Below are 56,113 nucleotides of genomic sequence, written 5' to 3'. Positions count from 1 at the left end.
TGCTCGGCGTGCGGCCAGCGCCGGCCCGGCGGGGCGAACCCGGCGAACGCCGGCTGGTGCGGCAGCGGGTCGGGGTAGTAGACGTGCGCGCCGATCCCCCGGCCGGCCAGGTGGTCGCGCAGCGCGTCCCGGTCGGTGGCCAGCAGCGAGTACACGTAGTAGCCGCGGCCCTCGCGGCCCGGCGGTGGGGGCGTGATGCCGGGCAGCGGCGCGAACCGTTCGGTGTAGTACTCGGCGATCGCCGCCCGCCGCGCGAGCCGGCCGGCGAGCGCGGGCAGGCGGTGCAGTTGGAAGGCGGCCTGGATCTCGTCGAAGCGGCTGTTGTGGCCGACCCGGTGGTGCACGAACCGCTGCCTGCCGTCCTGGCCATGGTTGCGCAGCATCCGCACCGCCGAGGCCAGTGCGGGGTCGCCGGTCACCACGACCCCGCCCTCGCCGGGCATGCCGAACGTCTTGACCTGGACGAAGGAGAACAGCCCAGCGTCGCCCCACAGCCCGGCCGGGCGGCCGGCGAGCGCCGCGCCCTGGGCGACGGCGGCGTCCTCGACCAGCCGCAGGCCGTGGTGGGTGGCGATCTCCCGGAAGCGGGGCATGTCGGCCATCACGGAGAACATGTGCGCGGCGACGATCGCGCCGGTGCGCCCGGTCACCGAGCATCGCGCGTCGTCCGGGTCGATCACCATCGTGAGTGGGTCGATGTCGGCGAAGACCGGGGTGGCGCCCAGGTTGACCACGCTGGCCGCCAGCGGCGCGCAGCCGAACGCCGGCACCACGACCTCCACCCCCGGACCGACGCCCATCGCCTGGAGCACCAGGCCGAGCGCGCCGGTCCCGCTGCCGCAGGCGACCGTCTCGACCGGACGGTCCACAGTGGTGTCGCGGGTCAGCCAGGTGGTGAGCGCCCGTTCGAAGCGGGCGGTGCGCCCGCCGAGGATGAACCGCTGCTCGGGGTCAAGGCCCACCTCGCGGAGCACGTCGAGCAGCACGTCGCGGTCGTCGTCGAACAGGTCGGGCGGGAAGAACGGCAGATGGACGACGGCCGGCGGCGCGCTCATGCCGCCCGCCCGGTGTAGAAGCGGGCGATCGCGTCGCACACCGCGCCGACGCCGTCCAGGCCGAGGTCGGGGTAGAGCGGCAGGGCCAGCGTGTGCCGGCAGGCCCGCTCGGCGACCGGGAACTGCCCCGGCCGGTGACCCAGGCCGGCGAAACAGGGCTGCAGGTGCAGCGGAACGGGATAGTAGGTCTCGGTCCCGATACCTTCACCGGCCAGGTATTCGATCAACTCAACACGTTGTTCGACCTCGATGACGAAGACGTAGAAAACGTCGGTGGTCGGCACATCGCGACGCACCACGGTCGGTAGCCGAAGAACACCAGGGATACCGGCCAATCGTTGCCGGTATGCCTGGGCCAACAGCGCCCGCCGTTTTATGTCGGCCTCCAGCCGAGTGAGCTTCGCCACCAGAACAGCCGCCTGAATGTCGTCCATCTTGCTGTTCATGCCACTGAGAGTGGTCGTGTTGGAAATGCCGGGGAAATTGTTGAGGGTCGCCCCGAACCGGCCGTGGTGACGCAGCGCCGCCGCCGTTTCGGCGACCCGGGCGTCGTGGGTGAGCAGGGCGCCGGCGTCGCCGAGGGCACCGAGGGTCTTGGACGGGAAGAAGGACAGCACGCCGGCCCGGCCGACCAGCCCGGCGTGGGTCCCGTCCCAGCGCATGCCGATGGCCTCGGCGCTGTCCTCGATGACCGTCAGGCCGTGCCGGCGGGCGAGGGCGCCGATCCCGCCGAGGTCGGCCAGCTGGCAGAACAGATGGGCCGGCATGACGAAACCGCTGGTAGAGGTGACGGCGTCGGCCGCGGCGGCCGGGTCGAGGCCGTAGGTGTCGGGCTCGATGTCGGCGAACACCGGGCGTCCGCCGGCGAGCACGACCGAGGACGCGGAGGCCACGAAGCTGAACGCCGGCACGATCACCTCGTCGCCGGGGGCCAGGCCGGCCGCGCGCAGGGCCAGCACCAGGGCGTCGGTACCGCTGTTGACCGCGACCACGTGCGTCGCGCCGGTGTAGTCGGCCAGCGCCTGCTCGAACTCGGCGACCTTGTGCCCGTGGGAGTATTTCCCTACGCGAATCACGTCGTCGACCTGCTGACAAATATCGGGCCAGAGCTCGGCGAAGGTCGCTGATTGCGAGAAGAACGGGACCGTCTTATTTCCGGACAACAACGCCGCCGCTCCCCACTTCACGCGTCTCGCATCGGTCGGCCCCGATGGTAAGCACGATCAGTCGACTTATCGCGCCTACCGGGGACAGCGCCGCGCAGAGTTCACTCTTTCCAGCGACGGCCGCGAGTCGTGCCCTTGACACCCCGCACCCGGGAAGGAAATGTCGGTGGTCGGACGCAATTGCGCGTCATTCGTCCAATACCGAGGAGACACATGCGGTCGCTGGTCATCGGCCTGGGCAGGTCGGGCGCTGGCCTGCACCTGCCGGTGCTGCGCCGGCTGCGGGCCACGGCCGGCCCCGGCCTGTTCGCCGACGCGCCGATCGTGGGCTGTGACCCGGCCGGGCAACGCCGCACGGAGGACGTCACGTGGGTCACCTCGGTCGCGGAGGCGGCCGCGCTGCTCGACCCGACGGTCACCGTCACCCATGTCTGCACGCCGCCGACGGCCAGGGTGGCGGTGCTCACCGACCTGGCCCGGTACGGCTTCCGGAACGTGATCGTGGAGAAGCCGCTGGCCGCCGACGAGTACGACCTGGACGAGATCCTGCGCCTGCGCGAGCGCCACGGCCTGCGCCTGGCGGTGGTGGCGCCGTGGCTGGCCTCCGAGCTGACCCGGCGCCTGGCCACCCTGGTGCACGACGCGCGGCTGGGCCGGCTGCGCACGGTGTCGGTGGTGCAGAGCAAGCCCCGCTTCCGCCGCTCGCTGTCCACCACCGGCCACCCCACGGCCTTCGACGTCGAACTGCCCCACTCGCTGGGCGTGGTGCTGCGCCTGGCCGGCCCGGCGCAGGTGTTCGCCGCCAGCTGCGCGGACCTGGTGCTGCCCGACCGCCGGGTGCCGCGCCTTGGCGGTGCCGGCGTCCGCCTGCGCCACGCCAGCGGGGTGCGCACCCACCTGATGTCCGACCTGGCCGCCCCGGTCCGGGAGCGCCGGATCACGCTGCGCTTCGAGCACGGCACCGCCACCGGCAACTACGCCGTGGCCGCCGACGACGACCACGCCCAGCTGATGGTCGCCGCCGACGGCCACCACGAGCACACGGTCTTCCCCGACGACTCGCTCGGCGGCTACCTGCTGGACGCCTACCGCGCCTTCGCCACCCCCGGCGACGTCCGCCCCGCCGACCTCGGTCTGGCCGTGGACGTGGTCCGTCTCCTGGCCGCCGCCAAGTCCCGCCCGGAGATCACCGGCGACCGTGGCCTGGTCGCCACCGCCGGCAGGATGGTGTGGCATGGGAGGGACGCGATCCGCCATGCCTGAACAACCACTGACTCTCGCCGGTATCGGCGACGAGGCCGGCGCCGCGCTCACCGACCAGCTCGCCGCGCTGTCCACACTGGACTGGACGGCGATCGAGCTGCGGTCGGTGGGCGGGGTCGCGCTGGCCGACCTCGACGAGCGGACCTTCGCCGGGGTCGCCGACGCGGTGGCCGGGCTGGAGGTGGTCTGCGTCGACTCCCGGATCGGCAACTGGGCACGGACGGTCACCGACCCGTTCGGCGATGACCTGGCCGAGTTCGACGTGCTGGCCCGCCGCTGCGCCACGCTGGGCTGCCGCTACCTGCGGATCATGTCCTACCCCAACGCCGGGCTCGGCGAGCGCGACTGGCGCGACCGGGTCGTCGAGCGGGTCCGGGTCCTGGCCGGCCGCGCCGAACGCGCCGGGATCGTCCTGCTGCACGAGAACTGCTCCGGCTGGGCCGGTTCGCACGCCGAACGCGTGCTGGACCTGCTCGACGCCGTCGCCAGCCCCGCCCTCGCCCTGCTGTTCGACACCGGCAACGGGATCGCCCACGGCTACCCGGCGCTCGACCTGCTGCGTGAGGTCGTCGCGCACGTCGCCCACGTCCACGTGAAGGACGCCACCGGCGGCGGCGAGCACACCGTCTACACCCTGCCCGGCGACGGCGACGCCCGGGTCGCCGACTGCCTTGGCCTGCTGTTCGACCACGGCTACCGGGGCGCGCTGTCGCTGGAACCGCACCTGGCGTGCGTGCCGCACGAGGGCGGCGGCGTCGCCGGGGACGCGGCGGACCGGTTCGTGGCCGCCGGCCGGGCGCTCGACGGGCTGGTCGCGGGCCTGTTCGCGGGGCAGCGGGGATGACCGGCGGACCTCGGGTTCGGCTGCTCGACCACGAGCGGGACCTGTTGCTGCGCCTGCTGGCCGAGCCGACGGTCAACCCGCTGGAGAACGGCCGGCCTGGTGGCCTGTGGCCTGCCCAGCACGCCTACGCCGAGGCCGCCGCCCGTCTCGGGCTCACCGTCGCCCACCACGCGCCCGCGCAGCCCGAGTACGCCACCCGCGCCGACGTGCCGCTCGCCGTGCGCCGGGCCGCCGCCCAGGACAGCGCTTTCCTCGCGGAGCAGCCGAACCTGGTGCTGCGCCTCGGCCGGTGCCCGACCGCCTCGACCGTCATGTTCAACGTCCACCTGGACACCGTCGACGGCGACGAGCCGGTCGGGTTCGACGGCGCCCGGTTCACCGGCCGGGGCGCGGTCGACGCCAAGGGCCCGGCCGTCGCGCTGCTGGCCGGGATCCGCGCCGCGGTCGAGGCCGACCCGGCGATCGGCCGCGACGTCGGGGTCCTGGTGCAGGCCGTGGCCGGCGAGGAGGGCGGCGCGATGGGCACCATCGGCACCCGGCCGCTGGTCGAGGCCGGCCACTACGGGCGGCTCAACGTGTTCTGCGAGCCGACCGGCCTGCGCTACCTCACCCGGGCCACCGCCGCGATGACCGCCTGCGTGTCCGCGCGCGGCAGCGACGCCGTCGACGACCAGCCTGGCGCCGGCCACAACGCCACGGTCCTGCTCGGCTTCCTCGCCCAGCACCTCGCCCACACACTGTCCACGACCGACACCCGGGTCTGTGTCGCCGGCCTGCACACCGGGCTGATGCACAACCGGGTCTACGGCACCGGGCAACTGCTGCTCAACCTCGCCTACGCCACCACCCCGGCCGGCGCCCGCCTCGAGTCGGCGGTGCACACCGCGCTGGACGAGGGCATCGCCGAGTTCGCCGCCCGGTTCGCCGGGGTCGACGGCTTCGCCCGCACCGCCCGCGACGCCGCCGTCGTCACCACCCTGGAGTGGCACAAACGCGGTCTGCCGGCCCTGTCCGGCGACGACCCGTGGTGCGCCGCGCTGCTGGCGCGGGCCGGGGTGGCGGCCTGGCCGGCCGACGAGCCGGCCTTCACCTGCGACGCCATCTGGCTGCACGGCCTGCCCGGAGTGTCCACAGTGGTCCTCGGTCCGGGCACGCTCGCCGGCAACAACGCCCACGCGTACGGCGAGTACGTCGAACTCGACGACCTGGAGCGGTTCGCCGCCACGGTCGCCGCCATCCTGCGCTGCTTCGCCAGCGACCGAACCGCACACGGAAGAGGAGCACGATGACGCGGTCCACCATGCGCGCCACCACGGTCAGGGTCGCCTACCCGGATCTGGTCGGCTTCACCACGGCGGTGTTCACCGGCCACGGAATGCCGGGGCCGCGCGCCGCCGACGCCGCCGGCGCGCTGTGCCACGGCGACCTCACCGGCACCCGCTCGCACGGGCTGGCCAACCTGACCCGCCTCTACCTCCCGCTGTTCGCCGAGTCCAGGGTGGACCCGAGGGCGGAGCTGGAGGTGCTGCGCGACCTCGGGGCGTGCGTGGTGCTCGACGCGCACCGCGCGCTGGGGTTGTGGGCCGCCGGGGCGGCCATGGACCTGGCGGTGTACCGGGCGCGGATGCACGGCGTCGGCCTGGTGAGCGTGCGCAACGCCACGCACATCGGGTGCGCCGGCTACCACGCCGCCCGCGCCGTCGAGCACGGCCTGGTCGGGCTGATCGCGTCCAACTGCGGCGGTCAGCGGATCGCCCGGCCGCCGGGCGGGCGGCTGCCGATGCTGGGCACCAACCCGCTCAGTGTCGCCGTCCCGGTGCCGGCCGGGCCGCCGTTCGTCCTGGACATGAGCACGACCGTGGTGCCGACCGGGCGGGTCCGGGAGGCGGCGCGCGCCGGGCGGGAGGTTCCGCTGGGCTGGCTGACCGACGAGGCCGGCTTCCCGGTGACCGACCCGACGCGGTTCGACCAGGGCGAGGCGCACCTGCGCTGGCTGGGCGGCACGCCGGAGAACGGGGAGTACAAGGGTTTCGGCCTGGGGCTGATGGTCGAGGTGCTGTCCGCGCTGCTGTCCGGCGCCGCTTTCGGGCCCGACCGCGACGCGCTGCTCGGGGACGGCCGCCCGGCCGGCCGCGACGACGACATCGGGCTGTTCCTGCTGGCGATCTCCCCGGAGCTGCTGCGCCCGGGCGGCGGGTTCGCGCGCGACGCCGGTGTGCTGTTCGGCACGCTCGCCGACTGTCCGTCCACCAAGGATGGACAACCGGTGCGCTATCCCGGCTGGCCGGAGGCCGAGCGCGCGGAACTCTACCGGCGCCAGGGCGTTCCGCTCTCCGCCGAGCTGTACGACGAGCTGCGTGCGGTGGCCGAGCGGACCGGCGTGGCGGCCCCCGAGGCGGTGGCGTGATGCGGCCGCTGCGGTTGGGCCTGATCGGCCTCGGGGTGATCTCCCGCTTCTACCTCTCGGCCATCCAGGGCAAGTCCTCGGTCCGGCTGACCTCGGTGTGCGACCAGGACGAGGCGGCGCTCTCGCCGCACCGGGGCAACGTCGCCTGCTACCGCGACCACCGGTCGATGCTGGCCGGCACCGCGCTGGACGCGGTGATCGTCGCGGTCCCCAACGACGCGCACCTGGTCGTCTGCCACGACGCGCTGGCCACCGGCCTGCCGGTGTGCGTGGAGAAGCCGCTGGCGCTGACCGTCGAACAGGGCGAGCACCTCGTCCGCTTCGCCGCCGAACGCCAACTGCCGCTGCTGTGCGCGTTCCACCGGCGCTACAACGACAACGTCACCGCGCTGGTGCGCGAACTGGCCGGGCGGCCCATCGAGTCGGTGCGCATCCGCTACCTGGAGCGCATCGAGGAGCACACCGGCGACGACCGCTGGTACCTGGAACCGGAGCGCTGCGGCGGTGGCTGTGTCGCCGACAACGGGCCCAACGCCTTCGACCTCGCGCACCTGCTGCTCGGCCCGGTGACCGCCACCGCCGCCGAGATCGCCCGCGACGACAAGGGCGTGGACCGGCAGGCCAGCATCAGGCTGCGGTCGGTCGACGGCGTGCCGGTCTCGGTCGAGCTCGACTGGTCCTACCCGGGTGAGGTCAAGGAGGTGGAGGTCCGGCTGGCCGACGGCACCGTGCTGCGCGCGGACATGCTCGCCGGCCACGAACGGTTCAAGGCCTCGCTGTGGCACGAGTACGCCGGCGTGCTCGACGACTTCGTCGCGGCGGTCACCGGCCGGGGCACCGCGCCGAGGAACGGCCTGCCCGAACTGTCCCTTGTGGACGCCTGCTACCGGATGTCGGACACCGAGGTACCGCTCGATGCGTGAGAACGGCCCGAAACGCTCGGTCACCGGCGTGCTGGTGAAGGTGCTCGTCCACCGCCGCGACGACCGCGGCATGGTGCTCGAACCCTTCGCCAGCCGCTGTGTGCGCCGGGGCGAGGTGCACGAACTGGTCACCACCGACCACGACGAGACCGCGGCGGGATCCCGCATCGACCGTGTCGGCTTCCTCGGGTTCCTGGAGGTGACCGCCGCCGGGGTGATCGACCGGGGCGACGTGCTGCACGTCGAGGGCCGACCGGTCGGCACCGTTCTCGGCTTCGACGGCTGCCACCTGCCCAACCACTACAACATCCTGGTCGCCACCCCGGCCCCGCGCACCGGCCCGGAGCTGGGCCTGCTGCCCGAGCAGCGGATCGTGTTCCGCCAGCCCGACCGCTACTGAGACCCCGACGAGAAAGGGCCGGTCGCCCTCGGCGACCGGCCCTTTCTCGTCGTGCGCGTGGGGTCAGCGCCCGCCCAGCAGGTTGACATCGCTGGTGCCGGCGTGGAAGTCACGCACCGCCTGGGTGAGCTCCTCGACGCTCAGGTGGCCGTCGTTGTCCTTGTCCAGCTTGCGGAAGGAGCTGTCGGCCTCGGTGGGCGGCACGCCGACCGCACCCAGCCAACGCTTGAACTCCGCCGGGCTGACCTTGCCGTCACCGTCGGTGTCGCACAGGTTCACGATCGCGGTGATGGTCGGCCGCAGGACCCGGTTGAAGCCGGCGTCGCCCTGCTCGAACATCTGGCTGCTCACGTACTGGATGAACTGGTCCTCGGTGACACCCTGGCGGGCGCCGACCTTGCGGGCCATCTGGTCGTACATGCCGAGGTAGGCGTCCAGCAGCGCGCGCGCCTTGGGCGAGGACGGGGCCTCACCGAAGGCCTTGATGATGCGCTGGGCCTCAGCCTCGTAGTCCGAGCGCTCGATGTAACCGTTGTTGTTGACGTCCCATTTCTGGAAACGCTGCTTGAGACGCTCGTTCCGCACGGCCGTGGTCATCGATATCCTCCTGGATTATGTGAAACAAAGGACCCACAGGTGGAGCTGTTCAATTGTGAATCACAGGCGCCGTACTCGCTCGCCGAATGCTTTTCCGCGAGTGTCGAGCAGGAGTTTCGCCTCCGCGGCCAACCGGCCGAGGTCATAGGTCTGGTGATCCTGCAGCAGGATTGTCAGGTCCGCCGAACGGACCGCCGGCCACAGTTCACCGACTTTTTCCGCGGTGGCCGGTAAACCGGCCACGACCGCGTCGTGCGGATCGTGCAGCGCCACCGTGGCGCCGTGGTCGGCGAGCGCGCCGGCGACCCCGGCGGCCGGCGACTCGCGCGCGTCCGGGACGTCGGGCTTGTAGGTCAGGCCCAGCAGCAGTACCCGCGCCCCGGCCACCGGCCGGCCGTACTCGGCCAGCAGCGCGCCCGCCCGCCCGGCGACGTAGGCCGGCATGCGGGTGTTGACCCTGGTCGCGGCGTCCAGCAGACCGAACCCGAACCCCTCGGCGGCGGCCTTGGCCGCCAGGTAGCGGGGGTCGACCGGGATGCAGTGCCCGCCGACCCCGGGCCCCGGTGAGAACGGCGCGAACCCGAACGGCTTGGTGCCGGCGCAGTGCAGCACGTCCCAGACGTCGATGCCCAGGTGGTGGCAGAACATCGCCAGCTCGTTGACCAGGGCGATGTTGACGTACCGGTAGGCGTTCTCCAGCAGCTTGGCCAGCTCCGCCTCGCGGGTGCCGCGCGCGATGACCAGCGTGTCGACGAACCGGTCGTAGAACGCCGCGCAGTTCTTCGCGCACAGCGGCGTGTGCCCGCTGATGACCTTGGGCGTGTTCCGCACGGTGAACCGGCCGTTGCCGGGGTCGATCCGCTCGGGGGAGAACGCGAGGTGGAACTCCTCGCCCGCGCGCCAGCCGGTGCCCCGCTCCAGGATCGGCCGGACCACCTCGTCGGTCGTGCCGGGGTAGCTGGTCGACTCCAGCACCACCAGCGCGCCGACCCGCAGGTGGGCGGCGACGGCGGTGGCGGCGGCGCGCACGGCCCCGAGGTCGGGCCGGCCGTGCTCGTCGAGGCCGGTGGGCACGCAGATCACGACGGTGTCGGCCTCGGCGACGACCGCCGGGTCGGTGGTGGCCACGAAGCCGTTGTCGAGCATGTCCGCGACGTCGGCGTCGGGCACGTCGGCGACGTGCGAGCGGCCGGCGCTCAGGCCGGCGGCGACCTCGGCGCGGATGTCGAGCCCGGCGACGGTGAGCCCGGCCTGACAGGCGCGGCTGGCCAGCGGAAGTCCGACGTAGCCCAGGCCGACGACGACCGCGTCGAAGGACGCCCCGGGGTCCGGCCTGGTCATCGTCGGCTCCTCGCCAGCTGGCGGGATCAAGCGGAGAAGCTGGACATCGGCGTCTGGATGTGCGCGCCCGTGCCGGGTGCGACGACCAGACTGGCGGTCCGGCAGAACGGGTCGCCGAAGACCCTGATGTCGGCGTCGGTGAGGTTGGTCAGCAGGTGGGCGTCGACCGGGAGCCGGGTGCAGCCCGCCGGGTCCGCGAAGCGCGTCGAGGCGGTGAGCTCGTTGCTGAAGACCAGCACGGAGCCCTCGGCGCGGGTCTCCTGCGCTTGCGCCGGCGTGGCGAGGACGCCGACGAGAACGGTGGCCGCCACGACCCCGAACATCGACCGGACAACACGCATGAAGGTCTCCCGAATTCGTGGTTTCGCTGGCGGTGTCGAAATTACCAGCGGGATGGCGCCGACTGTTTGTACGGATGCGCACTGCACCTGATGGTGTTCGTTCGGGAACCGTCCGGTAGTTCGGTCGGGAGATTCGGCGAACACAGGGATTCCGGTTTCTCGCGTTGACCGCGTTCCGTCTGACGCGTTGGGGTGATTCAGCCACGGAGACCCGTACACAGGGTGACCGGACAATGCCGGGGCGCGGCGGGCCCGAGGAATGACTGGCTAGTTTCGTGCGGTGGTCGTCGCGTCGATAATCATCCTGCTCGCCCTGGTCGCCGGCCTGGTCGGCAACCGGCTCCTGCGCCGGCGCGGCGGTGAGGACTGTCCGTCGGTCACCGACCTGATCAGCCCGCTGGAGACGCTCGCGGTGCTGGTGCTGGCGTTCGTGCTGGTCGGCGCGGCCGAGTCCTACAGTGGGGCCGAGGACGCGGCCGCCCTCGAAGCGTCCTCTGTGGACCACCTGTTCGAGACCGCCGACTACGCACCGGATCCGTACCGCGAGCCGCTCCAGGCCGACACGGTCTGCTACGCCCGTGCGGTGGTGCACCATTCGTGGCCGGCGATGGCGGCGGGTGAGGACTCGTCGGTGCCGAGCATCTGGACGACCGACCTGCGTACCCATCTCAAGGCCATGTCACGGACCCACGACGGCACGGTGTTCGAGATCCTGGTGGAGACCGACCGGGACCGGTCGCAGGCCAGGCAGGCCAGGAAGAGCGAGGCGTCGCCGGCCATTCCGGACATCGTGTACTGGTTCATGGCGATCACGCTCGCGGTCACCGTCGCCGGCTACGCCTACTCGATCCGGCTGCACGACAGCCTCGTGCACCTGATCGCCGTGGGAGTGCTGACCGTGCTGCTGGTCGGCTCGATCCTGATCATCCGCGACGTCGACACGCCGTTCTCCGGCCAGATCAGCATCGAGCCGACCGAGATGAGCGCCACCGAGGCCGACGTCAGCGAGGACTTCACCGCCGAGTACGGCGCCGACCGCCTGCCGTGCGACGAGCGCGGCAACCGCCGCCAGACCTGACCGGAAACCGTTACCGCACAAGGAGAACAGATGTCGATTCGCCGTTTCGCCACGCTCGCGATCGTCACCGCCGCCGCGTGGGCGTCCTCGGTGGTGCCCGCCTCGGCCGCCACCGGCGAGGTGGTGGCCTTCGTCGCCGACCTGCTACCGGTCACCCGGTTCGAGAACCCGAGCGGCTGTACCGCGTTGCCGGCCGGCTCGCACGTCATCTTCAACGAGACCGACGGCCCGATCACCGTCTACGGCGACCCGCTGTGCTTCGTGCCGCTGGAGCCGCTGGCCACCCTGGAGCCCGGCCGTTCCATGCACGTCACGATGGCGGGCTCCTTCCGGGCCTGACCCGCACGCTCTCTCGCCGGCCGTGGCTCGCCACGGCCGGCGCTTTCTTTTCGGTGACTTTTCGGTAGTTCACCGGACATTCCCGGGGCCATTGACCAACGAAGACGAATCACTTTATGATATTTCCGACACATTTCCGATAGTTTCGGGGGCTCGCGCCCGCTCCGCCTGAGAGGAGCCAGCGAATGTCGGTCGGTAAGAGATGTGTCGTCGCCGTGCTGGCCGCGGCGCTCGCGTTGGTCGGCAACACGCCGGTGTCAGCGCAAAGCCCTTACCCCACGCCGATGGCCGGCGGCGTCGAGGACGACGGCACCGACTGCCAGGTGACCCTGCCCGGCTCGTTCCCCGCCAACTCGCGACTGCCCGATCCGTTCACCAAGATCGACGGCCAGCGCATCACCACCACGTCGGACTGGCGCTGCCGACGCGCGGAGATCAAACGCCTCGCCGAACGCACCATCTACGGTGAGAAGCCGGCCAAACCCAGCGGTGTCACCGGAACCGTGTCCAGCACCGGCATCACGGTGAACGTCTCGCACAACGGCCGCAGCGCCAGTTTCTCCGCGAGCGTGCAGTTGCCCAGCGGCGGCTCGGGCCCGTTCCCGTCGGTCATCGTGCTGGGCGGGTTCGGCGCGGACACCGCCACCATCCGCGCCGCCGGCGCCGCCGTGATCAGCTACGACCCACTGGCGGTCGGCCGTGAGGGCACACCACGCAACAACAAGCAGGGCGCCTTCTACAGCATCTACGGCAACACCAGCGGTACCGGTCTGCTCGCCGCGTGGTCGTGGGGCGCCAGCCGGATCATCGACGTCATCGAGCAGTCCGGCGGCAGCGTGCTGCGCGCCGACGGCGTCGGCGTGACCGGCTGTTCCCGCTACGGCAAGGGCGCGTTCGCGGTCGGCGCGTTCGACCAGCGGATCGCGTTGACCATGCCGATCGAGTCCGGCAGCGCGGGCGCGCCGATCCTGCGCGGGGTGGCCACCGAGTCCGGCGCACAGCCGCTGAGCAGCGCCTACGGCGAGCAGCCGTGGCTGGGCGACGCGTTCAGCGCGTACACCGGCAACCCGGCCGGCCTGCCGGTGGACATGCACGAGGTGATCGGCATGATCGCCCCGCGCGGGCTGTTCATCATGGAGAACCCGCACATCGACTGGCTGGGCGCGCGGTCGGGCGCGGTGTCGGCCCTGGGCGGCGCGGAGATCTACCGGGCGCTGGGCGAGACCGCCAACATCAGCTACTGGTCCGACGTCCAGGACGGCACCCACTGCGCGACCCGCTCCGAGTGGCGCACGCCGCTCCAGCAGAGCATCCAGCGTTTCCTGCTCAACTCCGGCAGCGCGCCGGGCACCATCCGGATCTCCAGCCGCAAGCCGGCGAACCTGGCCGAGTGGCGCACGTGGACCACGCCGAACCTGGGCGGCGGCACCCCCACCGACCCGCCGCCGGACGGGGACTGCACGGCGACGGTGACCACCAACCAGTGGCCGGGCGGTTTCGTCTCCACGGTCCGGGTCACCGCCGGCAGCGCCGCGCTGCGCGGCTGGACGGTGTCGCTGACCCTGCCGGCGGGGGCGACGATCGTCAACCACTGGAACGCCAACCGCGGTGCGAGCAGCGGCGCGGTCCAGTTCACCAACACGCCGAACAACGGCACGGTCCCGGCCGGCGGGTCGACCGAGTTCGGCTACCAGGGCACCGGGACCGGCACCGGGGTGACACCGGCCTGCGCCGCGACGTAGGCCGGTGAGGTGGGTCGGCCCGGTGTGCGCCCCGGGCCGACCCACCGTCCCTGCGACAATGACGGGACCGTCCGTCCCCGTCGAAGGGCCACCATGCTCGACCCGCTCTCCACGCGCGACCCGGACGAGCTGGTCAGGAGCTGCCAACCGGTCGCCGCGAAGGTCGCCTCCCGGATCGCCAGGTGGAGCGCCCCTGAGGAGACCGTCCGCGAGGCCCTCGACGCCGGCCTCGCGGTACTCGACGACGTGCGCGACGAGGACCTGGCGACGGTGGCGGCGTGGCGTCCCCCGGCCGCCGAGCGGGCCAACAGCGTGTACCTGGACTCCACGACGGTCGTGACCGTCGAGCGCCTGCTGGCCGGCGAACGCACCTGGCTCACCCCGCTGACCCTGTGGGACCTGTCGGCCGTGGCCGAACGCGTGGTCACCGCCGACCGCGTCTACTACACCGGCGACCACCTGGCGCCCGCCGCCGCCCTGAACGAACGCCTGGGCGAGACCGTCTTCGTCCCCGTCACCCCACTGTCCCTTTCGGACACCGGGACACCCGCGAACCTGTACGCCCGCAACCTGAAACGCTACGACAACCTGTGGACCCCGGCCCCCGAAGGCTCCTACCGCGCCGACGCGGTCCACCGCGTCACCGAGACCTGGTCCCTGCTCACCGGCCGCGACCTGACGCCCGAACACGCCCTGGTCCCCCGCGAGGCCCGCCGCTGGCACTCCGACCGCCCCCAGGTCCTGACCGACCCGTACTGCGACGACCTGCCGCTGGCGGCCGGCACCGACAGCCAGCCGGTACTCGGTGACATCACCTACCGCGCGTACGCCAGCCAGACCTTCGCCAACCTGCTCGGCGTCCCGTACGCCCCGGCCACCGCGCGCATGCCGTTCCGCTACTACTTCTGCGAACGCAGCTGGGAACTGGACGACCGCCTGCGCACGGGCGAGGCCGCCACCGAGGCCTACCGTCAACTCGCCGGCGAAACCCACCTGGTACTCCCGGTGTTCCTGGCCGTGGCACTGGCACGAGCGAGCAGCCCCACGGAGATCTGGACCCACCTGGCCGACCTGCGCCGAGCCGCCAAGGGCTTCCGCCGCCACCGGACAGAACTGGACGAAGCGCTGTCGCTGGGCCAGGTCTCCCCCACCTCCCGCCGCCTGCTCTCCGCCGTCCAGAGCGAGGCCCTGCGCCTGACCGACCTCCTCGGCTTCGGCTACGAACTGGTGACCCAGGTCGTGGGCCGCCTCACCCGGGCGACCCCACCCCAACTCCCCGACGACGTCGCGACCCTGCAGGGCATCGTCCGCTCCACCCTCCCCGCCGACGTCCGCCAACGCCTGTGGTGGTGGTTCTTCAAACCAGAGCTACGCTTCCTCACCCACCTCCACACCCAGTCCCGCCAGATGACCAACGCCCTCCCCAGGATCGGCCGCCTGTGGGGCCTCCCACCCACCCAGGCCACCCGCTTCCACACCCGCTTCGACCAGCTCGCCGAGTTGCGGATGGTCGGCTAGTCCGACAGCGGGCTCGAGTCGCGGACCAGCGTGTCGTCGTAGGTGCCGTCGGCGACCCCGATCCGCGCGTACCGGCCCCCGGCGAACACCCAGTACTCGCCGCGCCGGCCCGGAACCGGCAGCACCGCGTCGACCCCGCCACGAAAGTCCGGCAACACCCCGAAGGTGTTCTCCCAGCTCTCCAGTTCGGCGGGGCCGGAGAGCAGTCTGTGCCCATCGAGCTGGTCGCCGGCCAGCAGGATCCGCACGTACTCCTTCCCGGAGAACACCCAGAACTGGTCCGGGGAGTCCGGGGTCGGCATCACCGCGTCGATCCCGGTCAGGAACCCCGGTTGGGACCTGAAGGCGGTGGCCCAGTCGCTGACCGGTGCGGGTTCGGCCAGGAGCGTGTCCTCGTAGGTGACCTCGGCGACCCCGATCCGGACGTACCGGTCCCCGGCGAACACCCAGTACTCGTCGCGCCGACCCGGAACCGGCAGCACCGCGTCGATCCCGCCACGGAAGTCCGGCAACACCCCGAAGGTGTTTGCCCAGTTCGTGATCGGTGTGAGTTCGGTGGCCCGCTCGCCGATCGGATGGCCGGCGGCCGAGGTGGCGACCCGGCAGTACCGGTCACCGGAGAACACCCAGAACCAGTCCGACACGCCCGGTATCGGAATCGCCGCGTCGATGCCGGTCAGGCCGGCCGGGGAGGCGGTGTCCCCGGGGTCGGCCGGCGGCCCGGTGCCTTCCGACGAGCCGTTGAGCACCAGCCCGACGGCGACGGCCCCGGGCACCAGGACGGCCAGGCCCGCCGCCCAGCGGAGCACCTGACGCCGGCCACGTCGGACCAGGCCGGGATGTCCCGGAACCGTCGCGACGGCCGTGGCCGGGCCCAGCAGGCGCATCGCCTCGGCCACCGATGGGCGTTGGGCCGGATCCTTGCGCAGCAACGCTTCCAGCAGCAGGCCGAGCGGCCCCACGTTCTGGGGGATGACCGGTTGGTCCTGGAGCACGGCATGCATCACGGCGAACGCCTCCGCCCGCGAGAACGGGGAACGACCGGTGAGCAGCGAGTACAGCGTGCAGCCGAGGGAGAACAGATCACTGGCCGGTCCGGCGGGCCGGTCGCTGAGGCGTTCGGGGGCGATGTACTCGAGGGAGCCGACCAGCGCGCCGGACTGGGTGATCGACTCGGTGTCGGCCAGCGCGACGATGCCGAAGTCGCACAGCACGACCCGGCCGTCGGCGCGCAGCAGCACGTTGGACGGTTTGACGTCGCGGTGCAGTGCCCCGGTGGAGTGCACCGCGTCGAGGGCCGAAAGCAGTTGCGCACCGATGTCGGCGACCCGGGCCGGGGACATCGACCCGGCGGGGACGTCGGCCAGAGAGGGCCCGTCGACGAGTTCCATCACCATCCACAACCGGTCCTCGTGGTCGACGAGGTCGTAGATGTCGATCACACCGGGGTGGCTGATCCTGGCGATGGCGCGTGCCTCGCGGTGGGCCCGGCGGCGCCGCTTGGTCAGCTCCTCGCCCCTGGCCAGCAGGTGCACCTCCTTGACGGCGACGGTGCGGCGCAGGAGTTGGTCGGTGGCCCGCCACACGGTGCCCATGCCCCCGCTGCCGATCCGGTCGAGCAACTCGTATCTGTCAGCGATCACCCGCGGTTGGTCACCGGCACCCATTCCGCCAAGCATACTGCTGCTTGTCCTCCAGCGTCCCGGAATCGGCCCAACATCCGCCGATTCGAACGTCTACAATGGACTGAGAGAGCGTCCCGCGATCCCCGGACCTGGGTGGTTCGCGGTCGGTCAGCCCTGTCCGAGTGCCCGGCGCACCACCGGGTGCGCCGGCCTGCTCCGGGCCGAACAGGGTCGTCGTCCAGGACCGCCCGGCGAGGTCAGGAGACGTCCCGGCGCACGGCGAGCCGGGTGCCGGCGGTGGCGAACACCACGCCGTAGGCCAGCAGCAGCAACCCGCCCTGCCACGGGGACAACAACTCCACGCCGGGCTGGGACGTCCCGGTCAGGGCCGCGTTGGCACCGCCGGGGAAGTACTGGTAGTAGTCGCGGATCGTGGGCAGCGCCGCCACGAACGCCTCGATGACGAACAGGTACACCAGCGCCCCGACGATCGCGGCGATCTGGTTGCGCACCAGGGCACCGACGCCGACACCGAGCACCGTGTACACCGCGATCCCGGCGACCACACCGGCCAGCGCCTCGGGAACACCGTCGGCCGACAGCGAGAGGTCGATGCCCCTGGCCGAGGTGAACACGAACGCGAACCCGATGGCGAAGGCCAGCACCACGGCGCCATAGCCGATCCCGGCCAGCGCGTAGGTGATCAGCTTGCCGATCACCACCCGGCCCCGGTGCGGCGTGGCCAGGAACGTCGGCGTCACCGTCTGGTGCCGGAACTCGCCGGTGACCGCGATGATGCCCAGGATCAGCGCGAGCACCCCCGCCCCGGACACCGAGCCGAACAGGTTGCGTTGACCCTCCGGTGTGGACAGTGGCGGTTGCGGGTTGCCCTCCGCGCCGTCGAAGGCGATGGTGAAGCCGAGGAACATCGCGGTCATGGCGATGCCGCCGAGCAGCATCCACAGCCACAGCTTCGTGGTGAACAGCTTGCGGAACTCGCCCCGAACCAGCCGGATCATCGGGTCTCCCCCTCGCCGCCGAAGTGCTCGACCGGGCCGGACTCGCTGGTGAGCGCGAAGAAGATCTGTTCCAGGTCGCTGGTCCGCGCGGTCAGCTCGTGCAGTTCGACGCGGGCGGTGAAGGCCAGGTGGCCGACCTCGTCGGTGCTCAGGCCGGTGACCCGCAGCGTGTCCTCGACACGTTCGGCGCCGGCGTCGCGTGGCAGTGCCGCGATCAGGGGGTCCAGGTCGGGGCCCCGGACCAGCACGGTCTGGCCGGCGCTGTCGGCCAGTTCGGCGATCGTGCCCTGGCGGACCAGCGTGCCCTTGTTGATGATCACCACGGTGTCGACGGTCTGCTCGACCTCGCTCAGGACGTGGCTGGACACCAGGATCGTGCGGCCCTCGTCGGCCATGCCGCGCAGGAACCCGCGCAGCCAGGCGATGCCCTCGGGGTCCAGGCCGTTGGCCGGCTCGTCGAGGATCAGGACCTTCGGGTCGCCGAGCAGCGCGGCGGCCAGGCCGAGGCGCTGGCGCATACCCATCGAGTAGCCCCGGACCTTCTGCCCGCCGGCCTTGCTCAGCCCGACCAGCTCCAGCACCTCGTCGGCGCGGCGGTCGGGGAAGCCGTTGACCGTGCAGTAGACCCGCAGGTGGTTGCGGCCGCTGCGGGCCGGGTGGAAGCTCGACGCCTCCAGCATCGCGCCGACCGTGGTGGCCGGGCGCGGCAGGTCGGCGTACCGGACGCCACCGATGGTCGCGGTGCCGGCGGTCGGGCCGACCAGCCCGAGCAGGCAGCGCAGGGTGGTGGTCTTGCCGGCGCCGTTGGGTCCGAGGAATCCGGTGATCGTGCCGGCCGGCACGGTGAAGGTCAGGTCGTCGACCGCCTTCACCGCGCCGAAGGTCTTGCGCAGTCCGCGTACCTCGATCGCCTCGGCTGTCACGATCACTCCCCCTCAGGATGTGTGATCGCTACATCCTAGGGGACGAGATCATCCGGGGAAGACCACGTCACTGCACGAGTAGAAGGTCTGGTCGAAATGGCTGGCCTGCCAGATCATGTACACAATGTGGCGGCCGGTGCGACCGGGGGCGTTGACGTTGATCGAAACGGTGACGCCATTCAGTACGGGATCGTTTTCCGGCGTTCCCTCACCGGGTGGGATCACCCCGGTGTCGGCGACGAGTTGGAGATCACCCCACCCCAGTTCGTCGGTCAGTGGATCGAATCCCTGACGGGTGACGTAGAGGCGGTAGTAGTCGGCGCCGTGGCGGGCCTGGTCGTGGGTGCGGAAGGTGAACTGGTTGTTGACCGGTGCCGCCTCCCACGGGCCCGGCTCGTCGAGGGCGGCGTAGCGGCCGCCGCCGGTCCGGCCGCCGCTGCACAGCTGGCCGTCGGGGATGACGGCCTGGTGGTCACCGTCGACACTCTCGCGGTAGAGGCCGTTCCAGTTCCACATCGCGTTGGTGTCGGACTGCCAGGCCTGCCAGCACATGGGGTCCTCGGTGGCCATGTCCGGGTTCTGGAAATCGGAGCCCCAACGGTCCCAACAACCGTAGTGGCGTGATGGTGGACCGATCGCCGATCCGTGACCGAACGCGACCCCGGCCGGGAGCAGGGGCAGTGCGAGTACGGCGGCAATGGCGATGACGAATATCCGGAGAACTGTGCGCAGGGAATTCATGAGATGCCTCCACGGCTCTGTGGAAATGGCTTCACGCACAGTGGTACCGGATTAGCGGAACGTGTGCAAGTAATCCGGTGAATGTCGTCGAAGCGCTTCGAATTGCCGGTGAAAGGCGTCGAACGGACAGTCGAAACGGGACGATTCACCGGGCGCGCTACCGGCGCGCTACGCAGCCGTTGCGGCCCCCGGTCAGGGTGGGACCGTGTTCGGACGTCACGGAGGGGGAGTCATGCGGTTCGGGGTGGTCGCGGTGGTGGCGGCGGCGGGGATGCTCGCCGCCTGTTCGGGTGAACCGGCGGAGTCGGCGCCGCCGCCGGGCGTGTCGGCGGGGGCACCGGCGGCCGTGCCGGACGCGTTGCCCGAGGTCCCGCCGGCACTGGACCTGTCGGCGGCCAACCGGCGGGCGCCGGTCGACGGCCTGCCCGACTGGTCGCACGCAGGCTACCGGGAGGGCGCCGGCCTGCCCGGCGACGACGAGATCACCACCGACGAGGACTGCGTGGTCACCGCCGGGGAGCTGGCGGCCGACTACGACGTGCGGCCCGACGACGAGCGCGACGACTCGGCGGGATTGCAGCAGGTCATCGACGACGTGCGGGACGACTGTTCACCGGACGCGGACTACGAGTCGCTGTCGCTGGTCGAGCTGCCGGCCGGCGAGCTGGCGGTGTCCCGCCAGCTCGCGGTGGACGCCGACTACCTGGTGCTGCGCGGCGCGGGCGGCGACCCGGCGACCGGCACCAGGATCGTGTTCCGGCCCGACGAGAACACCCGCTACGACTCGGTGTCCGACGGGGACTGGGACGAGGACGGCATGACCTACGAGAGCGGCAAGGGCGGCTGGCTGTGGCCGGGGCGCGGGTTGTTCCGGGTGCAGTCGCGTCAGGTGCACGAGGACTACACCGAGGACCACGAGTCGGCGCCGGCCAACCGTCGGGACCTGTTCGAGGGCACGGTGAACGTGCACTGGAAGTCCGGTGCGGAGCTGGCCGGGCTGGCCGAGGACCCGGGCTTCGCGGCGCGGACCGGCGACACGGTGGTGCCGCTGGCCAAGCGCCCCAAGGACTTCACCGAGGGCGGGTACGTGAACATCCGCGCGGCCAACACCGTCGCGTTCTACGAACAGCAGCAGGCGTTGCCGACCGACCACGACCTGCGCAACCTCCACATGCGACAGCAGATCTTCCGGATCACCGAGGTCGACGAGGACGCCAGGACGATCACCCTGGACCGGCCGCTGGAGTTCGACGTGCCGGTCAGCTCGGTGTCCGACGGGTCCGAGGAGATCGACGGCAAGGTCTACGAGTCGAAGGCCGCGCCGCTGGTCGACCCGGTCCTGGGCGTCGGGATCGAGAACCTGTACCTGACCCAGGTCGTCGAGGGCCACACCCCGGCCGAGGCGGTGCACGACTACGCGAACCTCTCCCCCGCCGACCAGCTGCACGGCATCGTGTTCAAGTGGGTGGTCAACGGCTGGGTCCGGGGCGTGACGACGTACCTGACGGGCTCGCACCCACTGGTCACCGAGAAGGCGAAGAACCTCCAGGTCGAGGGCAACCGGTTCGTCGGCTCGTGGAACAAGGGCAAGGGCGGCAACGGTTACCTGCGCGGGTCACGGGTGTGGGACTCGGTGTACGCGGGCAACGTGCTGCGCGGCCTGCGGCACTTCACGTTCCAGTGGTCGGCGTCGGGCAACGTGTTCACCGGCAACGACACCGACGCCGACGTGAACTTCCACGGCGGCTGGGAGCGCCACAACCTGGTGGAACGCAACACCGTCGCCGTGCCCTACGCCCACCGCCCCGGCAACTGCACGGTCAACTGCGGCGGCGAGGGCGGCGCCACCGAGGACGACTCTGCCTGGTACCCGGTGTGGTGGGGCGCGGGGAGGAAGGCCGTGAAGTGGTCCGGCGCCACCGGCCCCCGCAACGTGCTGTTCAACAACACCCTGTCCAAGCAGGAGACCGAGGACGGCGAGTTCGTCCCGTACCTCGACGCGCCGGGCACGGTCCTGCGCTTCGGCTGGAACGGCACCGCCTACGAGCACCTGTCCACGGGCGGCACCCCGATCGACGACTGGGCCGGCCACGAAACCACCGACTTCACCGACGGCGGCGGCGTCGACGCCTCTCTCACCGACGACGCCCCCTCCCTGTTCCTCACGAACGTGACCCCGTGACCAGCGAAAACACCTAGATGCCGCCGACGACCGCTCTCGACGACGCGTGGCGTGCGGTGGACGAGTTGCTCGCCGCACCGGCGGCGATGCGGATCACTCCCGGACCACGCCACTGGGATCACTTCCGGCAACTCGCCACCGACATCGACGCGTGTGGCAACGATGTCCCCGACGCCTCCCTGGCCGCCTACGCGCTGGAGAACAACGCGACCTGGCTGAGCGCCGATCGGGGATTCGCCAGGTTCACCCGGCTTCGGTGGGTTTCGCCGCTGGAGGGGTGAGGGTCAGGAGCGGGAGGCCATGAGGGTGTCGAAGTCCGGGAAGGTCTCGGCGAGGCGGTTGCCGGTGAAGTTGCCGACCCAGCCGTCGTCGTCGTGGAAGAAGCGGATGGAGACGTAGTCGGGGCGGGTGCCCATGTCGAACCAGTGGGTGGTGTTGGCGGGGACGCTGAGCAGGTCACCGGCCTCGCACAGCACCGCGTACACCTTGCCCTGGGCGTGCAGGTAGAACACGCCGGCGCCACGGGCGAAGAAGCGGTCCTCGTCGTCGTCGTGGGTGTGTTCGGCGAGGAACTTCTGGCGGGCGGTGGCGGCCTTCTCGGCCCACTCGTCGGTGTCGGCCGGGGTCATGTGCAGGGCGTCGACCAGGATGTAGCCCTCGGACTCGACCACGCGGGCCACCCGGTCGGCGTAGGCCTCCAGGACCTCCTCGGAGGTGGGCTCGGGCGAGAGCGTCTCCACGACCGGCCAGCGTTCGAAGCGCACCCCCAGCTCCTTGAGCTCGGCGGCGATCTCCTCGCCGTCCTCGGTGCGCAGCAGCGGCACCTGCGGCTCGGTGTCGTCCCACACGGTGAGCAGCGTCATCACAGTCCCCTTTCAACTACCGTCCAGGATCGTCCCCAGGGTGAACCTGAGCAACCACTCCAGGCATTCCAGCCGGTGACGGGCCTCGCGCAGGTCCGCGCCCCACACGTAGATCCCGTGGCGGGCCACGATCAGCGCTGGCGTGTCGGCCCGGTAGCCGCGTTGGAACGCCTCGCCCAGCACCCGCATGTCCTGGCCGTTGTCGATCACCGGGACGGTGACCAGGTCGTCGTGGGCCGCCCGGCCGAAGCCCTTGAGCATCTCCAGGTCGCGCAGCGGGACCCCACCGGGCCAGCGCTGCGCCGCCAACACCGGGGCCAACGCGTGTACGTGCACGACCGCACCGGCGCCGGAGATCGCGGCGATCCGGGCGTGCAGCCCGGCCTCGGCCGACGGCACGCCGCCGGACACCGCGCCGCCCTCGGCGTCGACCTCGACCACGTCGGTCTCGGTCAGCTCGCCCTTGTCCAGGCCGCTGGCGGTGACCGCCAGGCGCAGCGGGTCGCGGTCGAGCACCACCGACAGGTTGCCCGACGTGCCGCGCATCCAGCCCATCCCCGCGTACCGGGCGGCCTCGGCGGCCAGCGCGCGCCCGGCCTCGGCCAGCGCGGTCACGCCCGCTCCAGGGTCAGCTCGTCGAACGACGCGATGGCCTGGTGCGGGCCGAAGTCGGCGTCGCCGAACGGCTCGCCGGGGCGGGCGAGGCCCACGGTGTGCCAGCCGGCGGCGGCCGCGGCGTGCAGTTCGGCCGGCACGTCGGACAGGAACACGATCCGGTCCGGCTCGGCGTCCAGGCCCTTGGCGATCGTGCGGTAGGACGGCTCCTCGCGCTTGGGGCCGGCGTTGACCGTGTCGAAGTGCTGCTCGAACAGGCCGGTGACGTCGCCGTCGGTGGTGCGGGAGAACGACGCGACCTGGCCGGCGACCGAGCCGGAGGAGAACACCGCCAGCCGCAGACCCGCCGCGTGCCAGGCACGCAGCGCGGGCGCCACGTCGGGGAAGAACTCGGTGGTCAGGTCGCCCTCGGCGTAGCCGCGCTGCCAGATCAGACCCTGCAGGGTCTTCAGCGGCGCGATCTTCTGGTCGGCCGACATCCACCCGTGCAGCACCCGCACGATCTCGTCGGTGCCGGCGTCGGCGGACAGCCCGCCCAGCTCACGGACCTGCGCGACCGCGTCGGCGACGACCGGGTCGTCGCCGTGCCCGTCGATCCACGGGCCGAGCCGGGGTCGCGCGTAGTCGTAGAGCACGACGTGCACCTGGCTGGTCGCGGTGAGCGTGCCCTCGATGTCGAGGACCACCCAGTCGACGGCGATCGTCACGGTTCCTCCTGGGGGTAGTCGGCGAGTCCGGTCGGGTCGAACGCCCCGCTGTCGGTGACCACAGTGGACACGAACCGGGGCGGAGTGATGTCGAAAGCCGGGTACAGGCCACGGATTCCCGGCTCGGTGACGCCGGCCGCGGTGAGCACCTCGGCACCGTTACGGTACTCGATCGGCACGTCGGCGGCGGTCGGCGCGGCCCGGTCGGGGGCCTGGACCATGGCCAGGAACGGCACGCCGAAGGTGTGCGCGGCGACAGCCAGGCCCAGTGTGCCGACCTTGTTCACCACGTGACCGTCCAGGGTGACCCGGTCGGCGGCGGTGACCAGCGCGTCGATCCGGCCGTCGGCCAGCACGGCCGCGCCCATGCCGTCGGTGATCAGCGTGGTGTCCACGCCCATCTCGGCGAGCGTGGTGGCGGTGAGCTTGGCGCCCTGCAGGTACGGTCGGGTCTCGGTGCAGTGCACGGTGAAGCTCTTGCCGGCCGCGCGCAGGGCGTCCACCAGTCCGACGAGGTACAGGTCGGCCCAGCAGTGGGTGAGCAGGGAAGCGTTGTCCGGCAACAGTGTCGCGGTGTGCTCACCGAGAGCGCGGCTGCGGTCGCGGTAGCGCCGGTCGCCCTCGCGCGCACCGGCGAGCGCCGACCCGACCAGATCCGAAGAGTCCATTCTGGACAGTACGGTTCGGACGGCCGTACCGATGTGGTTGTTGGTGCGCCGAGTGGCGATCAGCCGGGCGCCGGCGGCCTGGACGTGGGCCAGCGGGTCGGGCCGCTCCACCGCCTCACGGGCGGCGAGCACCATGCCCCACAGCGCGGCGAAGTACGGGCCGGAGGACTGGGTGACCATGTCCTCGATGGCCTTCGCCACGTCCTCGACACCCGCGCAGCGCACCCACTCCCGGCGCGCCGGGAACACCCGGCGGTCCAGGATGTGCACCCCGTCGTCGGCCAGACGCACGCTGTCGGCCAGCGTCGGCGCGGGCATCAGCTGTACCCCGACAGGCGCGGCGGCTCACCGGTGAGGAAGTGCGCGCCGACCTCGCGGGCCTTGTAGGCCACCGGGTCGTGCAGGGTGAGCGTGCGGGCGTTGCGCCAGAACCGGTCCAGGCCGTACTTGTTGGCACTGGCCCTGGCCCCGGTGAACTCGTAGATCTTCGAGCCGGCCTCGTTGGCGACCCTGGTGGCCACCACCTTGGCCGCCGAGATCGTCACCGCGGCCTCCCCACGCTCCTGTTCGGACAGTGCGTCGCCCCGGTCGAACGCCGCGCCGAGCGCCGCCGCCGCGCGGTCGGTCAGCGCGCCGGCCGCCCTGGTCTGGGCGACCAGTTCACCGTAGCCGACGAGGATGTACGGGTCGGCGACCGCTTCGTCCACATCGGACAGAGTCCAGGCGCGGGTCTTGGTCCTGGTGTACTCGGCGGCCTCGGTCAGCGCGCCCTCGGCGAGGCCGACGTAGATCTGGGCGAGCATCAGCTGGAAACCCAGGGCCGCCAGCGACGCGCGCACCGACGTCTCGTCATGCACCCCCAGCACGTCCTCGTCCGGCACGTGCACGTCCCGGAACACCACGCCGCCGCTGGCGGTCAGCCGCTGACCGAGGTTGTCCCAGTCGTGCAGGTAGCTCAGGCCCGGCGCGTGCGCGTCGACGACGAAGGTGAGCTTCTGGCCGCTGTCGACGCGGGTCGCGCTGACCACCAGCCGGTCGGCCACGCTCGCGCCGGTGGCGAAGCTCTTGCGCCCCTCGACGCGGAACCCGCCCTCGACCGGGGTCAGCTCCAGCGCGGCGTCCAGCGGGTTGCTCACCCCGGCCCAGAACAGGTTCCCGGCGACGGTGTCGCGGTGCAGGCGCTCCACCAGGTCGGGCCGGCCGAACAGCTCGGTACGCCACAGTTGCAGGTAGTGGTAGCCGAGCAGGTGGCCGACCGACGCGTCGGCGGCGGCCACCGTCCGCGCGGTCTCGTTGGCCGCCAGCCACCCGGCGCCGCGCCCGCCCGCCGACGCCGGCAGCAGCAGGGTCAGCAGCCCGGAGGCGCGCAGCAGGGCGACCTCGGCCTCGGGTTCGGCGGCGGCCTGCTCACGGTGGGGGGCGTCGGCGCGCAGGGTGCGCGCGAGCTGGTCGGCGGCGTCGCGCCAGTCCTCGGTCATGTCAGCTCCACCAGTGCGTCGAGGGCCACGGCGCTGCCGGCGGCGACCGCGTCGGCCACCACCTGGCGGTGCGGGTCGTAGCTGGTCGGGTCGTCGTTGTCGACGGTGGCGTTCCCGTCGATCACCAGCACACCACCGGCCACCAGTCCGCGCAGCCCGGCGAAGACCAGCAGCGTCGAGAGCTCCATCTCGATGGCGATCACGCGCGCGGCGAGGTAGTCGCGCATCGGCAGTTCCAGGACCATCGGGCTGAACGCCGCTCTGGTCCACACCACGCCCCGGTGGGCGTGGCGCTGGTGCGCGGCGGCGGCCCGGTCCAGGGCCAGCACGGCCTCCGGGGTGGCCACGGCCGGGTACTCGGGGTGGATGAGCTGGGCGGTGACGCCGTCGTCACGCACCGCGGCCTCGGCGATCACCAGGTCACCGTCGGCGATGTCGGCGCGCAGCGCGCCGGCCGTGCCGAACCGCAGGAACGTGCGCACGCCGGCCTCGGCGAGTTCGCCGAGCTGGCACAGCGCGCCCGGCCCGCCGACCCCGTGCGAGGACACCACCACCGGCACGCCGCGCCAGGTGCCGGTGAAGCTGCGGTACTCCCTGTTCTGTCCGATGAGGACGGAGTCGGTGAGCAGGCCGGCGACCGCACTGGCCCGTTCCGGATCGCCGACGACCAGCGCGCGTTGCGGCAACCCGGTGCGCGGGATCTTCGTGATGGGCAGGAAATCATTCATGTGACGGTCGTCCTCCTGGTGGCGCGGCGGGATCGCAGCCGCGCGCTGAACACGAACAGGGCGAGCAGGGTCACCACGTACGGTGCGGCGTCGGTCGCCTGCTGGGGCAGCCCGATGCCCTGCAACCGGAACCCGAACGCCTCCGCCAGTCCGAACAGGACCGACGCGGCCAGCACACCCCACGGTAGCGCCCGGCCGAGCATGACCGCGACCACGGCGATCCAGCCCCGGCCGGCGGTCATGTTCTCCGAGAACATCGTCACGTTGCCCAGCGCCAGCTGCGCCCCGGCCAGCCCGCACAGCGCGCCACCGGCCAGGATCACGCCGTAGCGGTAGCGGTCGACGGCCACCCCGAGGCTGGCGGCGGCCTCCGGCCGTTCACCGACACCGCGCAGCCGCAGACCGACCGGGAGCCGGTAGAGCACCAGCGCCAGCACCGGGACCGCGATCCACGACACGTAGACCAGCGCGGAGTGTCCGGAGAGGACCTCACCGAGGAACGGGACGTCGCGCAGCAGCGGGATCTCCACCGGGTCGAGCCCGGGCAGCGTCGGGTCGCTGAACGATCCCCTGGTGCCGAACACGGTCTGGATGAGGAAGCTGGTGAGACCGACGGCCAGCAGGTTGACCGCGACGCCGAGCACGATCGCGTCACCGGCGAAGGTGACCGTGCCGACCGCGAGGATCAGCGAGTACGCGGTGCCGGCCAGCAGCGCGGTGAGCACGCCGACCCACACGCTGCCCGAGTACCAGCTGCCGGCGACCCCGGCGAAGCAGCCGACGAGCATGGTGCCCTCGAGCGAGATGTTGAACACCCCGGCCCGCTGGCACAGCGCCCCGGCGAGCGCGGCGAGCAGGATCGGGGTCAGCGCCCCGAGCGCGGAGGAGAACAGTGCCGCGTCGATCACGCCGCGCTCCTTCGCCTGCGCAGCAGCCCGGTCGTGGCCGCCAGGAAGATGATCAGTACCGCCTGGAGTACCGCCGTCAGCTCGCGCGGTACCTGGGTCTCGCGTTCCATGGCGAACCCTCCGCTGGTCAACGCGGCGAAGAACAGCGCGGCGACCAGCGTCCCCAGTGGACTCGCCGCCGCCAGCAACGCGGCCAGCAGACCGATCCAGGTGTACTGCGGGGTGATCAGCGCGCCGTCGATGAACCGGTACGGGAAGCCGAGCACCACGATCGCGCCGACCAGGCCGGCCAGGCCGCCGGAGCAGGCCAGCAGCCGCAGCGTCGTACGCGGCCGGTCGATACCGGCGTACTGGGCGAAACGCGGGCCCCAGCCGGTGACCCGCGCCTCGAACCCGGCCGGCGTGCGGGCGTCGACCACCGCGTACACGGCGACGGCCGCCACGATCAGGAACAGGCCGACGGTCAGGCCGTTGCCGGCCAGCGCGGGCAGCCGCACGTCCGGCGGCAGCTGGGCACTCTGCGGCAGGCTGGAGCCCTGGTCACGCATCGGGAAGCGCACCAGGTAGGCGGCGAGCGACATGGCCGGGTAGCTCAGCAGCAACGTCGTGACCAGCAGCGGAACCCCGAGTCGGGTCTCACACAACGCGGCGGCCGCCGCATAGAGTCCGCCGGCGAGCATCCCGGCGACCAGGGCCGCGACCAGCCCCAACGGCCCCGGCACGTGCAGACCGACGGCGACCGCGCTGATCGCGCCGAGCACCAACTGCCCCTCACCACCGAGGTTGACCAGACCGGCCCGCAGCGGGATGGCGAGCGCCGTGGCCATCCCGGCGACCGGCACGGCGTAGGCCAGGGTGTCCTGGATACCGTCCGGACCGAACGCCCCGGTGACGATGGCCCCGGCGGCCTCCAGCGGATTCGCCCCGGTCGCGGCCAACAGGATCGCACCCAGCACCAGCGCCGCCGCCACGGCGACGCCGACGGTCAGCGCACCACGCCACCGCCCCAGGCGGTTCACGCCGCCCCTCCGCCGCTGTCCTCGGCCGCATCGCCGGTTGTGTCCCCGGCGGTGTCTCCGGCCATGTTTTCGGACGCATGGCCAGTGGCGTCACCGACCACATCGGCCTCATCGCCACCAGCAGCGCCAGCCACACCACCTGCCGCGCCACCAGCCGAATCCTCTGCCGTGCCGCCAGCCACACCCCGGGGCGCGCCGCCGGCCATGGCCAGGCCGATGGCGTGCGGGTCGGCCTCGGTCTTGGGGAACTCGGCGACCACCCGGCCCTCGTACATGACCAGGACGCGGTCGGCCAGGCCCAGGACCTCGCTGAGTTCGGCGGAGACCAGCAGCACGGCGTGCCCGGCGTCGCGGTAGGCGATCAGTTCGGTGTGGATGCCGACAACCGCACCGATGTCCACACCCCGGGTCGGCTGCTCGACCAGCAGCACCGGCGCCTCGTGGGTCAGCTCGCGGCCCAGGATCGCCTTCTGCTGGTTGCCGCCGGACAGGGTGCGCATCGGGGCCGACGGGCCGGGTGCGCGCACGCCGAACCGTTCGATGATCCGCTCGGCGTGCGTGCGCATCGCACCCGAACGCAGGAAACCCTTGCGTAGCAAGGGAGGCCGCCGGTGAAACCCGGTGGCCAGGTTGTCGGTGAGCCGCGCGCCGGGGGCGGCGCCGACCTCGGCGCGGTCCTCGGGGATGTGCGCGAGCCCGGCCGCCCGCCGCCGCGCCACGCCCAGCCCGGACAGCTCCCGCTCCCCCACGGTGACCGAGCCGCGCGCGGGCAGCAGGCCGGCGATCGCCGCGACCAGTTCGGTCTGACCGTTGCCGGCGACCCCGGCGATCCCGACGATCTCCCCGGCGCGCACCGACAGCGACACGTCGTCGACGGCGGGCCGGCCGGCGGCGCGGCCGTCGACGGTCAGCCCGGTGACCGTCAGCGCCTCGGCGCCGGGCTGACCAGCCGGGTACACGCGGTCGAGGTCGACCTCGCGGCCGGTCATCGCGCTGGCCAGTTCGGCCCGGCCGGTGGCCGACGTCGGGCCGGTCATCGTGACCTTCCCGTCACGCAACACGGTCACGGTGTCACTCACAGCGGTGACCTCGTGCAGCTTGTGGGTGACCAGCAGCACGGTGTGGCCGTCGGCGGCGAGGTCGCGCAGCACGGTGAACAGCTGCTCGGTCTCGGCCGGGGTGAGCACGGCGGTCGGCTCATCGAGGATCAGCACCCGCGCCCGGCGGTAGAGCAGCTTGAGGATCTCCACCTGCTGGCGCACCCCGATCGGCAGGTCGCCGACGCGGTCGGTGGGCGCCAGCCGCAGGCCGTGCCGTTCGACGAGCTCGCTGACCGCGGCGGTGGCGGCGCGCCGGTCGAGCAGGCCGCGCCTGGTCGGCTCGGCACCGTAGATCACGTTGTCCACCACCGGCATCGAGTCGAACAGTGCGAAACCCTGTTGCACCATGCCGATTCCGGCGGCGATCGCCCGCGCCGCCGAGTCGAACACCACCGGTTCGCCGTCGAGGGCGATCGTGCCGGCGTCGGGGCGCAGCAGTCCGTAGAGGATCGACATCAGGGTGGACTTGCCGGCACCGTTCTCGCCCATCAGCGCGTGGATCTCGCCACGCGCGACGGTCAGGTCGACGTGGTCGTTGGCGAGCAGCTCACCGAACCGCTTGACGATCCCGGTGAGCTGGACCGCTGGCTGGGTCACGTGCCGGTCAGCCCTGCGCCGGGTCGGCGACGGTGATCGTGCCGGCGACGATGTCGTCCCGCAGCGTGCCGACCTGCTCGATCACGTCCGGGTGATCGACGATCACGCACTGCGATGACGCCGCGTCCTGCTGGAGGCCGGTCAGCGAGATGCCCTCCTCCTTGACGCCGTAGGAGCGGGCCTCACCGCGCTCACCGTCGAGGATCGCCGAGACACCGTCGGTGATCACCACGTCGGTGCGCTTGATCACGTTGTCCACCACCTGGCCGGGGCTGGCCGGGCACTGGTTGGCGTCCACCCCGAACGCGAAGATGCCGTGTTCCTTGGCCGCCTCGAACACACCGAGGTTGCCCGACGCGGACGCCGCGCCCATGACGTGGTCCACGCCCTGACCGGCCAGGGTCGCGGTCAGCTGCTTGGCCCGGCCCGGGTCGTTGAACGGGTTCGCGCCGCCGATGAACAGCGGGCTGAGCGTGGTCGTCGGCTTGACCTTGGCCGCGCCCTCGCCGAAGGGTGTCGAGTAGCGGCGGAACTGCGGGGTGTCCAGGGCGACGACCGCGCCGACCTTGCCCGACTTCGACAGCAGCGCGGCCTCGGCGCCGGCCAGGTAGACGCCCTCGTACTCGCGGAACACCGCGCAGGTGACGTTCGGGTAGGCCTTCTCGGTGCACGAGTCGACGAACAGGAACTGCTGGTCGGGGTTCTGCTCGGCCTGCTGGGCGAGCACGTCGGCGAAGTTGAACCCGACGGCGACGATCACGTCCGGCTTGTCGCGGACCGCGGCGGCGACGTTCTGCTGGAGGGAGGCGGGGTCGGTGCTCTGGTAGACCTTCTGGCTGCCGCCGTGCTCCTTCGCGGCGTCCTCGACCCCGGCCACGGCGAGCTTGAGGAAGTCGTTGACGCCGACCGGGTTGGGCGTGACCAGCACGAGCGACGGCCCGTCGGTACCGCCGCCACCATCACTGCCGCCGCCGTCGCCGCCATCGTTCGCGGCCGCGTTGCAGCCGGCGAGCAGCACGCCGATGGTCAGCAGACCCAGCAGCCGAGGCCTCGGAGTCATGACAGTCCCTCCACACCGATCAGAGGTCGCCCGATCGGCGCAACCTCGAACGGAGCGTAAGCAACGTGCCCGGCATCCGACGAAATCGTCCCAACAGGTGGGACACACCCGGCCTACCTGCTGCTTCGGTTGAGATCCGCGCCACGCAAACGGCTTGCCGTGACTTGCCGTGACGTTCTACGGCTTGCGTCCGACCGCCCCGACGATGCACCGCGCGGCACCGCTGAGCGGGGTGAGCGCCGGCCCGTCCGGCCACCACTCGTCACAGGCCACCAGCCCGGAGTCGCCCAGGTCGTTGGACGGCACCAGCTCCAGACCCTCCAGCATCTCCATGATCTCCGCGCGGGTGCGGAACCGCCCGGCGCCCATCGGCCCGTTGACCAGTACGTTCTCGATCCGCCGGGCGATGCGGGTCAGCTCCGGCTCCTCGGGGTCGAAGAAGTGGGAGAACACCACATAACTGCCGGGCGCCAGCGCGTCGATGTAGCGGCGCATCACCGCCACCGCGTCGCCCTCGACGTGGTGCATCGTGCCGACCTGCAACAACACCACCGGCTCGGTGAGATCGAGGTGGTTTCCGACCACCATGTTCTCCATGACTTCCGGCGCGTTGAAGATGTCGGCGGACACCATCAGCACGTTCTCGTTCTCGGTGAGCAGGGCGCGTCCGTGCGCGAGCACCACCGGGTCGTTGTCCACGTAGACCACCCGCGCCTCGGGATTGAAGCGCTGCACGATCTGATGGGTGTTCTCGGCCGTCGGTAAGCCGGAACCGCAGTCGAGGAACTGGTCGATCCGCGACTCACGGGACAGGAAACGGCACGCGCGATTCAGGAAAGCGCGATTTCCTCTCGCGATGTGCACCGCCTCTGGCACCGCGTCGTTGATCTTGCGCATCACCTGCCGGTCGACCTCGTAGACGTCCTTGCCGCCGAGGAATCCCCCGTAGATACGCGCGATGCTCGGCCGTGTCGGGTCGACGCCGACCGGAACCTGGCTCGGTGACTTCGTTGAGGTCATGGTCTCCCCCACGGAACGGGCGGGCTGAAGTGCAAGGCACCATAGTCCCTCTCGGACCCCCGTTCGCGCCAGGGCCCTTCGGAGCGTGACCATGGTTTGGGCTATACGGGTGAAGCCGGTCTCGAACGGGCAACGGTATCGATAAGGTGCGTGTCGCGTCAGGAATCACCACAACAACAGGCAGGGGTACGCGGTGTCGCAACAGACCAGTTGGATTCCGTCCACTGTGGACATTGAAAAACCCAGCGCGGCGCGGATGTACGACTACTTACTCGGCGGGAACCACAACTTCGAGGTCGACCGGTCGTTCATCGAACAGATTCTCCGGGTCCAGCCGGAGACCAGGCGCTTCGCCATCATGAACCGGGCGTTCCTGCGGCGGGCAGTGCTGTTCATGGTGCGTCAGGGAATCCGCCAGTTCCTCGACCTCGGCTCCGGTATTCCGACGGTCGGCAACGTGCACGAGATCGCCCGCGACGTCGACGCCGACACCCGAGTGGTGTACGTGGACAACGAACACGTCGCCGTCGCGCACAGCCAGCTGCTGCTGGAGGGCAGCGAGAACGCCGTGATGTTGCAGGCCGACATCACCAAGCCCGGCCTGGTGCTCAACGACCGCGAGACCCAGCGGATGCTGGACTTCGACCAGCCGATCGGGCTGCTCGCGATCACCATCGGCCACTACGTCCTCGACCACCAGGACCCGGCCGGTGTGTTCGCCGAGTACCGGGAAGCGCTGGCACCGGGCAGTTACCTCGCCCTCACCCACCTGACCGACGACTTCGCGGTCATCAAGGGCGACGAGCTGACCGAGATGATGAGCAAGTCCCAGAACTCGGTGCGCGCCCGCACCAAACCCGAGGTCCTCGAGTTCTTCGGCGACTTCGAACTGGCCGAGCCCGGCCTGGTCACCACGTCGCTGTGGCGCCCCGAACGCACCCCCGAGAACGACGACAGCGAGACCGACGGCCTCTACGCCGGGGTCGGCCGCAAGCCGCCGGTGGGCTGAGTCGGGCATCATGTAGTGCTGTGGAGTCGACGCGTGTGGACCGCTGGCTGTGGGCGGTCCGGCTGACCAAGACCCGCCCGGACGCGGCCGCCGCGTGCCGGGCCGGGCACGTCCGCATCAACAACCGCCCCGCCAAGCCCGCGACCGTGGTCGTCCCGGGCGACGAGGTCCGCGCGCGGGTCGGCTCCGGCACCCGGATCGTCGAGGTGGTGCGGGTGATCCAGAAGCGGGTGGGCGCGGCCGACGCGGCCACCTGCTTCATCGACCGGACACCCGCGCCACCGCCGGAAGCCGGCATCCCGGTCGCCCGCCGCGACCGGGGCGCCGGCCGCCCGACCAAACGCGAACGCCGCGTCCTGGACCGCTTCCGCGGCGGCCAGTGACCCACCCGCCCGGCAGGCCACACCCGAACCCGGCCAACACCCCGGAGGGCACCCCGGGAGGTCGAGGGCCGATGACCGCTCCCACCAGTTCCGCGCTCGTCGTGCCGGTGCCGGCGGTGGAGACCGTCGTCGGGGAGTCGCGGCGGGTGCTGGACCACACGGCGGCCTGGGGAGTGCCGGCGCACGTCACCGTGCTGTACCCGTTCCTCGCTCCGGAGCGGCTCACCAGCCACGTGCTCACCGGCGTGGCCGCGATCGTGCACCGGGTCGCGGCGTTCGACTGTGTGTTCGCCGAGGTCAGGTGGTTCGGCGAGGACGCGGTGTGGCTCGCGCCCGAGCCGGCCGGCCCGTTCCGCGCGATCACCGCCGCGCTCTGGCGCCGCTTCCCCGACTGCCCGCCCTACCGGGGCCGCCACGACGACGTCGTGCCGCACCTGACGGTCGGCAGCGCCACCGCCGGCACCCTGGACGGGATGCGCCGGGCCGCCGAACAGGTGGGTCCACGGCTGCCGGTGCACGCCCGCGTCGACCAGGTGTCCCTGCTCACCGGCACCGACGCGCCGGGCTCGTGGCGCACGATGGCGGAGTTCCCCCTCGCCAGGTAGCGGTCACTCGTTGTGCAGGACCGCCGCGATCGGGGTCCTGGCCGCGCCGCGCGCCGGGATGAGCGCGCCGAGCACGGCGATCGCCACCCCGGCCAGTGCCAGCAGGGCGAGCATCGGCGCGCGGTAGACCTCCACCACGAAGTCGAACACCTCGGACTGGGACGCGCGCAGCATCGCTGGGACCACCAGCTGGTGCAGGGCCACCCCCAGCGGCACGCCGGCGAGTCCGCCCAGCACCCCGAGCACGCCCATCGACGTCACCATCATCACCGTGACCTGCCGGGGCGTCATCCCGATCGACTTGAGCATGCCGAGGTCGCGGCGGCGTTCGCGGGCGTTGAGCACGACGGTGTTGAACACGCCGAGCGCGGCGACCGCGCCGAGCAGCACCGTGAGCACGGTCGTCGAGCCGATCACGACCAGGGTGCTGTCGGAGGTGGTGTCCGGCTCCATGACCTCCAGGCCGGGGTCGCCGCTGGTCACGGCGTCGGCGAAGGCCTGCTGGTCGGCGCCCGGTTCGAGTTCGACGGTGTAGTGGTGGGCGCGGGTGTACCCGCCGGCGGCGGCCAGGGTCGACCAGTCGGCGAAGGCCAGGGTGTCGTTGTTGACCACGACCGCGCCGACGATCTCCAGCCGGGTGCGCCGGCCGTCGAGGTCGATGGTGACGACGTCGCCGACGCCCAGTGCGCGCTGGTTGAGGAACCGGGTCGAGGCCGCCAGCTGCCCCGGGCCGTCCGGCCAGTGTCCACTGAGGACTTTCGGGGCGAGTTCGGCGGTGTCCCCGCGGTAGAAGCGGAGCGCGACGGTCTCCTGGCCGCCGACGACCTGCACCTCCCGCTGCGCCATGGCGTTGACGTGCCGCACCCCGGGCTGCGCGCGCAGCAGGGCCTCGTCCTCGGCGTCGCCGAGCGTGGGTTCCGGCACGACGTCGGGCATCGGCGGCAGGTCGGCCGGCACACCGGCGGCGATCTCCAGCCGGTCGGGATGCACCGGGCGCATCGCGTTCTGGTACTCGGTCATCGACATCATCGCGCCGATCGCGAACGTCACGGTCGTCGCGCCGAGGACGATCGCGGCCAGGGTCAGCGCGCTGCGCGCCGGACGGGCGAACGGCACGCCGACGCCCAGGCTGACCGACCGGGGCAGCCGCCGTCCGGCGAGCCAGCGCTGCGCCCGCAGTCCCCGGCCGGCGCGGGGCGCGCTGCCGGCGCTGATCGCCTCGGTCGCCGGCAGTCGGCGGGCCCGCAGCGCGGACACCAGCGCGGCCAGCGCCACCACGGCGGGCAGGCCGACCAACGCCACCAGGTCAGTCCACAGTGGAATGCCGACCCCGGTGGCGCCGAACGCGGCGAAGGTGTCGGCCAGCAGCGGTGCGGCGACGATGTTCCCGGCGACCGTGCCGACCACGGCGCCGACGACCGCCGGCACGCAGACCATGATCAGGTAGACGAGCATCACCTGGTTCGGGGTGAAGCCCAGCGCCTTGAGCACGCCGATGTGCCGGAAGCCGGCGACCACCGCGCCGCTGACCACGTTCGCCACGATCAGCACCGAGACGGTCAGCCCGAGGACCCCGAACCCGATCAGGAACGGAATGTAGGGCGCGAGGTCGGAGTCGAGCTGCTGACGCTGCGCGAGGTAGGACTGCGAGCCGAGCAGCGCGCCCGCTGGCAGCTCGCTGACCAGCGCCTTCTCGTGTTCGGCGAGCGCAGCGGCGGTGCCGGCGTCGGTGAAGCGGTACTGCATCTGCCACGCGTCCGACCCGAGTTCGGCGATCTGCTCGGGCATGACCCAGGCGTCGGCCGACCCGCTGGCCGAGTAGGCCAGGCCCACCACCGTCAGCTCCGGCTCGCCGGCACCGGTGACCCGCATTCCCAGTTCCGGCGGATCGTCCCAGGCCGGCCGCACGTTCAGCACGATCTCCCCCGGCGCGGCGGCCCACCGCCCCTGCCGGACGTCGACGCGGTCCACCGGCCCTCCCGGATCGGCCCGTCCGACGGTGACCAGCGAGTCCGACGCGCTCAACGTGCCGACGGAGGTGTCGACGACCGCCTGCCCGAACGGGCCGGCCACCGCCGCCACCTCGGCCCGGTCGGCCGCCTGGACCAGCGCGTCGGCCGACACCACCGCGCTGTCGTAGGCGGCGACCAGGTGCGCCCCGGCCTGCTGCTCGTGCGCCCGCTCGATCGGCCCCGACGCCGCCGCCAACAGCCCCAACGCCAACACGATCGTCCCGGTCGACACCGCCACGACGACCCCGATGACGATCGTCTGCAACCGCCGCCGGCGCACCGCCGCCCGCGCCACCCTCCCCAACGCACTCACGACAGCCCCCCACGGACCCCGCGCCCGCCTCGTGACGTTCCGCCACCTGGGACACCACTTCCCGGCGCTGGTCCACGGAGAACGGCCGCCGGGCTCACCGCTCGCGACCGCCCACTCCCCGGCCCCCGGACCGGCGGTCGCGGCTCGACACGCCAGGAAACGGATTCCCGACCAGCGCGTCCCGAACACCACTGGCCGGCGGGTCGACACCGCACCGAGCCCGCACCGAGGCGTCGCCGCCCCTCAACGGACCCAACCCGACAGGCGCTGGCCGGCACCTCCCGAGCACCGGCGGCCACGCATCCCGAACCACCCACGACCAGCCGGCCGACCCACCCCCCGGTGGCCCCGACCCGATCGCGGTGCGACCTCCCCACAGCGCCCGTCAACGGACCCTCCGGTGGGCACGCGCGGTCGAGCAGGCCCGACCACCTCCCGTGACCGCCCGGTGACTTCCGCTGACCCACAACCCGATTCGACGTGTTCACCGGGTTCGCTCCAGTCCTGTCTCGCTGGCGACGCGGCCGTCGACCAGGTGGACCAGGCGGTTCGCGCAGTGGGTGGCCAGGCGCTCGTCGTGGGTGACCAGCAGGAGGGTCTGGCCGATCTGGTTGAGGTCGAGGAGCAGGTCCATCACCTGCTCGCCGGCGCGGCTGTCCAGAGCGCCGGTCGGTTCGTCGGCCAGGAGCAGGGCCGGGCGGTTCATCAGCGCCCTGGCCACGGCGACCCGCTGACGTTCCCCGCCGGACAGGCGGGCGGGGTAGATGTCGCGCCGGTCGGCGATGCCGAGTTCGTCGAGCAGTTCGAGGGCGCGGCGCCGGGCCTGGGCGGCCGACGTGCCGGTCAGCTGCGCGGCCAGGGCGACGTTGTCCAGCGCGGGCAGGTCGTCGAGCAGGTTGAAGAACTGGAAGATCATGCCGATGCGCCGCCGGCGGAACAGGGCCAGCCCGGTCTCGTTGAGGCGGCCGAGGTCCTCGCCGTGCACGACGACCGTCCCGGCGGTCGGCCGGTCCAGGCCGGCGACCATGTTGAGCAGGGTCGACTTCCCGCTGCCCGAGGGCCCCATCACCGCGACCGCCTCGCCGGCGCGGATCGTCAGCGACAGTCCGGCCAGCGCGACCGAGTCGCTGTACTCCTTGTGCACGTCGGTCAGCTCCACGACGTTCTCACTGGTCACGGTGGCATCCTGACTCACCGGCCGTGGAGGGGGCATCGGTCGGGGGAGGTAACCGGGGCGGGGGGTCATCCTGGGGATGTAGGTGCTGCCCCCGGGGGGATGATGCGCGTCCGCGTGGCACGGTGCGAGAGTGGTCGGGTGGTGCAGTCCCTACCGGTCTGGCTGGTCGCGGCGGCGGCCGTGCTGGTGGCCGCCGTCCTCGGTGTGCGGTTGGCGCGGTCGCGGCGGGCGTTCACCCGGGCGCTGGAGGAACGCGGCTGGCTGCTGGAACGCGAACGGGAGACCGCCGCCAGGCAGGCCGTCCACGACGAGCGCGCCAGCATCGCCCGCGAACTGCACGACATCGTCAGCCACAACGTGAGCGTGATGCTCGTCCAGGCCGGGGCCGCGCGCCGGGTGCTCGACGCCGAACCGGAGCAGGCGGCCGCCGCGCTGCTGGCGGTCGAGGCCGCCGGCCGGGACACCATGACCGAACTGCGCACCCTGCTCGGTGTCCTCGCACCCCCCGCCGACGGCACAGAACCGGATGACAAGGACAAACCGGACCTCGCGCCGCAGCCGACGCTGGCCCGTCTCAGCCCGCTGGTCGACCGGATCGCGTTCGCCGGCCTGCCGGTGGAGGTCCGGATCTCCGGCGAACCCCGCGCGCTGCCCTCCGGCGTCGACCTCACCGCCTACCGGATCATCCAGGAGGCCCTCACCAACGCCCTCAAACACGGCGACGGGCGCAGGGCGGAGGTCACCGTGCGTTACACCGACCACTACCTGCGGGTCGAGGTGCTCAACACCGGCCCCAGCGTGCTGTCCGGCGACCGGCCGCAGCGCACCGGCCGCGAGGGCCGGGGCCTGTTCGGCCTGCGCCAACGCGTGGCCGCGTTCGGCGGCGAACTGGACGCCCGGCGCCGACTGGGCGGCGGGTTCCGGGTGCGCGCCCGGATCCCGTTGGAGCGCCCGTGAAGAACCCGCGCGTGGTGATCGCCGACGACCAGGCGCTGGTGCGCACCGGCTTCCGGATGATCCTCGCCTCCGGCGGCCTGGACGTCGTCGGCGAGGCGGCCGACGGCGCCGAGGCCGTCACCCTGACCAGTCGGTTGCGGCCCGACGTCGTGCTGATGGACATCCGCATGCCGACCATGGACGGCCTGGAGGCGACCCGGCGGATCCTGGACCACGCGACGTCCTGCCGGGTCCTGATGCTGACCACGTTCGACCTGGACCGGTACGTGTACGCCGCGCTGGCCGCCGGGGCAAGCGGTTTCCTACTCAAGGACGTCACCCCCGAGCACCTGGTGGCCGCCGTGCGCCTGGTCGACACGGGCGACGCGCTGCTGGCCCCGTCGATCACCCGCCGCCTCGTCCGCCGCTTCGCGTCCGCCGGCGCCAGCCCACCGGCCATCCACCGCGACCTGACCGCCCTCACCCCCCGCGAACGCGAGGTGCTGACGCTGATGGGCCGGGGCCACTCCAACGCCGAACTCGCCGCGGCGCTCACCCTCAGCGAGGCCACCGTGAAGACCCACGTCGCCCGCATCTTCGCCAAGCTCGACCTCCGCGACCGGGCCCAGGCCGTGGTCCTGGCCTACGAAACCGGCCTCGTCACCCCCGGCGACACCGACTCCACCAGCTGACGCACCACCGCGCGACACGGAGCCGGACCACCCCACCTCTGGCGCCGCCGAACCGGTCCCGCCGCCGACGGTCGCGACGATCGGCGGCTGGCGCGTGGGGGTCAGGAGCGGCGGGCGGCCGGGTGGTTGGCACGGACGTTGGCCGCGGCCAGGGTGGCGGTCCGGTCGATGCGACGGCGCCGGGTCTCGGGGCGTTTGGCGGTGGCGATCCAGGTCAGGATCAGGCGCCTGGACGACGGCGGGAAACGGTCGAAGTTGGCGCGGGCGACCGGGTTCCGGTCCAGGCTGCGCGCCAGGTCGGGGGGGACGGTGTTCTCGTCGGGGACGATCTGCCAGGTGCCGCGTTGTTTGGCCAGGTCGATGGCGGCCTGCCCGTGCTCGGTCATCAGGCCGAGGTCGATCAGGCGGGCGGCCCGGTCGCGGTTGACCCGGCTCCAGGTGCTGCGCGCCCGGCGCGGGGTGAACCGCAGCCGCGACGTGTGCTCGTCGCGCCGGACGTGGACGCTGTCGATCCAGCCGTAGCACAGGGCGTGTTCGATGGCCTCGGGGTAGCCCAGGCCCGGCGCGTCGGAATCCTTGTGGCGCAACACCAACCACACCTCGGTGGCGGTGGTGGCGTTGCGGGCGAGCCAGTCGCGCCACTGGGTCGCGCTGTCGGTGATCACGGTGTCCATGGGGACCATCCTGACCGGTGAAGTGCTCATCTACTGAGCACTTTGTCGCCGATGACCGTGGCGACCGTGCGGCGGACGGCGTCGGCGGTCGGCTGGCCGGTCGTGCGGTCGGCGAACAGCAGGTGGGACGCGCCGATGAGGGTGGGGGCGAGCGCGTCGATCTCGGCCTCCGGCGCCAGGCGGCCCAGCGTCCGCTCCGCGTCCAGGTACTCGGCGATCACCCCGACGGCGTCGGTGAGCACCGGGATCCCGGCGGGGTAGGTCTCGCGCAGCCGCTCGCGCAGGCCGTCGCGGAAGGTGATCAGGGCGACGACCGACACGGCGACCGAGCCGAACAGCGCGGTGATCGACTCGGTCAGGTTGTCCACGACGGTGCCGGTACCCGCGCGTTCGCGCAGGGCGGCCGCGTCGGCGTCCATCCGCTCGACGCGGTCGAGGACGAACTCGGCGAGGAAGGCGTCGAAGTCGGTGAAGTGCCGGTGCAGCACGCCCTTCGCGACCAGCGCCTCGACGGTGACCGCGCGGCTGGTCAGACCGCTCGGGCCTTCGCGCGCCAGGATCCGTTCGGCGGCGGCGAACAGGCGTTCACGTGCGGCGCGGATGGCCACTCCGGTCGGCACGGTGACGTCCCCCTTGCATAGTGGGCAAGCGCCCACTTAAGGTGGGCACATGCCCACTCTACCGCCGCACGAACACCGGACCATGGCCGAGTCGTTCGGGATCGACCCCGGGCGCTACGACCGCACCCGCCCCCGCTACCCGGCCGAACTCATCGCCGCCATCGCCGGTGACGGCCTGGACGTCCTGTCCGTCGGCTGCGGCACCGGCATCGACGCCCGGCAGTTCCAGGCCGCCGGCGCCCGCGTCCTGGGCGTCGAACCGGACGCGCGGATGGCCGCCTTCGCCCGCGACCGGGGCCTGGAGGTCGAGGTGAGCACCTTCGAGACGTGGGATCCGGCCGGCCGGCACTTCGACGTCGTCGCCGCCGGTCAGGCCTGGCACTGGGTCGACCCGGTCGCCGGCGCCGCGCGCGCCGCCGAGGTACTGCGCCCCGGCGGGCGGCTCGCCGTGTTCTGGAACGCCGCCCAGCCACCGCCCGCCGCCGCCGAGGCGTTCGCCGAGGTCTACCGCCGGGTGCTGCCCGACTCGATGGCGCTGCGGGCGATGACCGCCACCGCCGACCCGTACGGCCAGATGCTCGACAGCGCCGCCGACGGGATCGCCACCGCCGGCGGATTCGGCGACCCGGTGCGCTCGCGGATCGAGCGGGACCAGACCCACACCCGCGACGAATGGCTGGACGTGCTGCCGACCCAGGGCGCGCACACCCTGCTGGAACAGGAGAAACTCGACGAGCTGCTCGCCGGTATCGGCGCCGCGATCGACGCGCTCGGCGGTGAACTCACCGTGCGCTACACGACCGTCGCGCTGATCGCCGACCGCGTGCCGGTCTGGACACCGGGGCCGTGATGATAGTTAGGTGCGGGGGTGGCCAAGGATTCTCCCGTGCTGACCGCGCACGCCGTCGAGAACGTGCGGTTCGATCAGGCACGTTTCCCGTCTCGTGGGTACAACGAGGACCAGGTCGACGACTTCCTCGACGACGTCGTGCACTCCATCCACGCGCTGAACAGCACGATCGCCGCCCAGCGGAAGGAGATCGACCGGCTCAAGCACTGGCGGCAGACCACCGGGACGATGGAACGCGTCACCGAGGCGTGGGAGCAGGACGCCAGGGCACGGGCGGACGCGATCGTCGCCGCCGCCCAGGCGTCGGCCGAGGAGATCCGCCGGGTGGCCGCCACCAACGCCCAACACCTGGTGCGCACCGACAGCGTCGCGCTGGTCGCCGGCATCGTCGACCGCCTGCACTCGTTACGCGACGGCATCTCGGCGGAACTGGACCGGCTTGAGGACGCGTTGGCACCCCGCCGCTGACCCCCTTGCTGAAAGTCTCCGAAAGGTCTTTCATTGAGGGCATGGATTCCGCCAGGATGACCGCCCGCCTGGCCGACATCGCCGCCCAGGCCGGGGTCAGCGAGGCAACGGTCAGCAGGGTGATCAACGGGCGGGCCGGCGTGTCCGCCACGACCAGGCTCGCCGTGGTGGCCGCGATGGACGTCCTCGGCTACGAACGGCCCGCGCGGCTGCGGGAACGCAGCGCCGGCCTCGTCGGGCTGATCACGCCCGAGCTGAACAACCCGATCTTCCCCGCGCTGGCCCAGGTGATCGAACAGGTCCTCACCAGCCGCGGCTACACCCCCGTGCTGTGCACCCAGACCCCCGGCGGCTCGACCGAGGACCAGCTGACCGAACTGCTGGTCGACCGGGGCGTGACCGGCATCGTGTTCGTCTCCGGCCTGCACGCCGACTCGACCGCCGACATGGACCGGTACGTCAAGCTCGCCGGCCGCGGCGTCCCGTTCGTCATGATCAACGGCTACAGCGAGAAGGTCTCGGCGCCGTTCGTCTCGACCGACGACCGGGCCGCGGTGCGGCTGGCCGTCGCACACCTGGTCGAACTGGGCCACGAACGGATCGGGCTGGCCGTCGGGCCACGGCGGTTCGTCCCGGTGGTGCGCAAGATCGAGGGCTTCGTGCAGGCCGTGCGGACACTGTTGCCGTACACGGCCGAACAGGCCGAGGCGTTCGTGGCACACTCGTTGTTCACCGTCGAGGGCGGACAGGCGGCGGCGAACACGTTGCTGGACAAGGAATGCACGGCGATCGTGTGCGGCAGCGACCTGATGGCCTTCGGAGCCGTCCGGGCGGCGCGACAGCGGGGGTTGGCGGTGCCCGGCGACGTGTCCGTGGTCGGCTTCGACGATTCGCCGCTGATCGTGTTCGCCGACCCGCCGCTGACCACGTTGCGACAGCCGGTCGAGGCCATGGGGCGGGCCGCGGTCAACGCCTTGCTGGAGGAGATCGGCGGGACACCGGCCCCGCACGCCGAGTTCGTCTTCCTGCCGGAGTTGGTCGTCCGGGGCTCGACCGGCGCCCGGCGTTGACGCTGGTTCCGCGAGGGGCCTGGCCGGGCTCGGGGTTGGCGACCAGCCCCTTCGCGGCCGCCGCCAACCCCCGAACCCGGTCGTGGGACCGGTCGGTGTCCTAGCGGCGGAAGGTGCCGCCGTCCACGACGAAGGTTCCGCTGCCCGGGGTTCGCTGTGTTCTGTTCGCGCCGGTTTCCCAGATCACCGGTTGGCCGTCCTGGCGGATGATGAACTTGAACTCGATGGTGGTGTCGGCGGGCACCACGCCCGTTCCCTGCCAGGTGGGGTAGGTGCCGTCACCGGTTGTCAGGGGTACGGCGTTCGCCGGGTTCCAGTTGCCCAGTTGGGGGATGTTGCCCACGACGTGGACGTTCTGGCCCCATTCCGTTGTCGCCCTTACCGTGTACGAGGCCGCCAGTTGGCCTGGGGTGGGGGTGCCGGTGCTGCCGGTGTGGACGGCGACGGCGCCCTTGGCCGGGACGGTGATGCTCGCCCGTCCACCGGCCACGGTCACCGTGGCGGTGCAGCCGGGCAGCGTCACGTCGCAGTACGTGCCGTCGGCCAGCCCGGTCGTGTACTGGGCGGTGTGGGCGGCGCCGGTGTTGTTGATCGCCACGAAGCCGGTGCCTCGGGTGAAGCCGATGACGTTCCCGGTGGGGGACTGCCAGTTGGTCATGTCGGCGTTGCCGACCGCCGCGCGCCAGCCGACCATGCCGGCGACGTCGGGGTCGCGGTTGAGGCAGTACCAGCCGTTGCCGCACGTCGTGTCGGTGACGTGGCCGTTCGTGTTCGGCGGTGCGCCTTCGGGGTTGCTGAACTCGAAGCCGGCGTAGACCGTGGGTGTGGTGTGTTTCCAGGCGAGCTGGAAGACGTTGGCCAGCACGGCCGTCGCACCGTCCTTGTAGGACAGGTGGCGGCCGTTGCGTTCGGTGTCGTGGTTGGTGACGAAGGACACCGAGTTCGCCGCGGGCAGGATTCCCCAGCTGGGGCCGAACGTCGACAGGGTCGCGATGTCCCCCTGGAAGGCGCCCTTGAGCTTGTCGGCGTAGAAGAAGTCCAGCACGTCGCCGCTGCCGTAGTACTCGCTGGGCGCGGGCGGCTCACCGGGGAAGACCTCGTGGAACACGTACGGGCGCGCGCCGGACGTGGTGTTGTTGAGGCGCGCCACGATGTCCGCCAGCTCGGTGCTCGGCATGTGTTTGGCGGCGTCGACGCGGAACCCGTCGATGCCCAGGGCCAGCTGGGAGTTCAGGTAGCCGGCCAGCTTGGCCCGCACGCCGTCGGACGACGTCTTCAGGTCGGGCAGGTCCAGCAGCTCACAGTGCTGCACCTCCCAGCGATCACCCCAGTTGCTGATGTCGCGGTCACACACGTCGACGTTGTACTCGCCCCGGTCGTACATCGGCGGGTCGTACTTGTCGGACACGACCGTGCCGTCGTAGCCGGTGCCGGTCTGGGCCGCGGTGTGGTTCACCACCGCGTCCGTGTAGACCTTGATGCCCGCCCCGTGACACGCCCCGATCATCGCCGAGAACTCAGCCTCGGTGCCGAACCGGCTGTTCAGCCGGTAGCTGTAGGGCTGGTACACGTCCCACCACACCCCGCTGGGATGTCGCAGGGACTCCGACGGCGGCGCCACCCACACCGCGCCGTAGCCGGCCGGGTCCAGGGTGGCGGTGCACTCGTTGGCGACCGAACGCCAGTTCCACGACCACAGGTTGGCGATCACGTCACCGTTGGGCACGCCGGTGTCGGCCGCGGCCGGTGGGGCCGCCGGTGGGGCGGCCGGTGGGGCGGCCGGTGGAGCCACGGCGGCGGCGGGAACGGACAGGGCGCCGACGGTCAGCAGGGCGACGGCGGGGAGGATGGTCGAACGCAGCAGGGTGAGGCGCATACCGCTCTCCTCGAAACTCGTCGGGAGTCATGCTTTGCGCAAGAAGGTGAAACATCTTGCAGGGTAGCGCCGCGCTCCCCCCGCTGTAAACGGCTGGCTACGATCGGCCAGGAATTGCTCTACACAGAAGGAAATCCCGTGACCGAGACGCTCGAGTTCCAGTCCGAGGCCCGCCAGCTGCTCCAGCTGATGATCCACTCGATCTACTCCAACAAGGACGTCTTCCTGCGCGAGCTGGTGTCCAACGCCTCCGACGCGCTGGACAAGCTCCGCCTGGAGACCTACCAGGACAAGGACCTGCAGGCCGACACCGCTGACCTGCACATCGAGTTGGACCTCGACCCGACCGCCCGCACGCTCACCGTCCGGGACAACGGCATCGGCATGAGCCGCGACGAGGTCGTCGCGCTCATCGGCACGATCGCCAAGTCCGGCACCGCCGAACTGCTCGGCAAGCTGCGCGAGACCAAGGACGCCGCCGCCTCCGCCGACCTGATCGGCCAGTTCGGCGTCGGCTTCTACTCGACGTTCATGGTCGCCGACAAGGTCACCCTGGTGACCCGCCGCGCCGGCACCGACGAGGGCGTGCGCTGGGAGTCCACCGGCGAGGGCACCTACACCATCGAACCGGCGCCGGACGCGCCCCAGGGCACCTCGGTCACCCTGCACCTCAAGCCCGAGGACCAGGAGGACAACCTCCACGACTACGCCGCCCCCGCCACCGTGCGGTCGATCGTCAAGCGCTACTCCGACTTCATCACCTGGCCGATCCGGATGGCCCCGGAGTCCGGCGAGGGCGAGCCGGAGACGGTCAACTCGATGAAGGCGCTGTGGGCGCGCTCGGCCAGCGACGTGTCCGAGGAGGAGATCACCGAGTTCTACCGGCACGTCAGCCACGACTGGAACGCCCCGCTGGAGACCATCCGCCTCCAGGCCGAGGGCACCTTCGAGTACCAGGCGCTGCTGTTCATCCCCTCGCGCGCGCCGTTCGACCTGTTCGTGCGCGAGGCCAAGCGCGGTATCCAGCTCTACGTCAAGCGCGTGTTCATCATGGAGGACTGCGAGGAGCTGGTCCCCGAGTACCTGCGGTTCGTCAAGGGTGTCGTCGACGCCCAGGACCTGTCGCTGAACGTGTCGCGGGAGATCCTCCAGCGTGACCGCCAGATCCAGCTGATCCGCAAGCGCCTGGTGCGCAAGGTGCTCTCCACGATCAAGGCGCTGCCGGAGGAGAAGTACCAGACGTTCTGGTCGGAGTTCTCCCGCGTGATGAAGGAGGGCCTGGTCGCCGACCAGGACAACCGCGACGCGATCCTGGAGATCTGCTCGTTCCCCTCCACCCACTCCGCCGACGAGCAGACCCGCCTGTCCGCCTACGTGGAGCGGATGAAGGAGGGCCAGGAGCACATCTACTACCTGACCGGCGAGTCCCGCACCGCCATCGAGAACTCCCCGCACATGGAGGCGTTCCGCGACAAGGGCTACGAGGTCCTCGTCCTCACCGACCCGATCGACGAGATGTGGGTCGAGGGCGGCGGCTTCGACGGCAGGCAGTTCCAGTCGATCGCCAAGGGCCAGATCGACCTCGACCCGACCCCGGCCGACGAGGAGCGGACCAGCGAGTTCGCCGACCTGCTCGGCTGGATGACCACCGCCCTTGGCGACACCGTCAAGGAGGTCCGCCTGTCCACCCGCCTGACCACCTCCCCGGCCTGCATCGTCGGCGACGACCACGACCTGACGCCGCAGCTGGAGAAGATGTACCGGGCGATGGGCCAGGAACTGCCGCCGGTCAAGCGGATCCTCGAACTGAACCCGGGACATCCGCTGGTCACCGGCCTGCGCACGGCCCACGCCGAACGCGGCGGGCAGGACGAGCGGCTCGCCGAGACCGCGCAGCTCGTGCACGACCTGGCGCTGCTGGCCGAGGGCGGCGACCTGCCCGACCCGGCGAAGTTCGCGAAGATCCTGGCCACGAGGCTGGAGCAGGTCATCTGACCCGTACCGAGAAGCGACTGACCGTGTTCACCTATGGTGAGGCGTCATGGCTGTCTGCGATCACCGCGTCTTCCTGCACATCGGCACGCCCAAAAGCGGCACCACCTACCTGCAGGAAGTGATGTGGCACAACAGAGACAGCCTGGCCGACACCGGGGTGAAGTACCCGGCCAGCCAGCCGAACGAGCAGTTCCTCGCCACCCTGGACCTGCTCGAACGCACCTTCCACAACGTGCGCGACCCCGCCACGGAAGGTGCGTGGGACCGGATCACCGGCGAGGCCCGCGCCTGGCCGGGCACGTCGGTGATCTCCCACGAGATGCTCGCCGCCGCGACGCCGGAGATGGTCCGGCGCGCGGTGGGGTCCTTCGGCGACGCCGAGGTGCACCTGGTGTGCACGGCCCGTGACCTCGCCCGGCAGCTGCCGGCGGTGTGGCAGGAGGACGTCAAGAACACCGGCACCCTGACCTTCGACGAGTTCAGCCGCTCGCTGCGCGGCGCGGACGACACGATCGACCCGTACTTCGCGAACACGTTCTGGGGCTACCAGGACCTGCCGGCGATCCTGCGCACCTGGTCGGCGGACCTGCCGCCGGAGCGGGTGCACGTGCTGCCGCTGGCCAGGGGCGCGGGCCGCGACGAGCTGTGGGAGCGCTTCGCCAGGGTGATCGGCATCGACCCGCTGTCCTGCCCGGCGCGGATGGAGGTGCGCAACCCGTCGACCGGCGTGGTGGAAACCAACCTGCTGCGCCTGCTCAACCGGACCGGTCTGCGCGACGACCTCGACTGGGGCGCCTACGAGAGCCTGGTCAAGCGTTTCCTGGCCGTCGAGGTGCTGGCCGAGCGGCCGGGCTCGGTCCCGCTGAGCCTGCCGGTCGAGGACCGGCCGTGGGTCGAGCAGTGGAGCAAGGACGCCGTCGAGTCGATCCGCACCGCCGGCTACGACGTCGTCGGTGACCTGGCGGACCTGCTGCCGGCGTGGCGCGGCGACCAGGCGGTGCACCCCGACAGCGCCCGCACCGAGGACCTGCTCGACGCGTCGGTCTACGCGCTGGCGGCGACCGTGCGACTGGTCGACGAGGAGCGGCGGCGCTTCGCCGAGGACCGGGCGGCGTGGCCGGAGGGTGCGACCAGCGTGCGCGGGGTCCTGCTCGAACGGTACGAGGACCATCCGAAGGCCAAGGTGCTGCTGCGCGGGTACCGGCGGGCGAAGTCGGCCGTGCGCGCGCTGATCTCCCCCCGCTGACGTGCCCGACCTGCCCGACCTGCCGGTCCGCGCGGTCCTGGACGAGCTGCTGGCGGCGTTGACCGGGCACGGCGCGGCCGTCCTGGTCGCCCCGCCCGGCACGGGGAAGACGACGGTCGTGCCGCTGGCGCTGGCCAAGGCGTGGCCGCGGGGCCGGGTCGTGGTGGCCGAACCGCGCCGGCTGGCCGCGCGGGCGGCGGCGGCGCGCATGGCGTCCCTGCTGGGCGAACAGGTCGGCGACACCGTCGGCTACGCCGTGCGCGGCGACCGCAAGGTCTCCCGGGCGACACGGATCGAGGTGGTGACGACCGGCCTGCTGGTCCGGCGGCTACAGCACGACCCGTCGCTGCCCGGGGTGTCGACGGTGCTGCTCGACGAGTGCCACGAGCGCCACCTGGACGCCGACCTGCTGCTGACCCTGGCGCTGGACGCCCGCGCCGGCCTGCGCCCGGACCTGCGACTGCTGGCCACGTCGGCGACGGTGGCGACCGACCGGCTGGTCGGCCTGCTCGGCGAGGGCACCCCGGTGGTGCGGGCGACGGTCCGCACCCATCCGGTGACGACCGTCCACGTCCCACCGCTGCGCGGCGAACGCGTCGAGGCGTGCGTGGCCCGCGCGACCCGCCGCGCACTGTCCGAAGGGGACGGTGATGTGCTGGTCTTTCTGCCCGGCGCCGGGGAGATCGCCCGCACCGCCGCCCTGCTGGGGGATGTGCCGGTGGTCCCCCTGCACGGCCGGCTGCCCACCGCGCGCCAGGACGCCGCGCTGCGCCCAGGCGACGGGCAACGGGTCGTCCTGGCGACGGCGGTCGCGGAGTCCAGCCTGACCGTGCCCGGCGTCCGCGCGGTCGTCGACGCCGGGTTGGCGCGGGTGTCCAGAATGGACCACCGGCGCGGCCTGGCCGGCCTGGTGACCACCCGGGTGTCGGCGTCGGTCGCCGAGCAGCGGGCCGGCCGGGCCGGGCGGGAGGCGCCGGGGCGGGTGTACCGCTGCTGGCCCGAGCACGAGCACCCGACGCTGCCGGCGCAGCCGGACCCGGAGATCCGCACCACCGACCTGACCAGGCTGGCGCTGGAACTGGCGTGCTGGGGCACCCCCGACGGCGCCGGCCTGGACTGGTGGGATCCCCCGCCGCCCGGCGCGCTCGCCGCCGGCCGGGCCGTGCTGACCACCCTCGGCGCCGTCACCGCCGACGGCGTCACCGACCGGGGCCGGCGCCTCGCCGAACTGGGCCTGCACCCCCGTCTGGCCCGCGCCCTGCTCGACGGCGCCGACGCGGTCGGCCCACGCACCGCCGCCGACGTCGTCGCCCTCCTCGACGACGACACCCTCGCCCCCCACCCCGACGTCAGCGACGCCCTCCGCGCGCTGCGCGCCGGCCACCCGAACACCGACCGCTGGCGCCGCGAGGCCCGCCGTCTCACCCGCCAACTCGACGCCACCACCCCGGCGTCCCGGCCGGCGTCCGGGGACGTGGCCTGGGTCGTGGCGCTGGCGTTCCCGGAATGGTTGGCGCGGCGGCGGTCCCCGGGATCGCGGACCTATCTGATGGTCGGCGGAACAGCGGCCGACCTCGACGGCGCGGCCGACGCGGAATGGCTGGCGATCGCCAGGGCCGACCGGCGACCCGGCCACACCGAAGGCCGCATCCGACTCGCCGCCCGCGCCGACCAGCGACTGGCCGAGACCGTCGGCGCCACCATGCTGTCCACAGTGGACGAAGTAGCGTGGGCCGAGGATGTCGTGGCCAGACGGATCACCCGCCTCGGCGCGATCGTGCTCACCGACCGCCCCCTGCGCGACCCCGATCCGGCCGCCGTGCGCGCCGCGCTCACAGAAGGTCTCCACGCGACGAACCTGACGCTGCTGCGCTGGACCGACACCGCCACCCGCCTGCGGGACCGGCTCGCCCTGCTGCACCGCGCGATCGGCGACCCGTGGCCCGACGTCACCGACCCCGCCCTGCTCGACCGTCTCGACGACTGGCTCGGCCCCGAACTCGCCACCGCCCGCCGGCGCGCCGACCTGGCCGCGACCGACACCCGGGCCGCGCTGTCGCGGCTGCTGCCGTGGCCGGCCGCGTCCCGGCTCGACGAACTCGCCCCCGAGCGGCTGCGCGTGCCCTCCGGCGCACACCACCGCGTCGACTACTCCGCCGACGAGCCCGTGCTGCCGGTCAAGGTCCAGGAGGCGTTCGGCTGGACCACCACCCCCACCGTCGCCGACGGGCGGATCCCGGTGCTGCTGCACCTGCTCTCCCCCGCCGGCCGCCCGGTCGCCGTCACCCGCGACCTCCCCTCCTTCTGGCGCGACGGCTACCACCAGGTCCGCGCCGAACTACGCGGCCGCTACCCGAAACACCCCTGGCCCACCGACCCCACAACCGCCACCCCCACCGCCCGCACCAACCGCACCACCCGCTGACACCCACCTGTGGACAACCCACCGCCATCCCCCAGAACCGTCGGTCCCCTTGGCTATCCTCAAGACAAGGGGTCCCCCTTGGCGGCGGCGGAAGGGTGTGGGCAGCGGTGTTCGCATTCGCACTCATGGGTCCGGTCTGTGGCGGACCTGTGTCCCGTCCGGCGGGAGGGTGGGGCAGGCAGGGGTTTCCGGTCCTGTCCGGTCGACATGACGTCGCTGGTCAGGTCTGCACGTCGACGGACGTGACGGCGGGATCTCCTACCGATGCCACGTTCTCGGCAGGTACGCGAGCTAGTCGGGGTAGCCGGTGACGGTCAGGTCGCCTGCGCGCGCCACGACGATCGCCCCGGGGGACGGGAGGATCAGGGCGTGGACCCGGCCGCCGAGCATCCTTGCCGTGGGTGAGGTTGACGGGCCCCAGTCCAGGGGTGTTCGGCTGACCTGGCTGTCACCGGTGGTGTTCTGCCAGGTGAGGGTTGCCTGCGCGTCCTCGTCGCAGAGTCTCAGGTAGGCGGAGGCGGTGGTGGTGTCGGCACGCGGGTGGTCGCAGGTGATCCTGGGCAGTTCGGTGCGGTCGCCGGTGGTGGGGTCGACGACTTCCGGGCCTATCTCGTCGGTGGCGGCGCCGGTCAGCAGGGGGTGGGTGCCGGCGGTGACATCGATCCGGCGGTCCACCCGGGTCAGTTCGGAACCGTCTCGGGTGTGGAGGACGACATCACGTGTGGTGAGCAGGGTGCCGTCGGGGTTGACCGTCATCTCGGGGTCGGACGGGCTTTCCCAGCGGGGGGTGCCGGTTCGGTCGTCCAGGGCCACCAGGCGGGTGTGGGTGGCGCAGCGCAGGGGGGCCAGGACCACGTCCACACCGGCGGGGGGCAGGGTTGGTGGGAGTTCGCAGCCTTGGGGCGGGGACCAGGTCCACAGGGGGTCGCCGGTGCGCAGGTCCGTTGCCCGCACACGGTTTTCGGTGCCACGGTCGGGGAGGGCGGTGTTGGTCGGGCTCAACGTCCTCAGCGAGTCCACGATGGACTCCCTGTGGACGGAGCCGGTGATCGCGTCCAGGACCACCAACAGCGCCACGCCGGTGGTTCGGCCGCCGGGGAGGAACGTGGCGGCCACGGCGGTCCGGTCCGGTGTGGACGACAGCGCACCGACCACGGATCCGGGGCGGGCGTAGCGCCAGCGCACGGCGCCGCTGGATCCGTCGAGCGCGGTCAGTTCGCCGCCCTCGACGGCCACCACCACGCCGGCGCCGGCGGCGACCACGCCCAGGACCGCGTCGGGGGTACGCCACGACCAGCGTTGTTCTCCTGGTTCCCGCGCGAGCGCGGGCGGGTCGACCGCCTCGGTCTCGCTCGCGCGGACCGGTAATCGGGGCGCCAGCAGTCCCGCGGCGACGGCGACGGCGGTCAGGACGACGATCAGCGGCGCGGCGAAGGACAGGCGGACCGGGCGCAGGGCGTCGGCGACGGTGCCGGCCGCGGCGGCCAGGGCCGCTACCGCGAGGACCGCGGTCGACGGGCCGGGCAGGCCGCTGGACAGGTCGGAGAACACCAGGTAGCCCGACCAGCCCAGCGCCACGGTGGCCAGCGCGGCCGCCGCCACCCTCGCGGACGCGCGGTCGACGTAGGTCAGGACCGCGACCACCGCCAACACGGCCGCGCCGGCCAGCATCGACAGGTCCGGACGAACCGGGCGAACAGGCCCTCCGGGGAGCGCCACCGCGACGGCCGCCCCCGCCACCGCTACCGTCGCGACCAGGCGCACCATGGGTTTCTCCTCCGGCTCGGGCGTGATCCACTCTTCGATACGAACGCCGCGAGGCGGAAGTTCCCGTTTTCTCAGGCCTTCAGGAGAATCTCGGCCAGGGCCGCCGGTTCGCTGAGCATCGGCCAGTGCCAGGTCGGCAACTCCACGTAACGCCACTGCTCGTCGGCCATGTGCCGGAACGGCGGGAACACCGGGGCCATCGCCCGCGCGCGCTCCTCGGTGAACTCGCACAGCACCCCCAGGCGCGGCAACGACTCCCACGCCCCGGTCAACGACACCGGGTCGAGCACCGTCGCCCACGGTTGGGGGACCGAGCGGTCGGTGAGCAGGTCGACGACGCCGGGGTCGAGGTCGGGGACCGCCGCCGCCATTTCGGCCCACGGCGGTGGCGGCAGGCGCCAGCCGTCACCGGCCGACTCGACGAGGGCGGCGTTGGCGGCGTGCTCGTCCGGGTCGAAGCCGGACATCGCCATGCCGTCGGGCAGCGGGCCGGAGTCGACGAACACGAGTTCCGCGATCCGCTCGGGCATCCGGTCGGCCACCGAACTGACGAGCGTCGCCCCGGCGTAGCTGTGGCCGACGAGCACCACGTCGGTCAGGTCCTCGTAGCGCAGCAGGTTGAGCACGTCGGTCACCTGGGTCTCCAGACCCACCTCTGGGCCGGAAAGGTGGACGCGCTCGGCCATTCCGGTGAGACTCACCGGATACACCTCGTGGCCGGCCGAACGCAGGATCCGCGCCACCGGGCGCCACGCCCATCCGCCGAGCCAGTAACCGGGAATGAGCACGTAGTTGGTCATGGCGGCACCCTATGAGCGAGCACCGACACCCGCGACCGGCCGCCGAACGAGGTCGCCGGAACAGCCCCGAACCATCACCGAGAGTGAGTAACCCGCGTCACTCTTCTGCCGGGCAGCGTTCGATCTCCTTGTGCGGCCACACTTGTCGTGTCCACGTGCCCCTGGAGGAACGCCATCGTGGGTATGCGAACGCTTCCCTCGCGCCACGATGCCACGGCACAGCACTTTCTCGCCGTGGCGGCCGAACTGATCGAGGCATACCTGCAGGAGGAGCCGATACGCCCGGCGCAGTCCCGGCGCCTGCGCCACGTCCGGTTCCCGATGGCGCTGGACTGGTTGCAGGCCGAGGACGTCATTCGGCTGGCGCAGTCGTGGACGGGAGAGAGCGCGAGCCGGCGGGCGTTCTTCAGCCGGTGGCCCACGCGCGCGGAGTTCCTGCCGGACGCGGTGGTGTACACGCTGCTGCGCGAGCAGGAGGAGTTGGTCCCCGCACCGGCGAACTCGGTGTCCCGGCTGATCTCCGGCGCCGCGGACGATCTGCTGGCCGAGTTGACCCGGCACCCGAGGAGTTACCTCATCCTGCACCTCGGGCCGCTGCTGCCCCGGGACCCGCAGCTCGCCGACGCGCTGTTACCCAACTCCCGCCCGGCGACGCGGGTGTGGCTGGAGCTGTACCGCAGCCTGGCCGACGGGCTCGACCTGGTCATGCGTCCTGAGTGGACGTTCAAGCGGATGGCCGCCGTTCTCCAGGCTCTGCTCGACGGTTTCCTGCTGCGGCACCGGGTCCACCCCGACGACTACGCCAGCTTCCGGTGGAAGGGCGCCAGCATTCTGGCCGACGCCATCATCGCGTTCCTGCTCGGCGCGGTGGACTGGGACCTGACCGGCCGTCCCGGCCGGGCCGCGCTCGACCGGCTCGCCCGGGGCTGACCCCAGCCCGTTACCGCTTCCCCAGCGCATTTCTCGGCGAGCTGTTTCCCGCTCGCCGGGTATCCCATTACCGCCGTATCACGATTAATCCGGACACCAGGAGTTGATCATGAGACTGGGCGCCTTCGCCACCTCGTGGGCACGATCGAGTCGTTGCACTCCGCACAACAACTGTGTAGAAATCAGGTTCGACGCCAACTCCGTCGGAGTGCGGGACTCGAAGAACGTCGACGCGGTACCGCTGAAGTTCGGCTGCGAGCGATGGACCGCTTTCGTGACGGGACTCGTTCGATAGGTGGATCATGACAGGCAGGCTCGGTGCGCGCCGCACCAGACTCGGCGCTGCCCTGCGTGAGGCGCGCCGGGACGCCGGCCTGACCCAGGCCCTGGCCGCGGCCGCTCTCGGCTGCCGCCAGGGCAAGATCAACAAGATCGAGACGACGCACTGCGCCATCAGCCCGAAGGACCTCAACCAGCTCCTGCAGATCTACGGCACCAGCGAGGACACGGCGAGCCGGATCAGGTCGCTGGCGGTCTCCGCCGGCCCCGGCCACCCGGCCGACACCCGGCCCAGCCCCTCCTACCTGCGGCTGCTCGAACTCGAACAACAGGCCAGCGAGATCCTCGCGCTGCACAGCGAACGCATCCCCCGGCCGCTCCAGTCCGAGCCGTACATGCTCATGCAGTTCACACGATCCGGTGAATCCGCCGATCTCACGTCACTGCTGTTCGACTGGCAGGAACGCGCCAGGATGTTCACCGCCGACGACCCGCCCCACTACCGCGCGCTGCTCAGCGAGTCCTCGCTGCACCGCATGCCCGGCGGACGCACCCCGTCCCGGGTCATCGACCAGGCCGAACACCTGCTGCGACTGGGCCGCCGGCACGAGCGCGTCTCGATCCAGATCCTGACCTTCGACGCCGACATTCCCTACCTCGACGCCGACTTCACCGTCCTGCGCTTCGCCGGCCAGGAAAAGGACGTGGCCTACGTCGAGTACGCCACCGAGGGGCGAATGTTCCGGGCGGCGAAACCCGTCGCCGACCGCGTGCTCTACTGGAATCGACTGCGCAGCGCCGCACTCACCGTCGAGGACAGCAGGAAATTCCTGGAGAACCTGGTCGACGAGGCCCGGGTGGCCTGGTCGAACACCTCCCAATGACACGCCAAGGAAGGCGAGTTATGCCTGGAGTCAATTCCGGTCCGACCCCACCGGCCGGTGTCGATCTGGAACGGCCGAGCGTCGCCCGGATCTATGACTACTACCTCGGCGGCAAGACCAACTGGGCGGTCGACCGCGAGTTCGCCGACGGCGTGCTGAAGACCTTCCCGCTGCTGCGCGACATCGCGCTGGCCAACCGGATGTTCCTCAACCGCGTCGTGCGTCACCTCGCGCGGCACGGCGTGCGGCAGTTCCTCGACATCGGCGCCGGCGTGCCGACCGAGGGCAACACCCACGAGGTCTGCGACGAGCTGAGCCGCGCCGAGTGCCGCCGCCCGGACACCCGCGTGGTGTACGTGGACAACGAGCCGGTCGCCGTCGCCCACGCGGAGATCCTGCTCGACCAGGAGGGCGACCCGCACCGGCACGCGGTGATCACCGCCGACCTGCGCGAGCCGGACGACGTCTGGGAACAGGCCCTGGACACCGAACTGCTGGACCCGCACGCGCCGGTGGCGGTGCTGCTGATCGCCGTGCTGCACGTGCACCAGCCGGGCCGCCACGGCGCCGACGTCGGCGCGGAGTCGGTCGCCCGGTTCCGCGAGCTGCTGCCCTCGGGGTCGCTGATCGCGATCTCGCACGCCACCCAGGACGGTGTGCCGCCCGACCTGGCCGAGAGCTTCACCGAGCTGAAACGCTCCTACGACCTGGCCAGCAGCAGCGACCTGATCTTCCGCAGCCGCGCGGAGATCAGCGCGCTGCTCGACGGCTGGCCGATGCTCGACCCCGGCTGGAGCTGGACGCCCGAGTGGCATCCCGAGGAGACCGGCCCGAC

At 71.8% G+C, this 56,113-nt stretch carries 54 protein-coding genes (2 of these 54 cut by a window edge); 27 read left to right on the top strand and 27 right to left on the bottom strand.

The window, feature by feature from the left end; genetic code table 11:
• Positions 1–1,055: the 5' portion of a DegT/DnrJ/EryC1/StrS family aminotransferase gene (locus BLA60_RS07875; protein ID WP_075132045.1), read on the bottom strand. Its footprint begins 100 nt before the window's first position; only the first 1,055 of its 1,155 coding nucleotides appear in the window; it begins with the start codon at positions 1,053–1,055; the stop codon falls past the left edge of the window.
• A complete protein-coding gene (locus BLA60_RS07870) occupies positions 1,052–2,242 on the bottom strand; it encodes a DegT/DnrJ/EryC1/StrS family aminotransferase (RefSeq protein WP_075132044.1) in 1,191 nt (396 codons plus the stop codon). The genes BLA60_RS07875 and BLA60_RS07870 overlap by 4 nt, the downstream gene beginning before the upstream one ends.
• Positions 2,243–2,434: 192 nt before the next feature.
• On the opposite strand from BLA60_RS07870, the gene BLA60_RS07865 reads away from it, so the two are divergent.
• From BLA60_RS07865 to BLA60_RS07840, 6 genes are read left to right on the top strand one after another with little or no spacing between them, the layout of a single operon-like run.
• Positions 2,435–3,484, top strand: coding sequence for a Gfo/Idh/MocA family protein (locus BLA60_RS07865; protein WP_075132043.1), 1,050 nt, complete (start codon positions 2,435–2,437; stop codon positions 3,482–3,484).
• Positions 3,477–4,328, top strand: coding sequence for a sugar phosphate isomerase/epimerase family protein (locus BLA60_RS07860; protein WP_075132042.1), 852 nt, complete (start codon positions 3,477–3,479; stop codon positions 4,326–4,328). The genes BLA60_RS07865 and BLA60_RS07860 overlap by 8 nt, the downstream gene beginning before the upstream one ends.
• Complete coding sequence (locus tag BLA60_RS07855) at positions 4,325–5,617, top strand: M20/M25/M40 family metallo-hydrolase (protein WP_075132041.1); 1,293 nt, start codon at positions 4,325–4,327, stop codon at positions 5,615–5,617. Before BLA60_RS07860 ends, BLA60_RS07855 begins: the two co-directional genes overlap by 4 nt.
• Positions 5,614–6,735, top strand: coding sequence for an Ldh family oxidoreductase (locus BLA60_RS07850; protein WP_075132040.1), 1,122 nt, complete (start codon positions 5,614–5,616; stop codon positions 6,733–6,735). Before BLA60_RS07855 ends, BLA60_RS07850 begins: the two co-directional genes overlap by 4 nt.
• Positions 6,735–7,658: a Gfo/Idh/MocA family protein gene (locus BLA60_RS07845; protein WP_075132039.1), complete on the top strand. Its 924-nt coding sequence runs from the start codon at positions 6,735–6,737 to the stop codon at positions 7,656–7,658. Before BLA60_RS07850 ends, BLA60_RS07845 begins: the two co-directional genes overlap by 1 nt.
• Positions 7,651–8,058 carry a DUF6917 domain-containing protein gene (locus BLA60_RS07840; RefSeq protein WP_075132038.1) on the top strand — a complete coding sequence of 136 codons (408 nt, stop codon included), beginning with the start codon at positions 7,651–7,653 and terminating at the stop codon, positions 8,056–8,058. The genes BLA60_RS07845 and BLA60_RS07840 overlap by 8 nt, the downstream gene beginning before the upstream one ends.
• 63 nt (positions 8,059–8,121) lie before the next feature.
• Here BLA60_RS07840 and BLA60_RS07835 read toward each other — a convergent pair whose 3' ends face one another.
• The 3 genes from BLA60_RS07835 to BLA60_RS07825 are packed head-to-tail and all read right to left on the bottom strand — an operon-like array spanning position 8,122 to position 10,337.
• Positions 8,122–8,655, bottom strand: a complete 534-nt coding sequence (locus tag BLA60_RS07835; RefSeq protein WP_075132037.1) for an EF-hand domain-containing protein — start codon at positions 8,653–8,655, stop codon at positions 8,122–8,124.
• A gap of 60 nt (positions 8,656–8,715) precedes the next feature.
• Positions 8,716–9,996: a nucleotide sugar dehydrogenase gene (locus tag BLA60_RS07830; RefSeq protein ID WP_075132036.1), complete on the bottom strand. Its 1,281-nt coding sequence runs from the start codon at positions 9,994–9,996 to the stop codon at positions 8,716–8,718.
• 26 nt (positions 9,997–10,022) lie between these two features.
• On the bottom strand, positions 10,023–10,337 hold the full coding sequence (locus BLA60_RS07825; RefSeq protein WP_075132035.1) for a hypothetical protein: 315 nt from the start codon (positions 10,335–10,337) through the stop codon (positions 10,023–10,025).
• A 280-nt stretch (positions 10,338–10,617) separates the two neighbouring features.
• Here BLA60_RS07825 and BLA60_RS07820 point away from each other — a divergent pair, with 280 nt between their 5' ends.
• The 4 genes from BLA60_RS07820 to BLA60_RS07805 all read left to right on the top strand — a co-directional run bounded on the left by BLA60_RS07820 (position 10,618) and on the right by BLA60_RS07805 (position 15,014).
• On the top strand, positions 10,618–11,415 hold the full coding sequence (locus BLA60_RS07820; protein ID WP_075132034.1) for a bestrophin-like domain: 798 nt from the start codon (positions 10,618–10,620) through the stop codon (positions 11,413–11,415).
• A gap of 30 nt (positions 11,416–11,445) precedes the next feature.
• Positions 11,446–11,754 carry a hypothetical protein gene (locus BLA60_RS07815; RefSeq protein ID WP_084734726.1) on the top strand — a complete coding sequence of 103 codons (309 nt, stop codon included), beginning with the start codon at positions 11,446–11,448 and terminating at the stop codon, positions 11,752–11,754.
• Between the two features lie 185 nt (positions 11,755–11,939).
• The gene (locus BLA60_RS07810) at positions 11,940–13,496 is read left to right on the top strand and encodes a glucuronyl esterase domain-containing protein (RefSeq protein ID WP_075132033.1); all 1,557 of its coding nucleotides are present in this window, start codon (positions 11,940–11,942) and stop codon (positions 13,494–13,496) included.
• A 93-nt stretch (positions 13,497–13,589) separates the two neighbouring features.
• Entirely contained in the window at positions 13,590–15,014 is a 1,425-nt protein-coding gene (locus tag BLA60_RS07805) for a hypothetical protein (protein ID WP_075132032.1), read from the top strand.
• On the opposite strand, the gene BLA60_RS07800 is transcribed toward BLA60_RS07805, so the two are convergent.
• The 4 genes from BLA60_RS07800 to BLA60_RS07785 all read right to left on the bottom strand — a co-directional run bounded on the left by BLA60_RS07800 (position 15,011) and on the right by BLA60_RS07785 (position 19,322).
• A complete protein-coding gene (locus BLA60_RS07800) occupies positions 15,011–16,657 on the bottom strand; it encodes a protein kinase domain-containing protein (RefSeq protein WP_162292918.1) in 1,647 nt (548 codons plus the stop codon). The genes BLA60_RS07805 and BLA60_RS07800 overlap by 4 nt on opposite strands.
• 239 nt (positions 16,658–16,896) lie before the next feature.
• The gene (locus tag BLA60_RS07795) at positions 16,897–17,658 is read right to left on the bottom strand and encodes an ABC-2 transporter permease (protein WP_075132030.1); all 762 of its coding nucleotides are present in this window, start codon (positions 17,656–17,658) and stop codon (positions 16,897–16,899) included.
• On the bottom strand, positions 17,655–18,581 hold the full coding sequence (locus BLA60_RS07790) for an ABC transporter ATP-binding protein (protein ID WP_245811870.1): 927 nt from the start codon (positions 18,579–18,581) through the stop codon (positions 17,655–17,657). The genes BLA60_RS07795 and BLA60_RS07790 overlap by 4 nt, the downstream gene beginning before the upstream one ends.
• A gap of 48 nt (positions 18,582–18,629) precedes the next feature.
• A complete protein-coding gene (locus tag BLA60_RS07785) occupies positions 18,630–19,322 on the bottom strand; it encodes a lytic polysaccharide monooxygenase auxiliary activity family 9 protein (RefSeq protein ID WP_075132028.1) in 693 nt (230 codons plus the stop codon).
• 232 nt (positions 19,323–19,554) lie between these two features.
• Here BLA60_RS07785 and BLA60_RS07780 point away from each other — a divergent pair, with 232 nt between their 5' ends.
• Positions 19,555–21,504, top strand: a complete 1,950-nt coding sequence (locus tag BLA60_RS07780; protein WP_154814188.1) for a hypothetical protein — start codon at positions 19,555–19,557, stop codon at positions 21,502–21,504.
• A gap of 17 nt (positions 21,505–21,521) precedes the next feature.
• Positions 21,522–21,785, top strand: coding sequence for a TA system VapC family ribonuclease toxin (locus BLA60_RS07775; RefSeq protein ID WP_084734724.1), 264 nt, complete (start codon positions 21,522–21,524; stop codon positions 21,783–21,785).
• Positions 21,786–21,788: 3 nt separating this feature from the next.
• Here the strand turns inward: BLA60_RS07775 and BLA60_RS07770 are convergent, their stop codons facing one another.
• The 11 genes from BLA60_RS07770 to BLA60_RS07720 all read right to left on the bottom strand — a co-directional run bounded on the left by BLA60_RS07770 (position 21,789) and on the right by BLA60_RS07720 (position 32,267).
• Positions 21,789–22,367 (bottom strand): 1,2-dihydroxy-3-keto-5-methylthiopentene dioxygenase, encoded by a 579-nt coding sequence (locus BLA60_RS07770; RefSeq protein WP_075132027.1) that lies wholly within the window; start codon positions 22,365–22,367, stop codon positions 21,789–21,791.
• 12 nt (positions 22,368–22,379) lie between these two features.
• Positions 22,380–22,982 carry a methylthioribulose 1-phosphate dehydratase gene (gene mtnB / locus BLA60_RS07765; protein ID WP_075132026.1) on the bottom strand — a complete coding sequence of 201 codons (603 nt, stop codon included), beginning with the start codon at positions 22,980–22,982 and terminating at the stop codon, positions 22,380–22,382.
• Positions 22,979–23,689, bottom strand: coding sequence for an acireductone synthase (gene mtnC, locus BLA60_RS07760; protein WP_075132025.1), 711 nt, complete (start codon positions 23,687–23,689; stop codon positions 22,979–22,981). Before mtnC ends, mtnB begins: the two co-directional genes overlap by 4 nt.
• Positions 23,686–24,675, bottom strand: coding sequence for a translation initiation factor eIF-2B alpha/beta/delta subunit family protein (locus tag BLA60_RS07755; RefSeq protein WP_075132024.1), 990 nt, complete (start codon positions 24,673–24,675; stop codon positions 23,686–23,688). Before BLA60_RS07755 ends, mtnC begins: the two co-directional genes overlap by 4 nt.
• A complete protein-coding gene (locus tag BLA60_RS07750) occupies positions 24,675–25,835 on the bottom strand; it encodes an acyl-CoA dehydrogenase family protein (RefSeq protein ID WP_075132023.1) in 1,161 nt (386 codons plus the stop codon). The genes BLA60_RS07755 and BLA60_RS07750 overlap by 1 nt, the downstream gene beginning before the upstream one ends.
• Positions 25,832–26,563 (bottom strand): phosphorylase family protein, encoded by a 732-nt coding sequence (locus BLA60_RS07745; protein WP_075132022.1) that lies wholly within the window; start codon positions 26,561–26,563, stop codon positions 25,832–25,834. Before BLA60_RS07745 ends, BLA60_RS07750 begins: the two co-directional genes overlap by 4 nt.
• Positions 26,560–27,471 (bottom strand): ABC transporter permease, encoded by a 912-nt coding sequence (locus BLA60_RS07740; protein ID WP_075132021.1) that lies wholly within the window; start codon positions 27,469–27,471, stop codon positions 26,560–26,562. The genes BLA60_RS07745 and BLA60_RS07740 overlap by 4 nt, the downstream gene beginning before the upstream one ends.
• Complete coding sequence (locus BLA60_RS07735; protein ID WP_245811869.1) at positions 27,468–28,490, bottom strand: ABC transporter permease; 1,023 nt, start codon at positions 28,488–28,490, stop codon at positions 27,468–27,470. Before BLA60_RS07735 ends, BLA60_RS07740 begins: the two co-directional genes overlap by 4 nt.
• Positions 28,487–30,187, bottom strand: coding sequence for an ABC transporter ATP-binding protein (locus tag BLA60_RS07730; RefSeq protein WP_075132020.1), 1,701 nt, complete (start codon positions 30,185–30,187; stop codon positions 28,487–28,489). Before BLA60_RS07730 ends, BLA60_RS07735 begins: the two co-directional genes overlap by 4 nt.
• A 7-nt stretch (positions 30,188–30,194) precedes the next feature.
• Positions 30,195–31,247 (bottom strand): BMP family ABC transporter substrate-binding protein, encoded by a 1,053-nt coding sequence (locus BLA60_RS07725; protein ID WP_075132019.1) that lies wholly within the window; start codon positions 31,245–31,247, stop codon positions 30,195–30,197.
• A gap of 177 nt (positions 31,248–31,424) precedes the next feature.
• A complete protein-coding gene (locus tag BLA60_RS07720; protein WP_084734723.1) occupies positions 31,425–32,267 on the bottom strand; it encodes an SAM-dependent methyltransferase in 843 nt (280 codons plus the stop codon).
• A gap of 193 nt (positions 32,268–32,460) precedes the next feature.
• Between BLA60_RS07720 and BLA60_RS07715 the strand changes: the two genes are divergently transcribed.
• The 3 genes from BLA60_RS07715 (at position 32,461) to BLA60_RS07705 (ending at position 34,264) form a co-directional block, all read left to right on the top strand.
• Positions 32,461–33,276 (top strand): SAM-dependent methyltransferase, encoded by an 816-nt coding sequence (locus BLA60_RS07715; RefSeq protein WP_075132017.1) that lies wholly within the window; start codon positions 32,461–32,463, stop codon positions 33,274–33,276.
• A gap of 20 nt (positions 33,277–33,296) precedes the next feature.
• Positions 33,297–33,659 (top strand): RNA-binding S4 domain-containing protein, encoded by a 363-nt coding sequence (locus tag BLA60_RS07710; protein WP_075132016.1) that lies wholly within the window; start codon positions 33,297–33,299, stop codon positions 33,657–33,659.
• A gap of 71 nt (positions 33,660–33,730) precedes the next feature.
• A complete protein-coding gene (locus BLA60_RS07705; protein WP_075132015.1) occupies positions 33,731–34,264 on the top strand; it encodes a 2'-5' RNA ligase family protein in 534 nt (177 codons plus the stop codon).
• 3 nt (positions 34,265–34,267) lie between these two features.
• Here BLA60_RS07705 and BLA60_RS07700 read toward each other — a convergent pair whose 3' ends face one another.
• Both BLA60_RS07700 and BLA60_RS07695 read right to left on the bottom strand, forming a co-directional pair.
• Positions 34,268–36,589 (bottom strand): ABC transporter permease, encoded by a 2,322-nt coding sequence (locus tag BLA60_RS07700; RefSeq protein WP_075132014.1) that lies wholly within the window; start codon positions 36,587–36,589, stop codon positions 34,268–34,270.
• 484 nt (positions 36,590–37,073) lie between these two features.
• The gene (locus BLA60_RS07695; protein WP_075132013.1) at positions 37,074–37,766 is read right to left on the bottom strand and encodes an ABC transporter ATP-binding protein; all 693 of its coding nucleotides are present in this window, start codon (positions 37,764–37,766) and stop codon (positions 37,074–37,076) included.
• Positions 37,767–37,904: 138 nt separating this feature from the next.
• On the opposite strand from BLA60_RS07695, the gene BLA60_RS07690 reads away from it, so the two are divergent.
• Positions 37,905–38,723 (top strand): sensor histidine kinase, encoded by an 819-nt coding sequence (locus tag BLA60_RS07690; protein WP_245811867.1) that lies wholly within the window; start codon positions 37,905–37,907, stop codon positions 38,721–38,723.
• A complete protein-coding gene (locus BLA60_RS07685) occupies positions 38,720–39,394 on the top strand; it encodes a response regulator (RefSeq protein WP_075132012.1) in 675 nt (224 codons plus the stop codon). Before BLA60_RS07690 ends, BLA60_RS07685 begins: the two co-directional genes overlap by 4 nt.
• Positions 39,395–39,495: 101 nt before the next feature.
• On the opposite strand, the gene BLA60_RS07680 is transcribed toward BLA60_RS07685, so the two are convergent.
• Together BLA60_RS07680 and BLA60_RS07675 are read right to left on the bottom strand one after the other, a co-directional pair.
• Complete coding sequence (locus BLA60_RS07680; RefSeq protein ID WP_154814186.1) at positions 39,496–40,068, bottom strand: YdeI/OmpD-associated family protein; 573 nt, start codon at positions 40,066–40,068, stop codon at positions 39,496–39,498.
• A gap of 26 nt (positions 40,069–40,094) precedes the next feature.
• Positions 40,095–40,688: a TetR family transcriptional regulator gene (locus BLA60_RS07675; RefSeq protein ID WP_075132010.1), complete on the bottom strand. Its 594-nt coding sequence runs from the start codon at positions 40,686–40,688 to the stop codon at positions 40,095–40,097.
• A 49-nt stretch (positions 40,689–40,737) separates the two neighbouring features.
• Between BLA60_RS07675 and BLA60_RS07670 the strand changes: the two genes are divergently transcribed.
• Genes BLA60_RS07670 through BLA60_RS07660 form a run of 3 tightly spaced genes read left to right on the top strand, consistent with a single transcriptional unit; the run spans position 40,738 to position 43,076 of the window.
• Positions 40,738–41,538, top strand: coding sequence for a class I SAM-dependent methyltransferase (locus BLA60_RS07670; RefSeq protein ID WP_075132009.1), 801 nt, complete (start codon positions 40,738–40,740; stop codon positions 41,536–41,538).
• 36 nt (positions 41,539–41,574) lie between these two features.
• A complete protein-coding gene (locus tag BLA60_RS07665; protein ID WP_075132008.1) occupies positions 41,575–42,006 on the top strand; it encodes a DivIVA domain-containing protein in 432 nt (143 codons plus the stop codon).
• A gap of 41 nt (positions 42,007–42,047) precedes the next feature.
• Positions 42,048–43,076 (top strand): LacI family DNA-binding transcriptional regulator, encoded by a 1,029-nt coding sequence (locus BLA60_RS07660; protein ID WP_075132007.1) that lies wholly within the window; start codon positions 42,048–42,050, stop codon positions 43,074–43,076.
• A gap of 100 nt (positions 43,077–43,176) precedes the next feature.
• Here the strand turns inward: BLA60_RS07660 and BLA60_RS07655 are convergent, their stop codons facing one another.
• Positions 43,177–44,952, bottom strand: coding sequence for a carbohydrate-binding module family 20 domain-containing protein (locus tag BLA60_RS07655; RefSeq protein WP_162292917.1), 1,776 nt, complete (start codon positions 44,950–44,952; stop codon positions 43,177–43,179).
• Positions 44,953–45,090: 138 nt separating this feature from the next.
• On the opposite strand from BLA60_RS07655, the gene htpG reads away from it, so the two are divergent.
• Genes htpG through hrpB form a run of 3 tightly spaced genes read left to right on the top strand, consistent with a single transcriptional unit; the run spans position 45,091 to position 50,618 of the window.
• Positions 45,091–46,947, top strand: a complete 1,857-nt coding sequence (gene htpG, locus BLA60_RS07650) for a molecular chaperone HtpG (RefSeq protein ID WP_281257422.1) — start codon at positions 45,091–45,093, stop codon at positions 46,945–46,947.
• A gap of 46 nt (positions 46,948–46,993) precedes the next feature.
• Positions 46,994–48,193, top strand: coding sequence for a hypothetical protein (locus tag BLA60_RS07645; protein WP_075132005.1), 1,200 nt, complete (start codon positions 46,994–46,996; stop codon positions 48,191–48,193).
• A 1-nt stretch (position 48,194) separates the two neighbouring features.
• Positions 48,195–50,618 (top strand): ATP-dependent helicase HrpB, encoded by a 2,424-nt coding sequence (gene hrpB, locus BLA60_RS07640; protein ID WP_075132004.1) that lies wholly within the window; start codon positions 48,195–48,197, stop codon positions 50,616–50,618.
• A 291-nt stretch (positions 50,619–50,909) separates the two neighbouring features.
• On the opposite strand, the gene BLA60_RS07635 is transcribed toward hrpB, so the two are convergent.
• On the bottom strand, positions 50,910–52,385 hold the full coding sequence (locus BLA60_RS07635) for an outer membrane protein assembly factor BamB family protein (protein WP_075132003.1): 1,476 nt from the start codon (positions 52,383–52,385) through the stop codon (positions 50,910–50,912).
• A gap of 71 nt (positions 52,386–52,456) precedes the next feature.
• The gene (locus BLA60_RS07630; RefSeq protein ID WP_075132002.1) at positions 52,457–53,185 is read right to left on the bottom strand and encodes an alpha/beta fold hydrolase; all 729 of its coding nucleotides are present in this window, start codon (positions 53,183–53,185) and stop codon (positions 52,457–52,459) included.
• Positions 53,186–53,419: 234 nt separating this feature from the next.
• Here BLA60_RS07630 and BLA60_RS07625 point away from each other — a divergent pair, with 234 nt between their 5' ends.
• The 4 genes from BLA60_RS07625 to BLA60_RS07610 form a co-directional block, all read left to right on the top strand.
• On the top strand, positions 53,420–54,115 hold the full coding sequence (locus tag BLA60_RS07625; RefSeq protein WP_075132001.1) for a hypothetical protein: 696 nt from the start codon (positions 53,420–53,422) through the stop codon (positions 54,113–54,115).
• Between the two features lie 109 nt (positions 54,116–54,224).
• Positions 54,225–54,410 (top strand): DUF397 domain-containing protein, encoded by a 186-nt coding sequence (locus BLA60_RS07620; protein ID WP_075132000.1) that lies wholly within the window; start codon positions 54,225–54,227, stop codon positions 54,408–54,410.
• 7 nt (positions 54,411–54,417) lie between these two features.
• A complete protein-coding gene (locus tag BLA60_RS07615; protein WP_075131999.1) occupies positions 54,418–55,278 on the top strand; it encodes a helix-turn-helix domain-containing protein in 861 nt (286 codons plus the stop codon).
• 20 nt (positions 55,279–55,298) lie between these two features.
• A protein-coding gene (locus BLA60_RS07610; RefSeq protein ID WP_075131998.1) for an SAM-dependent methyltransferase crosses the window boundary here: on the top strand, positions 55,299–56,113 show its 5' portion. It continues 70 nt past the right edge of the window; only the first 815 of its 885 coding nucleotides appear in the window; it begins with the start codon at positions 55,299–55,301; its stop codon lies off the right edge, out of view.

The sequence above is a fragment of the Actinophytocola xinjiangensis genome, assembly GCF_001921215.1.
In the GTDB taxonomy this organism is placed as follows: domain Bacteria; phylum Actinomycetota; class Actinomycetes; order Mycobacteriales; family Pseudonocardiaceae; genus Actinophytocola; species Actinophytocola xinjiangensis.
The sequence above is the reverse complement of the archived record's forward strand: the minus strand, read 5'-3'. Positions and strand labels throughout refer to the sequence as shown.

Excerpts from the sequence above, each read along its gene's own strand:
- BLA60_RS07660 (WP_075132007.1), top strand. The coding sequence starts at position 42,048 with ATGGATTCCGCCAGGATGACCGCCCGCCTGGCCGACATCGCCGCCCAG.
- BLA60_RS07830 (WP_075132036.1), bottom strand. The coding sequence starts at position 9,996 with ATGACCAGGCCGGACCCCGGGGCGTCCTTCGACGCGGTCGTCGTCGGC.
- BLA60_RS07815 (WP_084734726.1), top strand. The coding sequence starts at position 11,446 with ATGTCGATTCGCCGTTTCGCCACGCTCGCGATCGTCACCGCCGCCGCG.
- BLA60_RS07630 (WP_075132002.1), bottom strand. The coding sequence starts at position 53,185 with ATGACCAACTACGTGCTCATTCCCGGTTACTGGCTCGGCGGATGGGCG.
- BLA60_RS07775 (WP_084734724.1), top strand. The coding sequence starts at position 21,522 with ATGCCGCCGACGACCGCTCTCGACGACGCGTGGCGTGCGGTGGACGAG.
- BLA60_RS07810 (WP_075132033.1), top strand. The coding sequence starts at position 11,940 with ATGTCGGTCGGTAAGAGATGTGTCGTCGCCGTGCTGGCCGCGGCGCTC.
- BLA60_RS07755 (WP_075132024.1), bottom strand. The coding sequence starts at position 24,675 with ATGCCCGCGCCGACGCTGGCCGACAGCGTGCGTCTGGCCGACGACGGG.
- BLA60_RS07720 (WP_084734723.1), bottom strand. The coding sequence starts at position 32,267 with ATGACCTCAACGAAGTCACCGAGCCAGGTTCCGGTCGGCGTCGACCCG.
- BLA60_RS07750 (WP_075132023.1), bottom strand. The coding sequence starts at position 25,835 with ATGACCGAGGACTGGCGCGACGCCGCCGACCAGCTCGCGCGCACCCTG.
- BLA60_RS07840 (WP_075132038.1), top strand. The coding sequence starts at position 7,651 with ATGCGTGAGAACGGCCCGAAACGCTCGGTCACCGGCGTGCTGGTGAAG.
- BLA60_RS07745 (WP_075132022.1), bottom strand. The coding sequence starts at position 26,563 with ATGAATGATTTCCTGCCCATCACGAAGATCCCGCGCACCGGGTTGCCG.
- BLA60_RS07845 (WP_075132039.1), top strand. The coding sequence starts at position 6,735 with ATGCGGCCGCTGCGGTTGGGCCTGATCGGCCTCGGGGTGATCTCCCGC.
- BLA60_RS07785 (WP_075132028.1), bottom strand. The coding sequence starts at position 19,322 with ATGAATTCCCTGCGCACAGTTCTCCGGATATTCGTCATCGCCATTGCC.
- BLA60_RS07680 (WP_154814186.1), bottom strand. The coding sequence starts at position 40,068 with ATGGACACCGTGATCACCGACAGCGCGACCCAGTGGCGCGACTGGCTC.
- BLA60_RS07635 (WP_075132003.1), bottom strand. The coding sequence starts at position 52,385 with ATGGTGCGCCTGGTCGCGACGGTAGCGGTGGCGGGGGCGGCCGTCGCG.
- BLA60_RS07655 (WP_162292917.1), bottom strand. The coding sequence starts at position 44,952 with ATGCGCCTCACCCTGCTGCGTTCGACCATCCTCCCCGCCGTCGCCCTG.
- BLA60_RS07795 (WP_075132030.1), bottom strand. The coding sequence starts at position 17,658 with ATGATCCGGCTGGTTCGGGGCGAGTTCCGCAAGCTGTTCACCACGAAG.
- BLA60_RS07670 (WP_075132009.1), top strand. The coding sequence starts at position 40,738 with ATGCCCACTCTACCGCCGCACGAACACCGGACCATGGCCGAGTCGTTC.
- BLA60_RS07855 (WP_075132041.1), top strand. The coding sequence starts at position 4,325 with ATGACCGGCGGACCTCGGGTTCGGCTGCTCGACCACGAGCGGGACCTG.
- BLA60_RS07620 (WP_075132000.1), top strand. The coding sequence starts at position 54,225 with ATGAGACTGGGCGCCTTCGCCACCTCGTGGGCACGATCGAGTCGTTGC.
- BLA60_RS07780 (WP_154814188.1), top strand. The coding sequence starts at position 19,555 with ATGCGGTTCGGGGTGGTCGCGGTGGTGGCGGCGGCGGGGATGCTCGCC.
- BLA60_RS07825 (WP_075132035.1), bottom strand. The coding sequence starts at position 10,337 with ATGCGTGTTGTCCGGTCGATGTTCGGGGTCGTGGCGGCCACCGTTCTC.
- BLA60_RS07615 (WP_075131999.1), top strand. The coding sequence starts at position 54,418 with ATGACAGGCAGGCTCGGTGCGCGCCGCACCAGACTCGGCGCTGCCCTG.
- BLA60_RS07705 (WP_075132015.1), top strand. The coding sequence starts at position 33,731 with ATGACCGCTCCCACCAGTTCCGCGCTCGTCGTGCCGGTGCCGGCGGTG.
- BLA60_RS07805 (WP_075132032.1), top strand. The coding sequence starts at position 13,590 with ATGCTCGACCCGCTCTCCACGCGCGACCCGGACGAGCTGGTCAGGAGC.
- BLA60_RS07645 (WP_075132005.1), top strand. The coding sequence starts at position 46,994 with ATGGCTGTCTGCGATCACCGCGTCTTCCTGCACATCGGCACGCCCAAA.
- BLA60_RS07865 (WP_075132043.1), top strand. The coding sequence starts at position 2,435 with ATGCGGTCGCTGGTCATCGGCCTGGGCAGGTCGGGCGCTGGCCTGCAC.
- BLA60_RS07770 (WP_075132027.1), bottom strand. The coding sequence starts at position 22,367 with ATGACGCTGCTCACCGTGTGGGACGACACCGAGCCGCAGGTGCCGCTG.
- BLA60_RS07725 (WP_075132019.1), bottom strand. The coding sequence starts at position 31,247 with ATGACTCCGAGGCCTCGGCTGCTGGGTCTGCTGACCATCGGCGTGCTG.
- BLA60_RS07860 (WP_075132042.1), top strand. The coding sequence starts at position 3,477 with ATGCCTGAACAACCACTGACTCTCGCCGGTATCGGCGACGAGGCCGGC.
- BLA60_RS07850 (WP_075132040.1), top strand. The coding sequence starts at position 5,614 with ATGACGCGGTCCACCATGCGCGCCACCACGGTCAGGGTCGCCTACCCG.
- BLA60_RS07835 (WP_075132037.1), bottom strand. The coding sequence starts at position 8,655 with ATGACCACGGCCGTGCGGAACGAGCGTCTCAAGCAGCGTTTCCAGAAA.